Raw genomic sequence first — 57671 nt, 5'->3', positions numbered from 1 at the left:
AACAACAAGTTGGATAGGTGTTGTTAAGAAAACTCCTACTTGAAGACTGACAAAACACAAGGCGCTGAATCCACGCATATAAAAATTGGGATCTATGAACATCGGTGCAGAAAATACTGATATAGAAATTAGTCGCGCCGAGTGGTTATTTTACTCTACAAATGTCCTACATATCTCTTATATCTGCAAGTATTTGCCAAGAAAAAGAGAAGAAGTTTGCTAAATTTAATTTCTAATACCAATTATTTCTGAAGCTGCGGTAAGACAAGGGCAAAATTCCCTTGTTCTATACAACTTTTCGGTATAAGTTTATATTCCTAACATCTTTCTTTTTTTAGCTGAGTTTCAGCCTGAATGCAATTCATAGAGACACTCACGATCAATTTATGGACAAACACACATGTAACGGACTTTACAAAGGGCCTGCCATTAATGCACCTTGTACTGTTTCCCCTATAGACTGGGCTAAAGGCCAAGATGTTTCTACTTGCCCTAGAGGTTCTATTGGAATCAGAATGCTCACGGCCACCCAAGGAGTGCGTTGCTTGCGCCACTGGGCTAATTGATCCGCGAAGAACCAGTGCAAAGGTGATGCATTTCCGCCATCTGGCATTGCGTACCATTGCAATACGGCAAAAGTTTGCTGTGGTGTGGTAGCGCGAAAGAACCTAGCTTTTACTTTAGTTACAACATTAGAAGCCAACTTTGCAGGCGGTTTAACAGTAAATTCAGCAGAACGAGATTGCGCTATATCCCACTTTCCCCAACGCGATCTTCCCCAGCCGTTAACATCTGTCCACTCTACCTCTGGTTGATCCATAGGCCCATTTTGCGGTAGTAAAAGCAGGATTGCCTGGGATTCGGAACCTTCTTTTTTCATTATCTGCAAAGACCATTTATGTTCGCCAATTGGCTGTTCTGCTTGTTCAGTAGTTTGCCAACCAGGAAGGGCTAATCCAGTCTTACGGATCTGTTTTAATTTATTGAGGGTGGTAACAGGTGGTGGTTGTTTCCATTGCCACTTTCCTGTCAGGTATCCAGGAACCCCTCCTATTGCTAACAGTAGTAGCAATAATAAAAGTACTGCTACCTGACTCAATTGGTTTTCTTTGAAAAACTTGGAGAAGGAAATCATCAGTAAAAATTTGTAATACTTAGGCAAAATTTTACTTCATAAAATCACACCATGAGTTCAGTAATATTTATGAGTAGATTAAGAAGCAGGGGGCAGGGGGGAAAGAGGTAATGTTATTCCCCTCAATTCCCATTTCCTAATGTTTCTAATTTTCTGCTTCTTGCTCAGTTTCTGGAGATGGCAAAAAATAGTCATTAATCCAATTTAGTAAGGGCACTAATGACACCAGCATACAAGCTGAGTAAAGATCGCCGCCCCAACCTTGATGTAGCCATTTAAAAGCCTCTTCATTACCTGTGCCGTGAAAGAAAGTCAGTAAAGTATTACGAATGATATTGGCCGCAGTACTAACGATCGCAGCAAGAGATAAAAACGATATCGTTGTGCGCCGTGAAGACAAAGAATCTGTCCAATAAAGCAGCATCAAGCCAACGTAGAGAGTTGTGAACAACATTTTCAGCCCTGCACAATAGGGGGCAACTTCTACAATGCGTCCTCCCACGTAGAGATTTATTTCATATACGGTTACGTCCATACCAAATTGATTCAGTATGAAACCTGCCGTACCAGCGATGAAGCTTTGGAGAGGCAAGGTATAGGGAGCAATGAGATAAGGCATTGCTGTTGGGGTTGCCAAAAATACTAATAGCAGGGGGAATCCTTGCGATCGCAAACCTGCTATTCCTTTAAACCACAAACATAATCCTGCTAAGATAACGGGCAAGGAAAGGTTAACCCACTCTGTAACACCGCTAAGATAAAACACTGCCCCTACTAATAATAAAACAGCGCTCAGAGGATGTATTTTATCTGGTAAACGTTTCCATTTTTTCCGGTTCATCCAGACCAAATAAGCCGCAAATGGTAAACCAATAATCCCGTGGCTAAAATATTCGTGTTCTGTACTGATATTTTTGTGCAGCCAACCATCCAACCAGTGTAGCAATATAGGAGCATAAAGCAGCAGTAAAACGCCTATAATAGCTAGATTTAATAAGTCTGAGGCGTTTCTGTTTTTTACCTGTTGCTGGAGTACCATGATTTTTATTTAGTCATTGGGAATTGGGAATTGCAAATTACGAATTGGTTTTAGACTAATGACTAATGACTAATGACTGCTGAGAATTTGTTGAGACTGCATGAGCGATCGCAGCTACAACTTCTTTAACTTGGCTACTGCTCAATCCAGGATACATCGGTAATGATAATATTTGCTGTGACAGTTTTTCGGCTTGGGGAAAATCTCCAGGCTGATAGCCTAAGTTGGTGAATGCCGGTTGGAGATGACAAGGAATTGGGTAGTGAATACCAGTTTGAATTCCTACTGCTGTAAGCTTTTCCTGGAGTTGCTGGCGTTCTATTGAGCAAGACTCATCAACTTTAATGACATAAAGATGATAAACGTGTCCTGTATCACTTTGGTTTTCTATGGGGATAATCCCAGTTGTTGCCAAGGCTGCTAGTTCTGAATCATACTGCTGGGCAATAGTCAAGCGATCGCAATTCCACTGTGGCAAATATGGTAATTTTTGGTGCAAAATTGCTGCTTGTAAAGTATCCAAGCGGCTATTTGTACCTGATTCAGTATGAAAATACTTTTGTGATGCACCATAATTTCGCAAGCGCACCATCTTCTGGGCTACATCTGCATCTCGTGTCAGCAGCATTCCCCCATCCCCAAATGCTCCCAAATTTTTGCTGGGATAGAAACTAAAAGCTGCTGCTATTCCTACAGAACCAGCGTAGAATCCGTCTCTTTGGGCGAGGTGCGCTTGGGCAGCATCTTCAAAAATTAGTAGTTTGTAAGTATCGGCAAAGTTTATTAGTTCACGTGGCGATACCATTTGACCATAGAGATGTACAGGGATAATTGCTTTAGTCTGAGGTGTAATTGCTTTTGCTGCGGCCTCTAAATCAATTAAAGCTGTTTGGCAATCGCAATCTACCAGAATTGGCTTCGCGCCAGCGCGGATAACCCCAATTAAGGTAGCGATAAAGGTGTTTGCTGGTAAAATTACTTCATCGCCAGCCCCAATATTACACGCTTGCAATCCGAGAGCGATCGCATCTGTTCCTGATGCAACACCAACCCCATAATCTGCCCCGGATACTGCCGCAAATGCTACTTCAAAATCTGATAGTGCTTGCCCTAAAATAAAATCTCCCTGTTCCAATACAGAGTAGATTGCATCTTGTAACTGCGTTTTAATTGGTTCATGCTGTAACTTCAGGTCTACAAAAGGAACTCTAATAGCCATTTTATTCATTACTAGTTGTCCTCAAAAAATATTTCTTCAGATGGGAAAAATAAAAAAGCCTACACAATTTTCAGGATGAAATTGTAATAGGTTCAATCTATTGGATCGAGACTTATATAAACTATCTAGGATTGTCAGCCATTAGTCCTAGCTGTCATGAGTAATTATTGCTATAAAAGTCACACACATATAATATTTTTAAGTGAATATACTCTGATAAAGTCAGTGATAATTTTTCCTTACATACATAAAGAATAACAACCCCTTTGTATTGTATCCTTAGCATTAGCTTACCCTGGCTGAATCGAAATCTAACGCAGTCTGCCTGTAAAATCCCAAGCAATAAAGACTACACTAGTGCTAAATAAAGAATATTCAGCACCACTAACAAGTAACTTGTGCATACCGCATCGCCAAGTTTAATGTAAGAGATAAAAATTTTTGCCCCAAATTTGTTTGTCAGAGGCAAAATTAGGGAATGCTTAAAAATAGCAACTGATAACCCAGAAATAGGGATTATATCAATTCACAGTATCGAGAAATTATTAAGGTAGCAGTGGCAATGATAGAGCCTGAAAACAAATTATTTGCCCTAAAGGATGGTTGGGATTCTCATGAATCAAGAGAACAACAACGCCTCAAAGCTTTGTCCGATTTAGGTTTGCGGCAACCAGAAACGATTCCGGTTTTTGAAGAAGCCACACAGACTGCTGCCCACTTTTTGGAAGCACCAATTTCCATATTGGGATTTGTGGATCAAGAGCGTCACTGGTTCAAGTCATCGGTAGGCTTATCTAGGCTGGGATTAATGAATCATTTGGCACAAAGCCGCCAACTGTCACGCAGGGAATCGTTCTGCACTCAGGTAGTAGAGAGTCTTCAAATATTTGTAATTAATGATACGCATAAGCTTACAGATCCAGTACTGGCTAGCAGCAAGTTAGTGCAGGATTATGGTATCCGTGCTTACTTAGGAGCGCCAATGATTGATGCTGAGGGAAATTGTTTGGGTGCATTGGCGGTGATGGATTTAGTGCCGCGCAATTTTACAACCAGAGACATTGAGTTTTTACAAATCATCGCTCGTTGGAGCATGAGTGAATTTGAGCGTAACCGACTCTTGCAAGGAAAACTCGAATCAAGTACTCCCACAGTACCTCCTATATTTTCACTCAATGAGGAACGCAATACTGAGATTAAAATTCCCGCACCCACTAAAGATAGCGACTCTGTTTCTACCAAGCAACTTCAGTTGGAACTTTTGGGTCAACTAACTCAGGAGTTACGCACACCTTTAACATCTGTACTCGGTATGGCTGGTGTTTTAGGACGTGAGATTTATGGGCCTTTGACGACTAAGCAGAGAGAATATTTGGAAATTATCCAACACAGTGGTCGGTACTTACTTTCCCTAGTAAACGAAATTACTGAACTAGGAGCTATGGATGACAATTCTACTGTGCTAAATCTCGCTCCTGTGGATATCGAAATGCTATGCCAACAAGCTATCAATACCCTAGAAGAAGTCGCTAATCGCCGTGAGCAAGATATTCGCCTCTCTATAGAACCAGGACGCAATCGCATTTGGCCTTTAGATAAAGACAAGGTGCGGCAAATCCTTTATCACCTGGTTTTCAGTGTGATTCAACTTTCGGCTACAGGTAGCATTGTTCGCATTCATGTATCTTACAAGGAAGATACGCTCAACATTACTATTTGGGTTTCCCATCCTTGGTTAGGAGATGGCATAACTGAGATTGATCCGTACTTCCGTCTCAATTCTTTGTCGCTGCTAGAGTTGACAGGCGAAGTAGCAACTTACAATACTCATACAGAAAACCACAAGCAACTAGATACTTCATCAGTAGCAGTAGACAATTCAAAAAACTTGAGTGATTCCCATTCAAATTTTTTTGCTGCTAGTTCAGGTATAAATTTAGCTAAATCAAATGGAAGTCTTTCTCGTGAAAGCTTAGGTCTATTGCTAAGTTGTCAACTGGCAGAGTTGCACCGGGGACAAATTTTGATTCAAGGTTCACCAGAATCAGGATATCGTTATGTGCTTTCTTTGCCACTACAACTGGCGACGACCTCACAAGCAATTAGCAATGTCTAATTTTGGGGATTGGGGATTCGGAAAGAGGTATTTTCATCTAATAAGTAAGTCGGCACGATAAAACCCATGTATATTTAGTTTTGTAAAAACTATGGAATAACCAATTTCTTAGCTATTCGCTAATTTTACATTTCGTCACATAGCTTGATTTTTTAACGCTGACTTACTTTAGGACTCATATTTGATTTTTAGTTGCCTTTTACCTATTGCCTCTTTCGTACCTACACAAATAAATTTAGAAATCAAAGCGGACTACTATTGTTTGTTGAGTACTTAAGTATATGAAGGGCTATCTTAATTTGATACTGGCTGAATTAAAGGTAGTGGCTGATGGCTAGGAATAAGAACGCCATTACGCGATGTTCAATTTCTGTTATTACCTTTTTATGACCATAGGCATTATGATCAATTCCAAGTTCTGCGTCGGCAGGCTAATTGATCGCAATGTTTTTTATGAATTTAGTCTGGCAACGATTTACTTTATCATCTTTACCGCTCAAAGAATATCTTGCTACCAGTTACGTACACCGTTATCTGGTCGGACTCTTGAGTTCTTGGCGGCAAACCAGCATCTTAATGCAGTGGGGAGATGCGACAGCAGCAGCTTTACTCAGCTTAATATATGCCCTTGCGCCTTTTGCTTCGAGTACGTTGGTAGGTTTGTTGTTAGTGGCTTGTGTGGGATTTTGGCTGTTGTTGACTTTATCTGATGAAGTCACACCAGCAAATGTCTCGTCAGTCACTCCCATTCACCTACTGGTATTGCTTTACTGGGGAATTGCTCTAATCGCAACAGCATTATCACCAGTGAAAAAGGCGGCAGTTAACGACTTGGGAACGTTGACCTTATATTTGCTACTATTTGCCCTTTGTGCCAGGGTATTAAGGTCGCCTCGCCTCCGGTCTTGGATTATCGTTCTTTATCTGCACGTATCGTTAATTGTCAGTGTTTATGGATTGCGGCAATGGTTTTTTGGAGCCACAGCACTAGCAACTTGGGTTGATCCTGAATCTCCTCTGTCTAAGACTACAAGAGTCTACAGTTATTTAGGCAATCCTAACTTATTGGCTGGATACCTCTTACCAGCAGTAATTTTTAGCTTAGTGGCAATTTTTGCATGGCAAAGTTGGCTGAAAAAAGCCCTAGCATTAACAATGCTAATTGTCAATACCGCCTGCCTGATCCTAACTTTTAGTCGTGGCGGTTGGATTGGACTAGTGGTAGCAGTTTTGGCAGTGATGGCATTGCTAGTTTATTGGAAAAGTGTGGAAATGCCTCCTTTTTGGCGTACTTGGTCATTGCCCATTGTCTTAGGAGGTTTAATTGGGGTATTACTGTTAGCAGTAATATTTGTAGAGCCAGTCCGCTTGCGGGTCTTGAGTATTTTTCTTGATCGCAAAGATAGCAGTAATAATTTTCGCCGAAATGTGTGGGATGCTGTCTTTGAGATGATTCGCGATCGCCCGATTTTTGGTATTGGCCCTGGTCACGGCTCTTTTAATAAAGTTTATCCCCTTTACCAACATCCTCGTTACACTGCTTTGAGTGCTTACTCGATTTTATTTGAAGTAACTGTAGAAACTGGCTTTGTTGGTTTAGCCTGTTTTCTCTGGCTGATAATTGTCACATTTAACACGGCACTTTTGCAAGTGCGACGATTGCGACAACTCAGAAGTGGAGAAGGATTTTGGTTAATTGGAGCGATCGCTATTTTGTTGGGTATGTTAGCTCATGGGACTGTAGATACTGTCTGGTATCGTCCTGAAGTTAATACCCTCTGGTGGCTCATAGTTGCTTTAATTGCCAGCTACTGGAAACCTTTAGCTCAACATCAGACAAATTTATCTAACCCTGAACCAGCATTAAACTAACTTAAGTTAATGTGTCAGTTGTTCTTCTAATGAACAACTGACAACTTTTGAACGCATTTAAAAAAGGCTAGAAACAACATTTAAGCTGTCTCTAGCCTTTTTTAGTTAGTGGGCAGTACCAGACTCGAACTGATGACGTCCTGCTTGTAAGGCAGGCGCTCTACCAACTGAGCTAACCGCCCTTTTGACCAATCATTAACTAATATAGCAGACTATTTCGTCTTGCGCTAGTAGTTTTGGGAAAATCTTTTTTTCTCTTATACTGGCTCAGTATTCAGTTATTCAGCACTTAGGATTTAGGATGCCCTCTGGTCGGACGCACGATCGCATTACTATGTATGCTCTGCCGTTCGTGGCGGGCATTACTTTGTGGCAGACTCGCAGTAGCAATGTGACTTTGTTGGTTGCAGGCGGGTTTCTATTTGGGGGGCTAATGTTTGGCCCCGATTTGGATATTTACTCTGTGCAATTTCAACGTTGGGGTTTCTTGCGCTGGATTTGGCTACCTTATCAAAAAAGTCTGCGGCATCGTTCTTTTTTATCCCACGGGCCGATTATTGGTACGATTCTGCGGATACTTTATCTGGGGTGTTTGCTAGCTATCTTGGCAATTTTGATTTTGGCGATCGCCCAAAAGCTAGGGAATCTGAGTTTTACTTGGCAAGATTTGGGGGTAACTGTGGGGCGATCGCTCGTAAATTACAATACTGAGTGTATTGCCCTATTTTTGGGGTTGGAACTTGGTGCAATGAGTCATTCTCTCAGCGATTGGAGTGGTTCAGCATACAAGCGCTTTCAAAAACAAGGGGTTCGGGGGTTGCTTCCTAGTCGCAAAGCGAAGAAGCGTAAAGTTACAATTCGTGGTAATCGTTCTAGACCAAAAACTAGTAAAAGCCGTACAAAACAGTAGTTTCGCTGCAAAAAACAAGTATTACCTGATACCAACTAGTTGAAAATAAGTAAGTATGCTCAAAAAAAGATACATTATTTTTAACGGCTAATTATAGCCAGACTTTTGTTGAGTAATACAGGTAGTAAACTAGATGATGTTCAATGCGCGATCGCTGACTAAAGTAGCGGCTATATCTAGCTTGATTTTGGGGACAGTAGCTTCGAGTGCTATAGCTGTTCCTTTATGCCAATCTATGACACAGAAATTACAAGGGAAAACTTTAGTGTCTCAATCTGTTGATGAAGACACTAACCTGAAATTTGAATCTCGTGGTTGCTATAGAACTAAAAGCACTACCGTAATTTGTGATGTTTTAGTGACAAATTTAGGTACTACAGTCCGAAAATTCGATTTGGGGCTACTGACAATGATAAACCATTGACAAGTGCAATCGATTCTTCTGGTACGGTATATGCTATCAATGAAATAATTGCTGGAGGTTCCAGTACTAAGTACACGGTTAGTCTAAACTTTGCTCCTGGTATTCCCACAAAAGTCAGCTTTGTTTTTGAAATACCAGCACAAGTTACTGAATTAACTGCTTTAGACGTAGCTTTTGGACAATGGAATAGTTCAGTTACAACACTTCCGAAACAAGTAGCTCTTACTAATATTGGAGCGATCGCATCTAAACCTAACTCTGGATCTACAGTAAATAGAGGAAATAATTCTAACTGTACTTGTCCACCCAATTCTAATTCCCCTCGCCGAAAACCGAAATAAAGTAGTTGTACAAATAGGAGTGAGCAGTTAGAGGTTGTTTGAAAAGTCTTGGGCTGTGATTTTAGGAACTTGTTGATCCCCCCTAACCCCCCTTAAAAAGGGGGGAACCGGAGTCAAAGTCCCCCTTTTTAAGGGGAGCCACTGCTCCACTTGGGGAGACCCCAAGTGGAGCATGTGGCGTGGATTTAGGGGGATCTAAAACTTTTGATACCGATAAGAGAACTTTTCAAACATCCTCTTATGCTCCCTCAAAACTACCCCTGGTTTATAGTTGTTAAAGTGCAGACGACACGGAATTTTTATTCTTTATGGAATATCAAAATCAAAAGCATACTGATACTTTAGCGGCGTTACAGGAGTTAATTGAGATAGTAGCAAAATTGCGATCGCCTGATGGTGGTTGTCCTTGGGATTTGGCTCAAACTCCTGAAACGCTGACTCCTTATGTGATTGAAGAAGCTTATGAGGTGGTGGATGCAATTAAAAGTGGGGATAAAAATGCGATCGCAGAAGAGTTAGGCGATTTATTATTACAAGTAGTATTACAAGCCCAAATTGCTAGCGAATCCGGGCAATTTTCCCTCAAAGAAATAACTCAGGGGATTTCCCAAAAGTTGATTCGCCGTCATCCTCATGTCTTTGGTGATGTGTCGGTGACAAGTGTAGATGAGGTGCGGCAAAATTGGGAACAAATTAAAGCGGCAGAAAAAGGAGAAGCATCTCCAGAGGCGCAAAAACTTAGTGCTAAACTCGGTCGTTATGGCCGTACTCTTCCCCCAATAACGGCGGCGATGAAGATTTCTCAAAAGGCTGCGGCGATTGGGTTTGAATGGGAAAATATTCAGGGCGTTTGGGATAAGTTTCATGAAGAGTTAGGGGAGTTTCAACAGGCTTTAGCTGAGGAAACACCGGAACGACAACAAGCAGAATTAGGCGATTTACTGTTTGCAGTTATTCAACTAGCGCGTTGGCATAATCTCGATCCCAGCGTCGGTTTGCAAGGCACTAATCAGCGATTTGTGCAGCGATTAGAAAAAATGGAGGCAGTTGTCGATCGCCCCCTTTCTGATTACAGTTTGGATGAGTTAGAAAAATTGTGGCAACAGGCAAAAGCCCAACTTGCTCAAGATTCTTTAGGAGAAAACCATTTGTCATATAACGATTGATAAGTGCCGTTTTCTCTGAGATTTAGCAGCGCCTGATTAATTGGTTTGCGGTAGGGACTGTTGTTAGGCAGAATGATTCCGTAGCTTTCTTCACGTAAGATAGTGCCAACAATCTGTACCTTCCCTTTGCCTTCCTTGGCAGCATAGTAGAGGAGTACAGGTGCATCAAATACTACGGCATCAGCTTCTTTTGTTTGCAAAGCATTGTAAGCTTCCTCAATTTTGGGGACTTCTAAAACCGAAATATGATGTTCTCGCAGATATGTGGCTGCTGTGCTACCCGCAGTTGTAGCCACTACCTTGCCAGGTAAATCGTCTATACTCCTAATATCGCCCTGAAGTTGCTGCACAGTTAATGAAGTAGTCACGCTGGCTGTAAAGTAGGCGACAAAAAGGACTCCGATAAACATCCAGACTACAGCTATTAAACGTCCCAGCACTCCCTTAGGCATTTCATCGGCTTGAGTTGCTAATGTGGCAGCTGCCCACCAACAGGCTTTGAAGATGCCAGGAAAGTATGATTGAGAAATCATCCCTTCTTTCTGATTGCGTTCAGATAACCAAACAATGTGGGCTGCTACGACAATTAGCACTATCGCAATGCCTATTACCTGCAAGAGGCCAGTAGAGAAAAACAATTGCAAAATACTTGGAAAAGCACTGCTTTTACTTTCTAGCTTTCGTACCATAATTTGCAGCCCCCCAGCAAAAATGGGTAATGAGAAATCAAAATTCTGCTCGCGTTCGGCTGTAATCGATATAGCTGCAATCCCTAAGTTAGCTTTATTGTCCTTAATAGCAGAAATCAATTCTGGTACACTGGAATATTCAATAAGTTTAGACTCTATACCTATTTGGGTAGCGATGCTGCGCCAGAGGTCGATACTAAATCCCGATAAATCGCCTTTGTTTGATACCACAAAGGGCGGTATAACTCGTGTAGCTACTAATAACGGTTGTTGGAGTTTTGGAGATTCTTGGGGTTCCGGTTTTTGAGCTAGTCCTGGGGATGCGATTAACAAACATGCCAGAATTCCACCTACTAATGCTAGGCAGGTACACAAAACTATGGAACGTCTGATTTTGTTTTTGCGGTTATGTCTGTCAAAATAACCAATCGAGCTTTTCCTTCCAGCTATAAGTTGGCGAAATCTAGTAGCGATCGCATTTATCATCAAAATCATCTTAGGGGTATATACAAGGTATATTTATCATGCCCACCCCAGATCAAATATCACAAATAGGGTAAAGTCCCACAGGATAATTTCGGCTGTTGTCCTGATATTACTGCTGCAAGCATCAGACCCCCCTTAAGCTAGAAAAAAATTTGCTTAAATCTACCTATAGCGGTTCTCCCTAGTAAAGGAGTGGTATTTAATCTATCAATACTCAATAGATCCAACTCTCGTCACTACAATTTCGCAAAAGTTCAAATAATGGCAGTATAAATTGCTTATTTAAGAAAAAGACTAGAGAAACATAAATTTTGATGTCTCCCTAGTCTCCGGTACGCATAAATCATTTTTAAGGCTTTTAAATAATATCTGTAATAATACTTAAAATATTTATATACTAGTTAAGTTGTTACTCTTTGTCTCCCTGTATTTCATATTCACAGAGTAAATGTTTTGAACCCAGTTTTGCCTCACCCGATCAGAGTAATTGTTGATTACCCAGATGGTTCAACCGATTGGGGGAAGACGAGAAGCAATAATCAACTTCAGATTGATAAGATGAAGAAAAGATAAAGATTTTGCTATGACTATTTTTGATATTAGTTCTCCCCTAATTGCGATCGCCCAAAAAACCCGCAAAGCCGCAAGTAAGCTGGCGATTCTCTCGACTGAGGCAAAAAATCAAGCACTTGTTACGATCGCGCAAGCTTTAGAATCGGCTAGAGATGAAATTTTACAAGCAAATGTTGCTGATTGTAAAGCTGCGAATGCCGAAGGAATTTCCCAACCGCTTTATAAACGTTTGCAGTTGGATGAACATAAATTAAGAGATGCGATCGCTGGGGTACAAGATGTAGGTAAGCTAGCCGATCCAATTGGTAAAATCCAAATTCACCGCGAACTTGATACTGGCTTAATTCTCAAGCGAATTACTTGTCCTTTAGGCGTTTTGGGGATTATTTTTGAAGCCCGCCCAGAGGCGGCGATTCAAATTGCTTCCTTGGCGATCAAATCGGGAAATGGTGTAATTCTCAAATGCGGAAAGGAAGCGGTGCTTTCTTGTGAAGCGATAGTTAAAGCAATTAAACAAGGATTATCTGAAACTGCTGTTAACCCTGATGCAGTACAGTTGTTAACAACTAGAGAAGAAACTCTAGAACTTTTGAAATTAGATAAATATGTAGATTTAATTATTCCTAGAGGTTCTAATTCTTTTGTACGGTTTGTGCAAGAAAATACACGCATTCCGGTATTAGGTCATGCCGATGGAATTTGTCATCTTTATATAGATAAATCTGCTGATATTTCTAAAGCAGTTCCGATTACAGTAGATGCCAAAGCCCAATATCCTGCTGTTTGTAATGCGATTGAAACTTTACTAGTTCACCAATCAATTGTTACAGAGTTTTTACCAAAAGTCGCTGCTGCTTTACAAGAACGCAACGTAGAATTAAGAGGTGATAAACGTACTTTGGAAATTTTACCTAACATCGTACTTGCAACAGAAATAGATTGGGAAACAGAATACAGCGATTTTATTTTATCGATAAAGATTGTCGACTCGATAGAAGCTGCGATCGCACATATTAACGAATATGGTTCTCGTCATACTGACGCGATTATCACTGAAGATTCAGAATCTGTTCAAACTTTCTTTGGACTGGTAAATTCAGCTAATATATTCCACAATTGTTCTACCCGATTTGCTGATGGTTTCCGCTATGGTTTCGGTGCAGAAGTAGGAATTAGTACGCAACAAATGCCTCCCCGTGGCCCCGTTGGTTTAGAAGGATTATTGACATATAAATATCAAATGACTGGTGATGGTCATATTGTAGCTACTTACACCGGGGCAAATGCTAAAGCTTTTACTCATCAGGATTTGGAGTAAAGTATTCTCAAAAATAAATGAGTGAAAATGTAGAAATTACCCAATAATTTCCGCATTTTAGTTACTTTCAGGACTTACGCAAAATAATGAAAAAACGAACCGCAAAGGACACAAAGGAATAAGAGTTTGAGAGAGTTCTTGCGTAAGTCCTAACTTTATTCAAACTAATGCTTTCAGTAATGCCTGAAGTTTAAGTTGCACCTCTGCAAATTCTTTGTCAGGATCCGAGCCAGCAACGATACCAGCACCAGCATACAATCTTGCGCGATCGCCATCAATCAATGCTGAACGAATTCCCACAATAAACTCACAGTTTCCCTGAGAATCTATCCAACCTAGAGGCGCAGCATACAAACCTCTTTCAAAGCTTTCGTAGCGACGAATTTCGGCACAGGCTACATCTCGTGCTGCACCAGCAACGGCTGGTGTAGGATGCAATTGTCCGACAATTTTTAATGGGTGGATGTTTGCTGGAACTGTAGCACTTATTGGTGTCCATAAGTGCTGGATATTCGATAATTGTCGCAGCCGTGGTGCTAATATTTGTGGTGATAAATTTAGTTGACGTAGGCGTTGTGTAATAAAATCAAGTACTAGCAAATGTTCGTGCTTTTCTTTTTCACTATTAAGTAAACGATTGGCATTAGCTGCATCTTCAGCAGGGGTTTTACCTCGCGGTGCAGAACCAGCTAAAGCATCAGTAATTAACTTTTGATTATTAATACTAATTAATCTTTCTGGACTTGCACCAATAAAGTTTTGTCCTTTGCCATTACTGGTAGAAAAGATATAACAATTAGGATGTATTTGTCTAAGATTATTTAAGGATTTAACTAAATCAAATTGGTTGCTTGATTTTACATCTAATATATCTGCTAGGACAATCTTACTTAAATGACTAGACCGAATTTTTTCCAAAACAGATACTACTGAACGTTTAAACTGAGTAGCATTTGAGACAGATTTCTTGTAAAAGTTTGCTGGAAAAGAATCAATATTAGCAGAGTAATATTTTAATGATTGGATAAATTCAATTTTATTTTGCATATTATCCAACAACCTTTGAATATTTGTATTTTCATTAAGAATTATATTTGTTACTAATATACAACGCTGATTTTTAACAGCTACTTGCCAACGTGGAAGAAAAATGGTAGCAGATGGAAATGGATAATCGACTTGGGCGTTTTTATCAAAAAAGCTGAAATAAGAAAAAAAGTGAGGCCCAGAAAAAGGTTGATTAGTGTTACCAAAATTAATTATATTTTTTAGACAAGATTTGATAAAATATTCAGCTTGAGTAAAACGATCTGCACCATCAATCTGTAATTTTGCTACAGAATCAATTGCTGCGATCGCTTCTCCTTTAGCTCTGTCCTCAAAGTAAAAATTTATTTCATTTGCTTGTGTAAGTCGATCCAATACAAGTAAAGGATCAACTAAATCGATCTCTTGAGAGATACTGACAATTTGCTTGTCATTATTTTGGAGGCACTTTTCTTGGACTGATAACAGAAATTGATATAAATCTTTGCGCTCTACAAACAAGTTGCTACGACATGGTGAAACTGTCATGGATCTAACGATAGTAAATTTTTTTTAAGTTACTTCCTAAAGTGTAATTAATCGTGGTCGTATTTTTACAGGTAACATATTAAGTTGCCATTTCACCAGCGTAGGATTTGCTTTGTTCATGGTATTCCTAGACCATAATAAGACAGTTTTAGCCTGAGACTGCAAGGTGAGGGTGAGTGTTAACAATACAAGGTTAACAAGCCATAGTAAAAGTAATAGTTATTTATATATCACTCATATCAAGCGTCTCTTTAAATCATAAAATCTAAAGTGTGAGCAATATTCTGGTAATTTAATTAATCACAACTGATGACTACCAAGCAAATTTTATATCCCAACACTAAGTTATGGATGGCAGCGATTAAACCGCCAATGTACAGTGTTGCCATTATGCCCATTTGGGTAGGAACAGCAGTAGCTTATGCCGAAACTAAAAATTTCAATGGTGTAGTATTTTCTACTTTTATAGCTGCGGCAATTTTAATTCTTGCCTGGGAAAATATCAGTAATGATGTCTTTGATTCTGAGACAGGTATCGATCAAAATAAACACCATTCTCTGGTGAATTTAACTAGCAATAAGCCATTAATATTTTGGATAGGAAATTTTTGTTTAGGTTTGGGGTTGCTGGGCATATTAGCGATCGCCTTTTGGCAACAAGACCTAACTGTTATCGCCATCATTTTACTATGCTGTGGTTTGGGCTATATGTACCAAGGGCCTCCCTTTCGCTTAGGATATCAGGGTTTAGGCGAGATTCTTTGCTTTTTTGCCTTTGGCCCCTTAGCAGTGGAAGCCGCATACTACAGCCAGACTCAAACTTGGTCAATGACAAGTTTAGCAGTTTCAGTCATTGTCGGGATTGCCACAACCTTAATTTTGTTTTGCTCACACTTTCACCAAGTTAAGGATGACATAGCCGCAGGGAAGCGATCGCCTATCGTCCGTCTCGGAACCCAAAAAGGGGCGCAACTGCTAGTTTGGTTCACTGCTAGCATTTATCCCCTCACTTTGCTATTTGTGCTATTGGGAATTTCGCCAGCTTGGACATTGCTGAGTTGGGTAAGTTTACCCTTTGCCGTCAAATTATGCCGCCACGTTCAAGAAAATCACAACCAGCCGGATAAAGTTAGTAACTGTAAATTCATCGCTGTAGCTGTGCATTTTTGGGCTTGCTTGCTGTTCGGCTTGGGATTTATGGTTTAGGGAATTGGGAGAATCACTAATAAATCTTGACTAATGACTTATAGGTTTCAATTTCGTCCCTATCGGCGAAGATTTGTGCGATCGCTTACCACCAATCATGGTATTTGGGATGTTCGTGAAGGTATTATCCTCCGCCTTACCGATGAATCAGGTAAAGTCGGCTGGGGAGAAATCGCCCCCATTAGTTGGTTTGGTTCTGAAACCCTAGAACAAGCTTTAGATTTTTGTGGCCAACTCCCAGAAAAAATCACAGACGAGATAATTTTATCGATCCCAGATGAGTTACCTGCTTGTCAATTTGGCTTTGAATCAGCATGGGAGTGGGGGAGTGAATTCTTTTCCATGCCCAATCCCCAATCTTTCAGTGGCTTATTACCATCTGGGGAAGCGGCTTTAAATCAATGGGGAACGTTGTGGCAGCGTGGATATCGCACATTTAAATGGAAAATTGGTGTGTATGCGATCGCTAATGAACTAAAAATTTTTGAGTCACTCATACACGCCTTACCAGCCTTTACCAAACTGCGATTAGATGCCAACGGTGGACTTACCTATGAGGAAGCTAAATTATGGCTGTGGACTTGCGACAATCTCAAAGCAAATGCAGAACTAGCTGTAGAAATTGAATTTATCGAACAACCGCTACCCGTAGAGCAATTTCAGGGGATATTGGAGTTGAGTAAGAGTTATGAAACTGCGATCGCTTTAGATGAATCTGTCGCCACGCTTAAACAACTCGCCGCCTGTTATCAACAAGGTTGGCGAGGGATTTTTGTCATCAAGCCTGGGATAGTTGGATCGCCATCTCGTTTAAGGAAGTTTTGCCACCAGTATAAAATTGATACTGTCTTTTCATCAGTATTTGAAACTGCGATCGCTAGACTTGCAGCACTCCAACTAGCAGCCGAATTATCCCGAAACAACAGAGCAATTGGTTTTGGCATCGACCATTTTTTTGAACAAGAAGATACGTGGCTTCAAAGTTTATGGAACGACCTTTAGACTATCTTAATAACCTAACTCAGGACAATTGGCTTATCGGTTACAACAGCCATCAATTTAATCAAATAGCTCAAGAATTATATTTAGAATTAACACAATTATCAGCGTGTGGAACGTCACCAAAAATCATCTTAGCCGAACGCGAACCAATACGGTTTCTAGCAAGTTTTATTGCCGCTTGTGCAGCTAATTGTCCAGTTTTTCTGTGTAACTACGATTGGGGAACACAAGAATGGCAACAAGTCTTTGATTTAGTACAGCCAGATATTATTTTGAGAATGGGGAATAGGGAATGGGGAATAGGGAATGGAAATAATTACCAATGCCCAATGCCCAATCACATCATGATTCCTACAGGTGGTTCATCGGGACAGATGAAATTTGCCATCCATACTTGGGAAACTCTCACAGCATCTGTACAAGGATTTAGCGAATACTTTCAACTAAAGCAAGTCAATTCTTTTTGCGTTTTACCACTATATCACGTTAGCGGCTTAATGCAATTTATGCGCTCATTCACTACCGCAGGTAAACTAGCTATTCAACCATTTAAAGCTTTAGAATCAGGTCAAATATTAAATATTAAACAATCAGAATATTTCATATCTTTAGTACCAACACAGTTACAACGCCTTCTACAAAATCCCGAATTAACTGAATGGCTATCCCAATTTAATACAGTACTTTTGGGAGGTGCGCCAGCATGGAACGAACTACTAGAAAAAGCCAGATTTCATCGCATCCGATTAGCACCTACCTATGGCATGACAGAAACCGCCTCTCAAATTGCCACCCTCAAACCAGATGATTTTCTCGACGGGAAAATTAGCAGTGGTCAAATTCTTCCCCATGCAAAAGTAACTATTCGCAATCAGCAAGGAGAGATTTTAAATTCCAATCAAATCGGAAATATCACCATTCACGCTCAATCTTTAGCCCTTGGTTACTATCCGATAACCAGAGAAAATCAAACTGATTTACAAGTAGATGATTTAGGCTTTTTAGACGACCAAGGTCATTTAAATATTGTCGGACGTAACAGCGACAAAATTATTACAGGTGGAGAAAATATTTATCCAGCAGAGATTGAATCAGCTATACAAGCTACTCAAATGGTTACTGATATTTGTGTCATCGGTATCCCAGATAAACACTGGGGACAAGCCTTAACAGCGATTTACATCCCCAAAAAATCAAATACTTCCGTCTTAAAAATCCAAACCCTACTCAAAGACAAACTCAGCAAATTTAAAATCCCAAAATATTGGATTCCCCAGCAAAACCTACCCCGCAACTCTCAAGGTAAAATTAATCGCCAACAGCTACAGCAAATCGCCACAGAATTCCTCCAAAATTCCATCACATAACCTCTCTCGACCTTCTTCTCTGTGCGCTGCGCCAGTTGCTTCTCCTGTCGGAGACGCTGCGCGAACAAGTCGGGGAACCCGCCCAACGCACTGGCTTCTCTGCGTCTCTGCGGTTCGTCTCCAACCACTGAACTATCTCATCAGGTAATTCCTGCTTACTTCTACTACTCACATTAATACAAACATGATGAGTAATAGCCTTAGCAACTATCACTTCAGCCACAGTAATTTCATAAGTAATTTCAAACTTATCAACACCTATCTTTTGGGGAATTAAACTAATCAGCAACTTGTCCCCAACAAACATAGGGCGCGAAAAATCAACACTAGCATGAACAATGGGAAACCCCACAGACGGATTAGTAAAAAAGTTTTTGAGATTAAGACTTGATGCTTCTAAAGATTCTTCATAAGCTTCATGGCAAATACCCAAAACATTAGCAAAATAAACTACCCCAGCAGCATCAGTATCTTGAAAACGAACCGTGCGGTTATAAGTAAAAGACATTTTTGATAATTGAATTACAAATTATGTTGACTCTAACGGCGGAACCTCAAAGTCATTAAACGAGGAAACATTGTAAGACGAACCAGCTAAAGCCTTTACCAGCTTACCTTCAAGAGTCAGCAAAGTAGCACCTACCTGCTGTGAAAGTGCGACATAAGAGCCATCATAGGCGGAGATTCCATAATTTAATGCGATCGCAACTGCATCCGCCATCAAGTCAGCCATAGAGACAACACGCAAGGGGAAGCTTTTGAGAGTTGCTAAATCTGCTGGCACATCAGCAACAGCATAAAGTCTGGCGCGGACATACTTCCAAATGATGTTCCCACACTCAATGTAAAACAGGTCAGGTACAAAGATTTCTGTCTGGGGATAGGTAAGGTGAGCAAATAGTTGATTAACCTTGGCTGTTAGCGGATCGGGAATAAATTGCTTAACCGACACACTGGCATCCACGACGCATCTAAGAGGAATTGTCATCTGTCCCGATCTTCTCTAATCATGGCAGTGCTGTCAGGCCATTCGATATCAGTTGGTAGCTGTTCACGGCGAAGACGGATTTCCTCTAGAAGTTTTGGGACATTTTTTCGCTTTTCATCTTCTGTTTGCTGTGCTTCAGTCTTCAAAGCTTGTTCTAACAGAGTTATAACTTGGGCGTTAATGGAACGGTGTTCAGATGCCGCTAACTCTTGCAGCTTTGCATACAAATCATCGGGTAAATTTCTTACATAAAGGGTAGCCATCGCTTTACCTCAAAGTAGAATTTTTCTTTAACTTCTCGAATTTGCTCGGTTTCAAACTCTGATACAATTCGACCTGACAAAGGAAAATTGGCAATTTGTTCAGAACGCCTAGTAATCCGATCAACGATCCTAGCCGCATACTGTGGAGAAGTTTGAGCAATATAACTATAAATTGCTGAGAGATTTTCTACTGCTGTTGCTGTCCAATAAACGTTCACTCTGGTAATCCAAATTTTTTCCGCACTTCTTGTACAGAAATAACATTACTAGCTTTGCTATCCGCTAGTCCAGCTTCAACAGTTTGCCGAACATAAATTTGGTACATCAAATCATCCCATGTAGAATTTTCTGGCAATTTTTCAATTAATTTGCGAGCTTCTTCTTTAATATTGAGATTTTTCATCAGTAGTTAACCAAATACTGTTTGTGCATCCATTTGGATATATTGTAGATGCAAAACAGATGTGGCACTTGATAAGAACATTCATTCAACGGAGAGGGGGAGATTCGAACTCCCGGAGGTTTTAGCCTCATCCGATTTCAAGTCGGACGCAATCGACCACTCTGCCACCTCTCCAGTAAATCTGTCAAACTCGTGTATACCCTACTTTCAGACGCTATTCAGCCGCTTTTGTTGGTTAGCACTAAACTTGACAGATCATACTATACCCTATTATCTACGCAGATTGCACTACTGGATTTGAGCGCTCATACAAAATTTCCTCCTTAGCCACCTGGAAGTCAGTCCCCACCCAAACTAGGGAAACTTGCGAAACCACACCCGCCTCTAGGGAGACAATAGAAAAGTTACGCAACTTCTCGCCACCATTTTCCACAATCCTGGGGACACTAGCCGCATTTAAGTAAATTGTCCCCTCTGGACTTCTAAAGATGGGTTTGCGCTGCACCTTCTTGGTATGGCGTAAATCTCGGTGCATGTGACCAAATGTCACCAGAGGAATGGTTTTACCAGCAGTCAAGGCATGAGAAATCGCCTCGCCAAAATCTGGATCGCCAAAGTCGCCGCCAATTGGGTGCCAGTCTTTGCCGCAGGGGTCTTCGGGGCGATCGCCTAAACCACTTGGCCCATTGTGACCCAAAAATATAATTGTCTCGTAAGCGGCGTTTTTAACTGCTTTGAAGATGCGATCGGCAGATTCTTCCAAACTTGTCACACCGTAACGTTCTTTACAGATTTCCGCGAATTTCCACTCTGGGCCACCCCAGGTAAAGGGACGACCCCCCACTACAGTTAAATTCCAAGCGGGAAAATCCAACTTACCGTAACCGACATGGGACGAGCCTAATAAATCGAGTTGTTCCTGTACCCAGTCTTCCTTAGAGCGGTCATAAGGAGCCTTTTTGCGTCCCCATTCGGTGGCGGTGTACCAGGCATCGTGGTTGCCCATTACAGCTGCTTTGGGAATATCGAGAGATGCGATCGCTCTGACCACTTCCACCGACTCGTTGCCAAAATCTCCGACAAACAGCACTAAGTCAACACCCAGATGCTTGAGTGCAACGCCATCTTCCACTTCCCATTGGTCGTGAATATCTCCAACTACAGCAATTTTGAGGGTTATCGATTGAGTTTCTTGACTGGTCATGCCACTTTCCTTGCCGTCTATCTCCAGGATATGAAACTCAGCCTCATTTGGACACAATCCCAAAATATCAACCGTCCACTATTTTTGGTAAAAACTACTATAATTGATTCCACAGGACATAAATTTGCAACATAAAGCACCCCTAAACTGTGTTTACTACTGCACTAGCTCAACGCGAAAAAACCCAACCGGGTGAACTACCACTAGATTTGTTTGCCGCTATTGAGAGTCTCAAAAAAGAACTCAATGCAGTTATCCTGGCGCATTATTATCAAGAGCCAGATATTCAGGATATTGCCGACTTTATTGGGGATTCATTACAACTAGCGAAAGCCGCCGAAAAAACCAATGCGGATGTAATTGTTTTTGCTGGTGTTCACTTTATGGCAGAAACAGCAAAGATACTTAATCCTGATAAATTAGTACTTTTACCAGATTTGGATGCTGGTTGTTCTTTAGCCGACAGTTGTCCACCAGAGGCGTTTGCAGCTTTTAAAGCAGCGCATCCAGATCATTTGGTGGTGTCTTACATCAACTGCTCTGCTGATATCAAGGCGATGAGCGATATTATTTGTACTAGCTCCAACACTGTGAAAATTGTGCAGCAGATACCGAAAGAACAGCCGATTATTTTTGCCCCAGATCGGAATTTGGGGCGGTACGTTATGGAACAGACTGGACGAGATTTGGTGCTATGGCAAGGTAGCTGTGTTGTCCATGAAACCTTTTCGGAAAAGAAAATTGTCCAGTTAAAAATTGCCCATCCAGAAGCAGAGGCGATCGCACACCCAGAATGTGAAAGTAGTGTATTACGCCACGCCAGCTTTATTGGCTCCACAGCCGCTTTACTCAAATATTGTCAAAACAGCCCCACCAAAGAATTTATCGTTGCTACGGAGCCGGGAATCATTCACCAAATGCAAAAACTAGCTCCTGACAAACACTTTATTCCTGCACCGCCGATAAATAACTGTGCTTGTAACGAATGTCCGTTTATGCGGTTAAACACCCTAGAAAAGCTCTACTGGGCAATGAAAAATCGTACTCCCGAAATTACGATGTCAGAGGATATTCGCCTTGCAGCACTGCGACCAATGCAACGAATGCTGGAAATGAGCGTGTAACCAGTATTTTTTATCCATAAGGTAGAGACGCAATTTTGCTGCGATCTCTACCCACAAGTTATTTTTTCTAATCACTTGCTATTTCTAAAAGGTGGTGCTAAGATTTTGAATCGTGAGACAAATCGGGTCGGTGTCCGAGTGGTTAATGGAGACGGACTGTAAATCCGTTGGCTAGCGCCTACGCTGGTTCAAATCCAGCCCGGCCCACCACTTACGAAGTTATAAGTTATAATGTCTGGGTAAGCATCAAAACTCCCAGCATTCTAACTTCTAGCTGATATATTGATAATTTTGCCCGTGTGGCTCAGTGGTAGAGCACACCCTTGGTAAGGGTGAGGTCACGAGTTCAATCCTCGTCACGGGCTTTGATTAGTCAAAATTAAAGTTTTTATTTAATATTGAGCTTGTAAAGCTACCAACGCTTTTTGCAAACTACAAAATTTTTCTGCTTTATTTTCATGCATTGAGTCTAAAAATAATGCTATTAATAAGTCTCTAAGATTTTGTGTGTATTGCGAAAATGAGTTCAAGTATTCCCCCAGAAATATCTACAGTTTCAGGCCAGAATCAATCTGCTCCAAATTTAGAGGATTGGGGTAATAAAATCATCCTTGGCGACTGTTTGGATATTCTACAATCTGTTCCTTCTAATATTGTTGATCTTATTGTCACCTCGCCTCCTTATGCTGATAGTAGAAAAAACACTTATGGAGGGGTTCATCCTGATAAATATGTGGAATGGTTTTTACCCATATCTCAAGAATTGAAGCGAGTTTTAAAGGATGATGGAACATTTATATTAAACATCAAGGAAAGAGTTGTTAATAGCGAACGCCACACGTATGTTTTAGAACTCATATTAGAGATGAAAAAACAAGGTTGGTTGTGGACAGAAGAATTTATGTGGCATAAAAGAAACTGTTTTCCTGGTAAATGGTCAAATCGTTTTCGTGATGCTTGGGAGAGATGTCTACAGTTCAATAAACAAAAAAAATTTAATATGTACCAAGAGGAAGTAATGGTTCCAACGGGTGATTGGGCGAAGTCACGACTGAAAAACTTGAGCGAAACAGACAAAAGGCGGGATAACTCAAAAGTTGGTAGTCCTTTTGGTAAGAAAGTAGCGAACTGGGTAGGTCGTGATTTGGTATATCCCACAAATGTTTTACATTTAGCAACAGAGTGTAACAATAAGAGTCACAGTGCTGCTTTCCCTAAAGAACTGCCTTCATGGTTTATAAAATTATTTACTAAAGAAGAGGATTTGGTACTTGATCCGTTTGTAGGTTCTGGTACTACGTGTGTAGTTGCGACAGAACTGAATAGAGAATATATTGGTATAGAAATAAAAGCAGATTACTATGAGTTAGCCATAGCAGAGATAAATGCTGTCAAAAAGAGTGCTACCCAAATGAGATTACTATGAATAATTCTCTCTATCAAAATTATTATAATTATCTTTCGGAGGAAGTTGTTACTCCCTTCTATAACAATAGACTTAATAGCCTAAATAAATTACGTTTAAAAGATGTTTTGAAGCGGAAGAATCCTTATTTATTTAAAGCTAAAAATATTGAATTAGCTGGAGATTTAGTAAAAAGTATTGTCGATGCTTTCCTATCTTCACAGGAAGAAACAATATTTGGCAATTTACTAGAAGGATTTGCTATTTATATATCTCAAACTTTACATAATGGGTTCAAATCTAATTTTAAAAGTGTAGACTTAGAATTTGAAAGAGATGGAGTTTATTATATAGTAGGAATTAAATCTGGAACTAGCTGGGCTAATTCTGACCAGATAACCGCAATGAGAAATAATTTTAAAATTGCAAAACAAAATTTAAGACAGCAAGGTATTATCAGTGAAATTATTGCAGTAAATGGCTGCATGTATGGAAGAGAAACTGTACAGTTAAAAACTAATATAGATATTGATAAAGTTTATTATAAATATGCTGGTCAAGATTTTTGGTATTTTATATCTAATGACGATAATCTTTATCAAGAAATAATTGTACCAATTGATGAAAAAGCAAAAGAGAGAGATGAAAAATTTAAATCTGCGTATGCTGCGAAAGTTAATGAAATGACTCAAGAATTTATACTCAATTTTATGACAAATAATCAAATTGATTGGGTTAAGCTGATTGATTATGTATCTAAACGAGGAAAATTTGAACTAGATAACTCTATACAAACTAGTTTATTTTAATTTAATGGTAAAATATAGGACTACTATTTGATTTTTGAACAGACACGTAGTAACGCACCAAATCCTTAAGAATGGTGCGTTAGCGACAGCGTAACGCACCCTACAAATACTTAATTTTGTTCAAAAATCAAACCGGATTCCTATATTATCCTTCTTCTGTCACTCTCGGAAAACAAGAATCGAATCCAGAATCTTGAGCTTTAATTTAACCAAGATGCGAGGCTTTATTTTCCAATATAAATAAAAAATTTTAGGCTAACAGTGAAAAGAAAAGCTCCAAAAAACTTTCAGCGATTTGGTTCTCACACTCTGAAATAAGAGTGGATACAAAGCTGCTTAAAAATCTATCCATCATTTCATCGCGGAAGTAGCTTACCTAAACACAAGCTTTTTTGATTTTATCAACAGCATCAAACATTGACCAAAAAGTTACTTTTCTAAACGAACTACATACCATTGCAAATATTGGCCAGTACCAATATCTAATTCGCAACCTGTGTCTAGTAAATACTGTGCTTGAGCTTCAAAAGTGTCAAGTTTTTGCACATCAGGTGGTAAGTCTTGACTTGTGAGCTTTTGGAGAGTTGTTTTAAGTTTATCTAATAACTCAGGCTGTGTTAAAAACTGTTCTTGTTGATTTGTTTCTAGAACAACAAAATTATCTTGGTGATACATTAATGGATCTGGCATTTTTAAGAATTTGGTAAATGTAAATATATTTTGATTGTTTTGTAAGAACTTATGGTTATTGGCGTAGCCCAAAAAATGGCAATTTCATATAGTGTCTGTAAACTAATTATAGTATTTAGTTGTTAAAGATATTAATCTGCATTTAGTATGTTTATCTAATCTTAGCTAATAAATTGGTGTCTTTAAGAATTAAAACCCAATTATTTTAATAATTAAACTCTTTATACTTAATTGAACTAAATAATAGTTTTTACTTAATTTATTAAACCAGAATGAATTTTAAGATAAGCTTTGCACCAAGATAAATCTCAATCTTATGTAATTATACTAAATTTTCATAGTACTTACCTAATAAACTAAAAAAATTTTCTTCAAGTGAGATTAGCATTTAGTATTAGCTATCTTCTGAGCGCACTTTGGCAATGGCTTTGCCCTGCCTCACGAGGTTTCTAAACTAACTACAGAACTACATAATTGAGGTGTGTATTTGCAATTCTCAAAAAAACTGTAATTTGACTTTAACAATGGGGAAATATAAAAGTAACATTTTCTCCCATAATCACAGCCGAACAAAAAGGTAACAATTGCCTTCGTGTTCCAATTATAGATTGTCTATGCAACTTAGTTATCTACCGCTTGCTTGGCTCAAGAAGATTGAGCAGTCTATTGTCAAACAACAGTTGATTTTGAAGCCAGACACTCCTTTGCCGCAAATCCTGTCATTGATGAAAAGAGCGATCGCTCCCATGCGATTCAGTTGCACAGCCTTTTTCAGAATAATCCCGCAATTGGAAGGCAACTCATGTCAGGCATAAGCCCATTTTCTGTTTCTAAGCAACCACCACTGATCTTAGTGGCTGATGATGACAAGACCATCCGAGTATTATTGCGTAAAGCTATGGAACAAGAAGGTTATCGAGTGGTTGAGGTCAATGACGGTAAGCAATGTTTAGATGCTTACGAGACTATCAGACCTGATATAGTTTTGCTAGATGCTGTAATGCCTGTCATGGATGGCTTTACCTGCTGCAAGCAATTGCTCCAAATTGCCAGGAATAATTTAATCTCAGCCCTTGCAACCTTTGATACTGACTCGACCCTTAATAATACTGTCATCTCCAAGATATGGGAGCGTACTCCCATATTGATGATCACATGCTTGGATGATGAGGACTCGGTAAACCGTGCTTTTGATGCAGGGGCAACTGATTATGTTACTAAGCCAATTCACTGGCCTGTATTGCGTCAGAGGTTGCGGCGACTGCTACAACAAGCGCAAGTATACAAGCAATTAGAGGCGGCAAACCAAGCTTTGCAGCACCTAGCCAATGTAGATGGCTTAACTGAGTTGGCTAATCGTCGCCGTTTTGACGATTATCTCAATACTCAGTGGATTAATCTCGCACAGGAGGGATCTCCTTTGTCAATGATTTTGTGTGATATCGACTATTTTAAATTTTATAACGATAAGTATGGCCATCCTGCTGGGGATATCTGTTTACAAAAGGTGGGTGCTGTCTTAAACATGAAGGCGCAAAAACATCAAGATTTAGTAGCACGTTATGGTGGCGAGGAATTTGCTGTGATTATGCCATACACCCATTCCTCTGGTGCGGTTCACGTGGCCGAAGTGATACAGGCGGGAATCAAAGATTTGCAAATTGTTCATGATGGATCTACGGTGAGCCAGTATCTCACTCTCAGTATGGGCGTGGCGACTGTTGTCCCTACTTGGGAATCCTCACCTTCAGATTTAATTGTGCAAGCAGACAAAGCACTCTACCAAGCAAAGGCGGGAGGACGCGATCGCTTTGTTTCAAGTGATTAATAGTCTCATTTGTGAATGACCAATCCTTAAGAAGGATAAACTGGCAGTGTGAAGTGGAACCATGCTCCGTTATTGGGGGCAGAGTCCACCCAAATTTGACCATAATGTGCCAAGATAATACGTTGGCATAAACAAAGACCAATGCCGTAACCTTCTTTACCTTCATCCCGTTGCAGGCGGAAGTGGTTTTCAAAAATGCGATCGCGATTCTCTACAGGAATACCAGGCCCAGTATCGCCAATACTAAACTGAACTTTTTGAGTAGTGCGATGCAATCCGGCTACGCTAATCTTGCCACCTTCTGGAGTGTATTTGATGGCATTATCCAACAGATTCACCACCACTTGCCGGATGCGTTCTGGGTCAGCATATACATAAGGTAAGTCACTAGGAATATCTGTTTCTACCTCTTGGTATTTGGCGGTGTAGCGATCGCACAATTCTTCGACTACATCTAAAAATACTTTACCTAGTTGTAACTTTTGTGGTAAAATGGGGAGTTCTTTATCTTTTCCACGACCTACCTGTAAAAGGTCGGCAATCATCCGGTCAATGATCTTAGTTTGATTGCGGGCTTGTTTTAATAAATGCGCCGTCATCGTTGGTTTGAGGCGGTGGAATTGCCCTGTCTCTAAATTATAATTAGATTGGAGGGTTTCCATTGCGATCGCGGCAGCAGTTAGGGGATTGCGGAGATCGTGCGCCAGCATCGCAATCACCCTGTCTTTAAAGTGTAGCTGCTCTTGGAGATTATCGTTTTCCTGTTTCAAGCGAAAAATTTCGTCTGAGAGTCGAATTAGTTCAGCTGAAACAGCGACGGAATGGATCGTGGATTTGGGTAATGTAGCTCGGCCATTGTCATCCATACGTTCTTGCAAGTCTTCCTGTAATTTTAAGTAAGCCTCTACAGCGACTTGCCAGCGAGGCCACCAGTTTTTCAATTGCGCTATGATATTACTCCCAGCTAGAACCTGTCGTGGTTCAGGATGGATTTTGATTAAAGCTGGCGTTGCTACTAACTTAAAGTGTTCTGCTAAGTAAGGTTGTTGTCCGACATCGATAGTTTGAAGTTCAAAACTATACTCAGCCTGCAATTCTTTTAAGTAAGCACGTATTCGCTGTACCTGTTGGCGGGACTTAGGTCGTCCATCGACAAAAAGTAACAGTTGGAGTGGAGCCTCAGAATAAATAGGCTGATCCTGGGAAACTTGCATGTAATCGTGTTTCAGCACTGGTAACAACCCGGTGACGCTTTACAGAAAGTAAAATGGACTGACGGTTGTCAATGGTCGTTTTTTTGTCTTCAATTTAATATCTATTTTAGATTTTCATACTGCTATTAGTTCTGCGTTTTTGACACCAGATATATCTTTTTCAGCCTTTTGACCCTTTTTAAGTTACTTCATCTCCAAGAAACACCCAAGCCCCTTGAATATAAGTCTTAATTTGCCCTAAATCAAAATTGTCACTAGAGTTACCAGGTGAAAGGTTAAATACTATGTCAAATCAGCTATCAGAGCAGCATGTCAAATTGAGTACTCGCTTTGAACAAGCGATGCCTACGGCAGGCATTGCCTACGCTCAACTAAACGTAGATGCTAATTGTATCTAATCTATCAGGAAGCTGTTAACTGTTCAGACCAAATTTGTAGAGAGGATTTTCTCAACGCCAGTACATCCAAATTAAGTGTCTTGTTTGCCTCAATCCAATCTAATCATTATTAGATTAGGAAAACAGCCATAGCTAACAACTATGTACTGCCTATAACTTGCGAAGCGTACTCTGTCCCCAGCCTTCTTAAAAGAAGACATGCCTATCTCAGGAAAATAGGGAATAGATTGTTCTAAGACAACCTTTTGGATAACATCGGGGCGATGCCTACGGGGGTAAACTACGCACTTTTAGAGTCAGCACTTACTGCTTTTGAGGCTGCCAAGAAAATCTTGACCATAGGACAAGTACCACATTCCGCAGAAAATCCATTTATAAGCATTAGGGAAACTGCTGCGACACTTGACTGCTTTGCTTATGACCCCAGTTCCCAAGAATAACGAATTTACGCTAAGTTCCTGAAATTCCTTAACACTGGCATTTTCCAGCTATTGCCTTATTCAGCTTACCACCGTCAGATGAATAATTTCCAGAATCGATTATAAGCCAGCATTAGCGAACTTTATTTAATTCCCCTCTTTGGGTGAGGCTAAAGGGGGCTTTATTCTTAGTCTATCACTTCAGGTACTTGGCGCTCGCATTAAACTAGTGTATTAGGAAGGGGACTAAAGCTTTTCGTAGGTAAGCTATTCTTTGGCAAGTTCTCAATCAGTTATCCACTCTGCCATTGAATATATTAGAGAACTATCTAAAAAATGGTTTCTCAATTTCGTAGTCTGGCACACTAATTTTGAATTTTGCTCGTTTTGTAGTCAGGACTTACGCAAAACTACTTTAACCTGTCCTAATGTTTGTGAGCTTAGAACATCAAAATGATAAAACTCATACACAGCAAGTATTTCAGGTTTCTTATGTTTTTTTCCAAAAAATGTTAATTTGCCAGAATTTTAGGGAACTCTATAAATAAGCATGGGAATTATAAAAACCTAATGGCTGTAAAACGAAGACAATACGGTAGCTTTTGCTACCGTTTACTCATTTTTAGAGATATTATCATCTTCACCAACAGGAAGAGGGGAAGAGGGAACAGGGGAAGATAAGGGAGTGAGGGAGTCAGAAACAAGAATTAATAACCAATTCCCAATTCCCAATTAATGAACAGTCTGCGCTAGGGTAGGAATTGAAACTCATTTGTGATTTCCTGTGCTTCCCTGTAAACGTCCAGCTGTATTTCTAATTTGGGCTGTTCTACTGACTTCCTTAACAGCCTGTGCTAACAGTCCAGTCGCCAAAAACCTTGAGGAATCTTTGGCGGCAGATCCTAAGCTGCAAGGCAATACAGTTGTCTTTGGAGAGTCTCAGAGTAACCAACCACAAGCACAGCCAAACAATTCAACGGTTCAGTTACCAGCTGATTTTCCTAAAGATATTCCAATATATGCCAATGCCAAACTACAGCAAGTTACACCTGCTAGCGGTTCAGAAAACAAAGTCTCAACTCGCTGGTTGACTTCCGATCCCAGCAATTTTATTGCTAGCTTTTATCGCAATCAGTTTCAAACAAATAACTGGCAGATTGTGCAACAGCCAACAGATGATGCGGGAGGTGCTTTTGAAGCACGTCGTAATGATTTGCTGTTGAAGGTTTCGATTCAGCCTAAATCAGTTACTAGCGCCACACCCAATCAACCCCAAACTGCCACTGAATTACTGATTGACTACGTACCAAATAGTATTGCTACGGCACAACCTAGCGCAACTACAAATCCTAACGAAACTACTAACGCCGTTCCTCAACCAGGAAATTCACAATTCATTGGCCCAGTAGCACCTGCAAACTTGGCAGCACAGCCACCAAGTACGCCTAATAACCCAACAACTCCTACAGCTACACCCAAATCTCAGGAATTCAACGATCTGAATAAAGTACCGCAAGAATGGCGGCAACATATCCAAGACTTAGCGGAATTAGGTGTTTTATCCATAGAGCCAAAGCCAACTAAGAGTAATTCTACTACCACAAATAACCAGTTTGAACCCGGTAAAATCGTTACACATCGAGAATACGCCCGTTGGCTAATTGCTGCTAACAATGCTATGTATGCCAGCAATCCAGCTAAACAAATTCGCTTGGCATCAGAAAGCACTCAACCAATTTTTAGTGATGTATCCGCAAAAGACCCTGATTTTCCAGCAATTCAGGGATTAGCCGAAACTGGATTAATTCCCAGCCCTTTATCTGGAGATTCTACGGTAGTTTTATTTCGTCCTGATGCACCCCTAACGCGGGAACAATTACTGTTGTGGAAATTACCTTTAGATACTCGTCAAGCTTTACCCTCTGCTAACTTAGATACGGTTAAACAAACCTGGGGTTTCCAAGACGTAGCGCGAATTGACCCCAAGGCTTTAAGAGCAGTGTTGGCTGATTACCAAAATGGCGAACAATCGAATATTCGGCGAGTGTTTGGTTATACAACTCTGTTTCAACCCAAAAAACCAGTAACTCGTGCTGAGGCTGCTACAGTTTTGTGGTATTTCGGCAGTCAGAGTGAGGGTGTGTCAGCGACTGAGGCTTTGAAGTTAAAGCGAAGTGAAAATAATTCGTAATTCGTAATCACGCTCTCTACGAAAGGCTGCGCGTAGCTTGCTTCTTTGCAGGAGTAAGTGGACTCGCTACCGCTACCTAACGTTATTAAGTTTTGTAATAAGGATAAACACAAGAGCATAAAACTTGATGCAACTTGATTGAGCGATCGCTAAATGTTTTGTAAGTTGCTCTTGACTTAAAGCTCTAGAATTAGTTAAAGCAATGTTTACGATTAGTTCACCCATAGCAGAAAAGTGGAGAATGTCCACCTTTTAGCATGGAAAATTTGCGATTTCTTTGTAATAAACTTATTTTTTATCAAGAAAATGTGAATCTAAGTGTTTTCAGCGTTCTTACCTGTGTTTGATGAATTTTTGAGGCATAGTTAGGTAAAACAACGTAAGTTAACTCAATATACATACTTAGTTTGAATTAACTCAAAAGACAAGTTGTGAGCGATCGCCTTTTCATTACTTTGAAACAAACTAAAAAATACCACAGGTAAAACAAACATGAAAAAACAAGCTGTAGCCGTAGGATTTGTTCTCTTATCTTTCATGTTACCGCTCAAGGCGAGTGCGGCGAGTTTTAGCAAATTTTACGTATTTGGCGACAGCCTTTCTGATACTGGCAATGTCTTTGCTGCTACGGGTGGTTTAGTCGCTCCGACAACAGCCATTCCCCAAAAACCACCCTACTTTCAAGGACGTTTTTCTAATCAGCAGGTTTGGGTAGACTACCTTGGAGATCAGTTAGGATTAACACCCTCTCCATACATTACTTTAAATCCTACTATTCCTAACCAAGGGATTAACTTTGCTGTGGGCGGTGCAAGTTCTGGTCAAGGTAATGCTGTTGTTCCTGATGCACCGTTACCAGGAGTACTTGAGCAAGTCGGCTTGTTGACACAACCCACCAGACAAGCTAATCAGAAGCTTGATCCAGATGCCCTCTATGCTGTATGGGGAGGTGCAAATGATTATGTGTTTGGTCAAGCTACTAATACAACTCAAACAGTTCAGAATTTATCAGATGCAGTAGGGTTACTTGCCTCATCTGGCGCAAAAAATATTTTAGTCTTTAACTTGCCTGATTTGGGCAAGATTCCACTTGCATCCGCTACACCAGGTCTATCTAGCAACTTGACTGCTTTGACAAATAAGCATAACAAAGAATTAGCAGAGGAACTAGGCAAATATAGTAAGAACTCTGACCTGAATCTAATCTCTGTGGATGTATTTTCACTATTTAATCAAGTAGAAGCAAATCCAGAGAAATTTGGGTTTCAAAATGTGACTACCCCTTGCGTGGTAGGGAATTTACAGACAACTATCAGCGTATGTTCTCAACCAAACGATTATTTATTCTTTGATTCTGTCCATCCAACAACAGGCGTTCATAAGTTAGTTGCAGATACGGCACTGGCGGCGATTGATGCTAAGTCTGTTCCTGAACCTGCGATAAATTTGGGGATTTTAGCCCTTGGTGCTTTTGGTGCGGTAGGAATGCTGAAGCGTCAACAAAAAAGGTCAGCAGACCGGGTTTTTGATGCACAATTGTCTCATACAACAGTTGAAAATTGAACTAACTGTATTGATGTGGGATTACGATCGCTTATTTGAAATTATTGAAGAATTAGTCATGCACCATTCTCCGAGTGGTGCAGAAGCTGAGATTAACCAGCTGTTGATGCAAAGATTTGCGGCGCTGGGTGTAGAAGTGTGGTGCGATCGCGCCGATAATATTATTGCCAAGATTCCAGGGAAAAATCCAGACGGTGCGATCGCGATCACTGCACACAAAGACGAAATTGGTGCAATTGTCAAGAGTATCGGTGATGAAGGTCGTGTGGAAGTTCGTAAACTCGGCGGTTCTTTCCCGTGGGTTTACGGCGAAGGGGTGGTAGATTTGCTGGGAGATCACGAAACCATTATCGGTATTCTCAGCTTTGGTTCCCGCCATGTTTCCCACGAATCTCCTCAAAAAGTCCAGCAGGAAGATATTACTGTTAAGTGGGAAAATGCCTGGATTGAAACGAAGCTCACATCTGCTGAATTAGAAGCAGCTGGCATTCGCCCTGGAACTAAAATGGTAATCGGCAAGCATCGCAAGCGTCCAATTCGGTTAAAGGATCATATTGCTGGTTACACCTTGGATAATAAAGCCTCTGTTGCCATTTTGCTAGCTTTGGCTGAAAATCTGAAACAGCCAGCTGTTGATGTTTATTTGGTTGCTTCGGCTAAAGAAGAAGTAGGAGCAATTGGGGCGCTATTTTTCACCCAAAATCAACGTTTGGATGCCTTGATTGCTTTAGAAATTTGTCCATTATCCGAGGAATATCCTGTTAAAGATGGGGAAAGTCCTGTACTTTTATCTCAAGATGCTTATGGGATATATGATGAGGGGCTAAATGGACAACTGCGCCAATCTGCCAAACAACTCGACATACCAGTGCAGCTAACGATACTGAGCCAGTTTGGTAGTGATGCTTCCATTGCGATGAAATTTGGCCATGTAGCGCGTGCTGCGTGTTTGGCGTTTCCTACCCAAAATACACATGGTTATGAAATTGCTCATTTAGGAGCGATCGCTAACTGTATTGATTTATTAAAAGCTTTTTGCGAAACTGAGTTTGAGTGATGTGTCCAGGCTTTGACTTGAAGGAGCGATCGCATACTAACCCAAAATAGCGTGAATTTTTCTGCTTGTCGAAAATGCGCGATCGCACAGCAGAATTATTCCTACTGTTGATGTCGTGTCAGTGCGATCGCCACAATTTGCGTTTACTTTCCAAATGTCCTAAGTGCGGGGCTATGTTTAAAATCCCTGTTTTATGGAAGCAGGGGCGTTGTGATCGTTGCCGCTTTCCGTTTGAGGAGATGGTAACTGCTCAAAAGTTGTTTATCTAGGGTATTTGAAGAAATTTAAATTAGCTTTCATTTACAGAAAAGGCGTAGTTACCATCTGGAAATCGGAGAACTGGAACCCAGAAAGGCACTCCATCCTAACCACCTTGAGGATCAACCTCACCTTTTAATCTAGTCATTAATAATGCGGGATAGTTACGGTCAACTCCATAAGGTATTGTTCCTGCATCACCAGATAAAACACTGCCAAGCTGAGTATAGTTTTTACTAGCGTTTTTCTTCAGATTAGAATCTAAATTGACAATTACTAATGTAGCCGTATTTTGGTATCTCGGCTGATATTTCAATTTTTAAGATTGTCCCTTAATTGTTGATGCACGCGTTAGCGTAGCTCGCCGCAGGCATCGCACCAGAAAAGAATCACAGTTTGTCCCTGACAAAGCACCTCTAATGCCGCTTGCTTGTCAAACTCTAACAGTTGCAAAGGTTGTTTAGGCGATCGCCCAGTGGCAGTTTCAGGTAAAACAAGGGTGCGATACCTGGGTTGAGCTACGCCAACGCATTTGTTATTTCGAGGTTCGCATTTGTTATTTCGAGGTTCGCATTTGTTATTTCGGGGTATGCATTTGTTATTTCGGGGTATGCATTTGTTATTTCGGGGTTCGCATTTGTTATTTCGAGGTACGCATTTGTTATTTCGGGGTATGCATTTGTTATTTCGGGGTATGCATTTGTTATTTCGGGGTACGCATTTGTTATTTCGGGGTTCGCATTTGTTATTTCGGGGTTCGCATTTATAGATTTTGTGATTACTGTTGCTGATTGTACTTATTCTAAAATAAGAAATCGATATGAAAAATAAGTAAAAACACAGACAAACTCGTAATTATTTCGTTGAACTTTTAATGAAATAAATCCACAAAACTACCCATCTCAGGCAAAAAGATATTCCACTATGTTGAAAAAGGAATTATTAAAAAAGGATGTGTTATGTCTTTAAAAACTCGTGGTTCTGCTGCTGTTGACAAAGCCCAACTTCGTCTCGCCTTGCTTATATTGATGAAAATCTGGATTTAGGACATGGGTTAACCATTGAAGCCTACAACCACCTAATCAATACTACCCGTGCGATGGTAGAAGCTAATAATACGCTGGTTTCCAATCTGGAAGAATCGCGTAAAACAGTAACCCAGATGGATAAAACTCTCTCCGAAATATCTGAACGAATGCTAAGTGGAATTGCAACTGTCTACGGCAGAAACAGTATAGAGTATTCCAAAGCTGGCGGATCTAATCGCAAACGAAATAAACAATCTACTTCAAAAGTTACTCCACTTGTAGCGGTTCTTACTACTCAACCTACTCAAGCTGCAATTGCCAATGCGTCAACCAACGGTAATCGCAAAACTCCTTTGCTACAATAATCTACCTGACTTAAAAATGGGAGCAGGGGTGTTAAATTAGTTATTAAAGCCTCTCTCCCAATCAATTTGGTACATCTGAGTTAGTCAAGTATGTAGACAAACTTGACTATTGAAGAATACCTTTATCAAAGCCGATGATGGGATTTGAACCCACGGCCTGCTGATTACGAATCAGCTGCTCTACCACTGAGCCACATCGGCGTACACAATCTAAGAGTATAACATGATTTAATCATGGTAAATAAAAATCCTAAAAATCGCCTTAACCCTGAACAATATGCCAGCCTCAAAGCAGAAATAGCCGCTCCTTATCGCGGGTTACGACAATTTTTCTACATCGCTTTCGCTGCTTCTGGCTCACTCGGTGCATTCGTCTTTTTCTTCCAAGTCCTTGCTGGACGCAATGTTGAGAGTGCAATGCCAAGTTTAGCTCTCCAAGTAGGAATCGTTGCCCTAATGGTCTTCCTCTGGCGCTGGGAACAGCGTGGGCAACAACGCCCCCAATCGGGTAAAAATCCTAATTCCTGAAGGCAGTCTACCAGTTTAAATCCAAACTGGGCATCGAGTTACTGATTGCAAAAATCTCTAATAAACTAGAAATTCGTTGAAACGGGGTCAGCTATATTTAAAGACCCCAAGTTTTATGTTTAAAAACCCCCAAAATTAATAAAACTCACAATATTGGAAGCGCCAGACTAACAAATTATCAGTCTGGCGCTTCCAATTTGCTAAGTAGGCATTTACTGAGCTGTTACCAAATAGGATGAAGGAATTGCTTGGGCACGTCCAGCATTGACGAGTGCCTGGTAGACAAAGGCAGCAACTTCGGCTCTAGTCGCTTGACGATTAGGATTGAGTTGCTTTGCTGTAGGATAGTTGATCACTAGTTGCCGTGCAGTTGCAGCAGCTACAGGAGCGATCGCATAATTAGGAATCTGGGCAGCATCGGTGTAAAAGGAAAGGACATTCTGATTCTTGGCAGTTAAGCCCAAACCATTAGCTAAAGCTACTAACACCTGCACTCTAGGAATTTGCTGCTGTGGCTTAAAAGTGCCATCAGGATAACCAGCAACAAATTGACTCTGGTAAGCAGATTGAATTGCAGCGTAAGCCCAAAAATTGGTTGCTACATCTTTAAATTTAATACCTGCGCGTTTGTTTGGTGGTGTTAAGGCTTTAGTGACAATAGTAGCGAATTGAGCGCGGGTTACAGGTTCATTGGGTTTAAAACTGCCATCAGGAAAGCCAGCAATAATATTTTGAGAAGCTAAAGCTTCGATGTAGGTTTTTGCCCAGTAATTTGCTGGCACATCTTTAAAAGCAACAGGCCCTCCAGGAGGTGCATCAACAGTTGCAGCAACGAAATTTACTGATCCAAAAATCTTTTTCTGATCGATATCGTTGCCAATAGCGACTATTTGACCGCTTTTAGTGGCGTTGTTCACATCATAACGAGTGTTATTGCGGATAAGATTGCCACCAGAACTTTCGTTGGTGCCAAGGTCGGGTAGAGCATTAACAGTTGCTACTACGCCATCGCGTTTATTATTCTGAATGACATTCTTACGCAATACAGGCTTTGCTGACTCTGAGATAAAAAGACCATCTTGGTTTTCGATGATTTGGTTTTCCACAACTAGGGGTGTGGAAGTGCCACCGATCGCTAGACCAAAACCAGTATCCTGAAATAAGTTACCCCGAATTTCTCCTTGAGCAGCTTTAGTTATTGAAATCCCATTGCCTTTGTTTTGCACAAAGGTGTTACTTTCAATTTTAGGATTGCCTGTACCCGTAACAAAAACACCCTCTCTAACACTGTTAGTAAAAGTATTGTTTTTGATAGTGGGATTAGTTGACTCCACCCACACAGCCGTACCCCGACTATTTGGATTGGTAACGGTGACACCAGTAATCGTGGTATCTTGTTCGGCAAGGATGCTAATGTCCTGTCTGGCAAAGGTGCGACTAGTATAGAAACCTCCACCTGTAATTAATATCTCCTGACCTTTACTACCTTCATCACCTCGCAGTGTTACCCCTGGTTTAAGCAATAACGGAAAAGTTTCGCCACTGTCCTGGTTATAGTTTCCAGGTGCTAATTGAATAACTGTACCTGCTTGGGCTTGACTGAGAGCGAAACTGATGCTTTTGTAGGGTGCAGCTGACGTTGTACCACGACCAGCACTATCTGCACCAGTTGCGGGATTAACGTAAATCGCTGCGGCGCTTGTCGGAACTTGCGCTGTGAGAGTTGGAGCGATACCTTCTCGGTGAGTCGCACCAGCATTAACCGCACCCGGTAGTAATATTGACCCACTAGAAACAACAAGCAAAGCCGTTAGTCCGGCTCCCACGCGCAAAGTATATCTGAGATGACTACTAGAAAGAAGGCGAAAATTTTTCGCAAGAGTAATGTGAAAACCCCGATATTTCATTTTTTGAGTCTGTGATGTGCTGAATTAGGATATGTAGAACAAGGTTAAAGCTAGCAGCTTTGTAGCTGCTGTAAAACCCATGCAAAACTATACTGGATGATTAGCACTGATTCAGCTAATTTCCTTAGATACATCACAGAACTTATACATTAGTTATATTAGATTTAGAAAATTCTACTAGTACATCACCGAGGAAGTTTGCCTGCATTTTACAAGGGTTAGATAAGTTGCTTGAGCAACTTGTCTAACCCTTGTCTGCTTAATTGAGATGATAACTGGATTTTGCCAGTAGATGAAAATAAACCCTGTATTTTTAGATGGAGTCTTGAATAGGTAGGCTGGTAATTGTATTTTTTTAGATAAAATTAGTCAATTTATTTCTACGCTGTTTGGGCGACAGGCTTTATGAAGCGTTTTAGTACTTTCTCTCTGCGATTCCAGACGTGGAGGTGTTGCTGATTAAAATGATTAATGGGACTTAGACAAAAACTAGCCAGAAAAAACTATTAAATGTATATAGAGAGAAACTTTGACATCGTGTTGGCTAATTTCTTCATATATCTGGGTTTCAATAATTTTTGAGCCTTTGGTGTATTTTCCTTGTCCTGTATAGCTTTGAGGCTCGTTTTCGCCTCAAAAATGTTTAAGTCCCGTTAAGAATAATTCTACAAATGAATCGGAAGTTGATAGCGATCGCTTAGAGTTGGCGTTTAGACGAGTTTCGCACCGGGAACAAACAACCCTAGAAGATTTATTTGCTGTTTAATAAGCTAAAGTTTCTAAAGTTTCCCTTAAATACCGTTGTACTTGCTGTTCCAAGCGAATTCCGTGTAATTGAGCATCACGCTCTACTTGCCAGCGTTGAAAACCGGAACTGGTGGAGATCGCACATTTGAGACTATACCAAATTTCAGTGTCAGCAGAAAATTGGCGATCGCTAGAAGCTGGAATTTGAGCCATAGTTCCTCATTCCTTTGTTTTAACTTCAAGGCTAACTGGGCATTGGGAATGGGGCATTGGGGATTGGGCAATAATTAATACTTTTTCTCCCCCTGCTTCCCCTGCCTCTGCTACTGCTTATTTATAGCCTTTTCAAGTAAAAAATATTACTTTCAGGGCTGTGATGAATCTGTATTAATCCTAAACAAGGATTGCAATAATCGGGGGACGATTTGATTAACCCGTACTCCTAAAATCGTGAAATCCTGCTTAATCTTTTCTAAAGATAATGGCTCTATGCCAGCGAATTCTGTGTCATTAGTCACTAAAACTCGCATTACACTCACAGGTATTTGTAAAAATAGATTGCTGCCCAAAAACGCTAAACCCGCAAACAATAGTGCAACGCTACGCCATTGTGGGAGAAATTTAGCTGAATTTGCTACTAATGGGGCAATTTGGTAAAGCTGCCACAGCACCCAAACTGATAATACTGCTGCCACTAATGCCAGGATACGATTTAACTTTGTATTAATTAAACAGAGAATTTTTCGCTGCCGTTCGGTTAGATTTTCTGGCTTTAGGGCTATTCCTAAAAGAGCAAATATATAAAAAGGGCGACGTAACTGCATCCATAGCAAAGGGAGAATACCAATGGCGGCAACTAAAAATAGCTCCATCCAAACTGGCAAAAACGGCTCGCCTACAGACAAAAACAATAAGCAGAGGACTAAAAAAACAGGCAACGTCGCCAATCCAGCGACGTGAATCCACAAAATAGGTTCAGAGCGAAATGAATGCATAATAAAAAGTTATGAGTTAAGAGTTAGGAGTTAGGAATTAGCAGCCTTTAACTCCTAACTCCTAATTGATTACTCCTAACTTCTAACCATTTTACCCTTAACACTATCTCGTTAAGGTGAGAGTGCGACGCTTCGTAACCATCTGATAGGATTCGATGATGTCACCTTCAACCCAATCATTGAATTTATCCATGCCGACACCGCATTCGTAACCGGCGTTAACTTCACGAGTATCTTCTTTCATCCGTTTTAGGGAATCAAGAACGCCTTCAAAGATCACCTTACCGCCACGTCGCACCCTGACTTTGCAGTTGCGAACTAGCTTGCCAGATTGAACGTAACAACCGGCAACAGCACCGCGACCGACTGGGAAGACGGCACGGACTTCGGTTTGACCCAAGGGTTCTTCCACCAACTCTGGTTCCAAAAGACCTTCCAAGGCATCTTGGATATCTTCTAGGAGTTTGTAGATGACGTTGTATTCTCGGACATCTACACCCGCTTCATCGGCGGCTTGTCTAGCGCCACTGGCAAAGGTGGTGTTGAAGCCAATGATTACAGCGTTACTGGCAGCTGCTAAATCGATATCTGTCTCGGTGATTTCCCCAGCAGTAGCCAAGAGCATCCGAATTTGGACTTCGTTTTGCGGGATTTGCTTGAGCGCTCCCACAATGGCTTCTACGGAACCTTGTACGTCTCCTTTCAAGATCAAGTTGAGTTCTTTCAACTCGCCTTCTTGGGCTTGAGCCGACAGGGTTGTCAGGGTAACACGACCTTGTAATAGGCGTGATAGGCGTTGTCTATCGGCGCGATCGCTAGCGAGGGATCTGGCTTCTTTTTCGTTCTGGAAGACCTCGAACTCATCGCCTGCTGCTGGCACATCACTTAAACCCAACACCTCGACAGCAAAGGAAGGAGAAGCAATGTCTACTCTCTTACTTCTGTCATCCACCATCGCCCGGACTTTCCCGAAGGCCGAACCAGCTACTAAGATATCTCCCACATGCAGGGTACCATTCTGAATTAGGAGGGTAGCAACTGCTCCCTTAGCTTTATCCAGATGGGCTTCAATGACAGTTCCTTTGGCAGCACGATCTGGGTTAGCAGATAGTTCTCCGACTTCTGCTACTAGCAGAATCATCTCTAAGAGCGTATCTAGATTTTCACCTCTGATGGCGCTCACCGGAACCATAATTGTCTCACCACCCCAGTCTTCTGCGGTCAGACCATACTGGGTCAGTTCTTGTTTCACCCGCTCAGGTTGTGCCCCTTCTTTGTCAATCTTGTTAATGGCTACAACAATTGGCACTCCCGCAGCTTGGGCGTGGCTAATGGCTTCAATGGTTTGGGGACGCACACCATCATCAGCGGCCACTACCAACACGGCAATGTCTGTTACCCTAGCTCCTCTAGCCCGCATCGCTGTAAAGGCTTCGTGACCAGGGGTATCCAAGAAGACTATCTGCTGTGGTTTGCCCTCATGTTCTATATCCACATGGTATGCACCGATATGTTGAGTAATACCACCAGCTTCGCCAGCAGCCACTTTTGTTTTGCGAATTGAGTCGAGCAGGGTTGTTTTACCGTGGTCTACGTGACCCATGATTGTCACGACTGGCGGACGGCGGTGGAGATATTCTAAATCTTCTGCGCCGACCATTTCGGTAATTTTCCGAGCTTCTGCTTCTCGCTCGACGGTTTCAACTTCTATTTCTAGTTCTTTTCCTACCAGGGTAATTGTGGGAATATCTAGATTTTGAGTGATACTCACCGCCATACCCTTAAGGAACAGGATTTTCACAATCTCTGTATCGGCGACCGCTAAAACGTCAGACAGTTCTTGCACAGTCAAGGGGCCTGTGATCGTCACCTTTTCGGGGCGATCGCGCTTTGTGTCGGCTTCTTGTTGGCGACGGTTATTGTGATGGTCACGGCCAGAACCAGATTTAGAACCAGGTTTCCTACTTCCTCTAGCAGTTGGGGCGCTAGCAAGGCTTACACCCGGCATCTGTACAGGTCGAGTTGCTTTTGGTTTGGGAGGACGAGCGATAGAAAGGCTAACTTGGACGGTTGCTGGTGAATCGATATCGTCATCATCCAACAAATCTTCTTCAAATTCATCGTCCAGTATCGGCTTGATCCGCTTTCCTTTAACGCCAGCTTTAGCCTTCTCTTTAACTTCGTCGATTATTTCCTCTTCTACCCACTTCTTGCCGCCTTTGGTCGGACGAGGTGGGCTTGGGCGTTTCAAGTCGAGGAGATCGGGTGGTGCAACTGGCTCATCACCCATTCCTTGAGATTTGCCGGCTATTCCTGACATTTGTCTGGGTGGAGTAGCGATCGGCATTGCGGCTGCTACACCTTCACCAGGACGTGCTGGCCTTGGTCTTGGCCCGTCTCCTATTGATGGTGCAGATGGTCTATTGACCCTCTGCTCTGGTCTGGTGGGTGCAGGGGTGGAGCGAGCCTGTCTTTGTGGTGCGCCTGGTGCAGACTGGTCAGTTGGGAGTTTGGCAACTCTCGGCTTAACTTGTTCGCGATCGCCTTCAACAGGTTTTACCCGTTGGTCGCGTTTGATGAGAATTGGTTTATCTGCTTGAGACACCTGCTCATCTTGCACCTCGGCAACTTCAGCCGCCGGTCTTGGCGGTGGGGCAGCTAATTGCGGTTTGATCGGTTTTTCCGCTTTCGGTCTGGGTGCAACTACTTTTTCTGGTTTTTGCGATGCTACTTTTTCCTGTGCCTGATTTTGATTAGGCGTTTGTTCCAAGTCGGTGACAGGAGGTTGCTCTTGAGTCTCAGATTGAGTCCGGGGCACAGGTCGAGTTGGTGCTGCCGGCTTCATGGGTGAGACTGGTGTAGCAAAAGGCCGTGGAGGTGAGGGAGGATTAGCTTCAGACAAGGCAGCTTGGGTATTGTTGGCAACTGACGCATCAGGGGCGTTGGAGGTAGTATTTCTCAATATTGTGGGTTTGCGTATTTCCAAAATTTGCTGTTTGTGGGGTGCAGCAGGTCGGTTACGTCCGCCGTTTGGTGGTGAATTTGGTTTATGGCTGGTTGTACCTAGTTCCTTTTTGGCCGACACATTCGTAGTTGCAAGCTTTTCTGCTGCCGCCCGGATGTTTTCTGCCTCGGATTCTGAAATCGTGCTGCTATGACTTTTGACTGAGATGTCGAGCTGCTCGCAAATTGCTAATAGCTCTTTGTTATCCAAATTCAATTCCTTTGATAATTCATAAATTCTAACTTTACCGTTGGTCATCCACTCTTCCCCTTTAATTTACAGTTTTAGCGGATGGTTGCCTGGTTTGCGACATCTCCATCCTTGGATTACTGTTTTTAGACTGCCGTTTAGTTTTTGCCGGTGCCTCCAATCAGGAAAGAGAGATGTTTCGGTTTAATAATGGCATCCCCACCAGGAATGATGGTTGAGGGATACCCATAAAAATTTTTTAAATAAAAGATTTTTATCGGAACCCTTGATGCCGAACTGCGCCTGAGCGCTACCAGGTTGCCATTTTGTAGTTTCTTGTTTTGTTGATTCTGAATCTTCCACAACACAATCGATTACATCTTGATTCTGGGAATGTTGCCTCGCCCCTCTTACTTTATTGGAGAGCCGAATGACTTTTACACCCATTTACTATTTTGGCACTAACCTTAACGATCGATAGAGGGTGTGATAAAAGCACGACTTCGGCTTTCGCACAATTCCTCTGGTGATAACGTCACAAAGTTGTTCCAATTAAATTTGGTTTTGGGTATTGCTGATGGCTAGACGTTGCGACAAGCTTTGGTACAGTGTTTCTGGCACTGATGCATGTAGCGATCGCCCTAGTCGATTTTTTTTTTGAGCCGCTTGTAAGCAACTCATTTGTGGACAAAGATAGGCGGAACGCCCCATGCCCTGATCTAATTGTACCTTTCCCGATGGAAAGACGCGGACAATCCGCCAAAACTCATTTTTGGAGCCTACTTTCCGGCAACTAATACAGCGCCGATAATTTGGTTTCATCAGTTTTCTGCGATCGCAGTCCAGCATTCTGGGTGTAAAAATAAGTTTTTTATTACTATTTTTTACTTATACCAAGCCGTCTTCTAAGAAATACTCCTTGAGACGCAGACTACAATCAACATTATCAAAACTTTACAAGATTGAGTAATTACTCGTCATCATTACTGTCAAAAGTATCCTCCTCTTCTAAGTCGTCCTGATTTTCATCTTCTAATTCTTCCTCAAACTCAAGATCATCATCCTCTTGCTCTGACTGATATTTTGCTCTGACAGCTGTAAATTTCTCATCCTCTCCTGCATAGTCGTATTTAGCTTTATCTTTGATGTCTATTTTCCAACCAGTCAGGCGGGCTGCTAAACGGACGTTTTGCCCTTCTTTTCCAATAGCTAAACTTAGTTGATCTTCAGCTACGAGTACGTGAGTTTGCCGGGATTCTGGATCCATCAGACGCACTTCATCCACTCGTGCTGGACTTAAGGCATTGGCGATGTATGTTGCTGGGTCTGGCGACCAGCGAATTACATCTATTTTTTCACCGCGTAATTCGTTAACTACCACTTGGATTCGCGATCCCCTGGCTCCAATACAAGCACCAACTGGGTCTACATCGCGATCAAGGGTATCTACTGCTATTTTAGTCCGGGGGCCGACATAACGAGAGGGGGGGTTTGCCTCCCTCGCTACGGCAACAATCCGTACCACTTCGTCTTCGATTTCTGGGACTTCGTTAGCAAATAGATAAACTACCAAACCAGCATCGGCACGAGATACAAGTAGCTGTGGCCCTCGTTGCTGACCTTGAGAAACTTTTTTGAGATAGACCTTGAAGGTGGCATTTGCCCGATAATTATCGTTGGGCAACTGTTCCCGCTTTGGTAATTCGGCTTCTACTTCTGGCTGACCAAAACCACTGCTAACTGCTAGAACTACTGATTGGCGCTCAAACCGCAGGACTCTTGCTTGCAGAACAGTTCCTTCTAAATCCTGGAACTCTTCTTGCACCATCTGGCGCTGTTGATCCCGTAATTTTTGCGCCAATACCTGCTTGGTTTGCATTGCTGCCATCCGACCAAATTCTCCTTGGTCGGGAGTCACATCCAGTACAACAGAGTCCCCTAACTGCGCTTCAGGAGCTACTTGTTGAACTTCGTTTAGGGATATCTGATGGTCTGTGTTATTGACTTCTTCAACAATGGTTTTGGTGGAAAGAACGCGAAATCCTTCTCCGTCAATATCTAGTTCTACTTCAAAATTTTCAAAATAATCTTCGTCAAACTGTTTGCGTTCTAAATTTTGGGCGCGACGATAACGTTCGTAGCCTTTGAGTAGTGCTTCTCTTATAGCTGATTGAACTGCAAGACGGGGTAAATTCCGCTCACGACTTATACTCTCAATTAATTCTTTTAATCCAGGTAAAGTAACCATTGACATAAGCAATCTCCTTTAAAAATTAGGGACTGGGGACTGGGGACTGGGGACTGGGGACTGGGGACTGGGGACTGAAAACTACGCATTAGAGCCAGGGATTAGAGAATAGCTTTTTACTAATCCCTAACCTCTAGCCCTTAGCTCCTAGCTCCTAACCTCTAGCCTCTAGCCAAGCTGTCTCTAGTCTCTAACTCCTAAGCCCTAGCCCTTTGTTTATCGGCGCTCCTCTAGCTGCACCTTCGTAATTAGGGAGCGGGGAATTTCGACTACACGACCTTTTTGGTTTAAGTAAAGTGTTGTCTCATCCCGGCGAATCAACTGACCAATCCACTCTTGTTGTCCTTCGTAGGGGGGCGTTGTGGAGATAATGACAGGAAATCCTTTAAAGGAAATAAACTCCCTGTCTGTTACCAGTTGCCGCGAAATACCAGGACTAGACACTTCCAAGACGTAGGCATCTGGAACGAATTCCGCAGCATCTAAGGAGGCTTCTAAAGCACGGCTCATCCTCTCGCAATCATTCAATCCGGTCTCTTGCTGAGGATTGCGAATGTCTACCCGCAACACTGGTGGACTTTGGTGAGTGTGAAAAACCACATCAACCACTTCCAATCCCAGTTCTTCTGCTACTGGTGTCGCCAAATCAATAATTTGTGGAACTAAAGGATGAGCCATGTGAGAATTCAATAAAAAAAGTGGGCACTGACCCACTTCCTGCGATAGGTATATCTTCCAAGAAGTCTTGTGACGAATCAATGATGGTTCGCCCTCATTCGAGTTTAGCGCATTTAATGGATAGTCGAGTATTGGGGATTGGGCATTATTCTTTCTCCCCCTACTTTCCCTGCTTCCCCTACTCCCCCTGCCCTCTGCCCCCTCTACCCTTCCCGTATTTCTGGGAGAGCGGTGCTTTTTTTAACGACTGCTGGAACTGATGCTTGTGTGCGTAGTTGCCTGGTTTGCTCGATAATTTGATCTATGTCTTCTTGAGACAAACGCTGGACGTAGTTGATTTTGATTTCCTCTAAGAAGTCAAAAAGTAAACTCTGAATTTCGGAAAGTACGTGTTTTTCCTTGATTTCAGAACCCAAGGCTTCGCTAAAGCTTTGCACGAGTTGACTGGTGAGTTTTGCGCCAACGGGGTCTTCAACAGCGCTAACTAAAGTTTTGTAAAGATTAGTTGTGATTTGGGTCGCAAGTTGTTCGCTTAACTGGGTTTGGGCCTGTCCAAGTCCAGGGAGATTCTGGAGGTTGCGGTAAACGGGGACTTGATGGAAGACGGTTTCGATATTGTGGCGCAAAATGGCAACGATCGCAGGTTGAATATCAGGTAACACTTGGTAAACAATTGTTTTTACCAAAAGACTGGCGATCGCTTCTACTTCATTCACATTATTAATATCTATGTAGGGACGTAAATTTTCTTGTTGTGAGAGCCAGTGGGTTAACTCACCTCGCTGAATTGAACCCTGAACCTGGTTAATTACCCTTACCACTACAACTTCTGTGAGTTCTTCGGCAAAATTGGCGACAATCCCCTGATGAATTTGCTTCCGCACTGGATGGAGATGCAATAAATGCGCTTGATCGAGGCGGACTAATACAGGCAAGATTCGCAACCACCGCCAAAATGGTACTACTAGAAGTAGGTCGTACCAACGCCACAATAGTGCTTCAAACCAGCTTAAACCAGGATGTCGGCGTTTGATCAAGAAGCTACGCCCCAGTAATTCTAGGCCGAATAAAATCACAAAGGGTAAGTCAAGAATCCAGAAATTATCAACAAATTCGCCATTTTCACCGATTTGGCGGTAGTAGTTAGAGGCAATCAAAGGGCGGATGCTCTCGTTAAAAAATTTAATTTCTTGATCCCAGCCCTTTTGTGATAAATAAGGCTGACTCCAAAAAGTGGCAAAGGACTGTTTTGCAGATTCGTTACCGATGTGCGATCGCATCCGCTTTTTGATTTTTTCCAGAGTTCCACTTTTATTCACTCCCGCAAAGGGGTTACTGTCAATCATCTCGCTGCTAAGACGACTTATTTGGATTAGCCTGCTATTTACCTGAGAAGACTCTAATCCTGTTTGCCTGACTTGTTCTTCTAATACGTCTACTGTTTCTAGATAACTTTTTGTGTCTCGATGGGGTTCAATACCTTTTATTGGATCGTAAATCTGAATAACTTGGGGAAGTTTTCGTAAGTAGAAATCTCGCCAAGGTACGTAACCTAAATCAAACACAACTAAACCTAAATTTACTGTGGCAGTAATTGCCATAATTCTTTCAAACCAAAGATTACGCCGCTTAGAAGATTTTATGTCTTTCATTTTTTGGAGATTTTGAATATAAGCTCTTTCATCTATTAATTTTCGTCTCTTTTCAAGCAAGTACAGCAATTTGCACTTAAATAGACTCAGTAAAGATGCATGTATGTGTATCTATGTGAACTTAACGTTAAAAGGATACTTGTAAATAAAGGTAAGACTTACGCAAAAAATAGCCCAAACATTGATTTTCCGGTAGACGCAAAGCGGCTACTCTACGAGTTCTCCAACGCAGTACCCTCTGCCTATACCGCGTGTACTTTTGCGTAAGTCCTAAGAGGGCTTTAACCCTTGTTAATTTTCTCTTAACCAAGCCTTTTCTCCTGGGTTTATATAGCCGCGAAGGTAATTCACGGAGGCTTAAGTTGACATTAATGCATGTATGTGCGTTTATACCGTAATTTAGTGTTCAAAGAATATATTCGGTTCAAATCATAACCGCCGCATCTCAGTTTGTAGAAAATACTTATTTTGATAGATGACGTAAATGCTTTTTTGTGCAGAGTGCAATTTTGGCAAAAATAAATTACAAATTATTCAAAAATCATTAAAAAACTGTGAAAAAAGTTATTAAACAAACTTAAAATGCAGCTGTTAACATTTATAATCCTGCTGATTTAATCCAAAGGAGTTTTCAGATATGTGGTGTGGGTTTGGAAAATCAAGCGCGACTTTTGCTGTTACTTGCCTGATAAGTGCTAGTGTAGTAATTGCAGACACAGGTTTCGCAGCCTCTCAACGTAGCTACACGCCCCAGCAATTCCGTGCTGTGTTGCGAGGGTTAGGCTATAACGTCAAGGTAACAAATGGTGCTTTGACGGATGAGGAAACTAAAAAGGCAATTCGTGAATTTCAAACAGGTTATAAGCTAAAACCAGCTGATGGGATAGCAGGGCCAAAAACCCAAGCTTATGCTGCTAACATCGTTCAAATTCTGAAAACAAATTTGAATGCAGTAGTTAAGCCTAATCCTCCCCTACCGCGCGATCATTTTTATGGCCCACAAATGGAAGCCGCAGTAAAGGTGTATCAGAAGAAATATCAGTTGCAAGAAACTGGGATTGCTAATTTAGCACTCCGCCAAAAGCTGAATGAAGAAGCAAAGACAGTCTTCAGTCAGCCAACGGCTACACCATCTCCTACACCGACGACTAAACCAACAACTAAGCCGACGACTAAACCAACAACTAAACCGACGGCTAAACCGATGGCTACGCCAATGGCGACACCAACGGCTAAACCGATGGCGACACCAACTGCTACACCAATGGCAACACCAATGGCGACACCAACTGCTACGCCAACATCTACACCAACTGCTACGCCAACATCTACACCTTAATCGTCACAAAAAACTCCTACGCCAAAACCCATCAAACTATCTGATTTGGTTCTTCTAAGGGTCTGCCCTTGGGCATAGGTAGAATTCGACGGGGGTCATTGTAAGGTATAGGAATGTACTGTACGCTGGGTCGCCCACCTTGTGGCTGTGGGTACAAATCCATGAGATCGTAAATAGAATGGGGCAGCCCGACAGTTATGGGCAGCCCCATTTCTGTTGCTTCTTCAATAGTTATGGGATAATCGTGGGTGACGCGCCCGGTTGTCAAGGTTTAGATAATCGATTCGATATTTTCTGCCGTCATTATTGTGACAAGTTTTGAGCGATCGCAGTTCTATCTGTAGGTTTAAAACTATTGAACCATACTCAGCAAAAAGATTATGAATTATCAGTAAAACAAAAAGTTTTTCCCAAAGAGTGATGCCTACGGTTTTTGTTAGCCTACGCTAATCACACTTGCATAGATTAAAGTGCTATAGACTACCTATTTTATAATTAATGCTTATACTGCTCTGAATTAAGTAAAGGCAAAAAATTTTCTGTACTTTTCCGAATTGTCATCAAGCCAATATGTAGCTAAGGGCTAGCATTTGGTATATATGTAGTTATTCGCTCATTTTTAATTAAATATATATTCTAATTTTAGAATACCTATACCTGAGAAGGGTTCCAAGTTTTGTAGGAAAAACTTCATCTCCCTCTTTATTCGTTGTTTATAGTTCAAATGAACTAGCTAATAGCAATGTATACAACGGCCTACCCTACACAGTTTTGAGAAAGTTTGAAAACACCGTCAGTAATTTAAAAACTTAGATCGAAATAAGTGAACGGACAGCTTAAATAATGCACCTTCTGGAGTTGTAATAACATGGCAGGTAAATCGGTTGAACTTTTTATTTCCTACTCACATAGAGATGAAGAACTTCGGCAGCAATTAGATAAGCACTTAGCTTCCCTAAAGCGGCAAAAAGTGATAGAGGCTTGGCATGATCGCAAAATTGAAGCAGGGATGGAGTGGGCAAAGCAAATCGATGATAACCTGAACAAAGCTGACATAATCTTGCTGTTGATTAGCCCTGATTTTATTTTCTCAAATTATTGCTCTGAAATTGAAATGGAACAGGCAATTAAGCGGCATGAGGCTGGAGAAGCGATAGTCGTCCCCATTATCTTAGAACCCTGTGACTGGACATGGCTTCCTTTCAGCAAATACCAAGCTTTTCCCAAGAATGCAAAGCCGATAACTACTTGGACAAATGCAAACGAAGCCTTATTGGATGTGGTTCAGGGAATTCGTACAGTAGTTGAACGTTTATTTGAGCAGCGCCAGCAAGAACTAAAGGACAAGGAAACAGCACAGGATCGATATCTTAAGAAGGTTGAGGAGATTTTATCTTTTGATGGAGAGATATCTATCCCTGCACAAGATACGTTAGATGAAATTCGAGAAGAATTGAGATTAACTCCTGAAGAAGCTGACGAATTAAAAACCCGCGCTTTTGCACCTTATAAAAAGTATAAGGAAAATCTACAAAGATACGAGAAAACTTTCCTTAAGATAATTCAACATGAGTATCCCCTTAGTGATAAAAGCAAAGAAGCTTTGAAGCTTCGTCAAAGGGATTTAGGCATTAAATCTGAGGATGCCGAGCAAATTGAAAAACGGATTCTCACTCAGATAAAAGCTAACGATCAAAATCAAGTCAAAGAAGAAGATTCTCAAAGACAGCGACAACAAGAAGCGGAAAGAAACAAACAGCTAGAGCTAAAAAAACAACGAGAGAAAGTTAATAGTTTTCAAAAGTCTTTAGAAGTTAAAAACGACGATATAGCCCCCATCGCAGCTCAATTGACACCACTGATAAAAGAGTTGCAGCAACAGCGAGAGGTTTTTTCAAATAGCATTGAAATCGCTCAAAAATCTCAATCAACAACCGAAACATTCACTGCCATTGACCCAACATTTTTAGAGCGTTGTCAACGAGAACTCGCCCGTTATATTGGACCAGTGGCACGTTTTATTATGGAGGATACTCTCGCTGAACATCCACGAATACTACCACAACAACTGATTGAGTTACTATCTACCGAAATTCCCAATCCTCAAAATGCAAAACAGTTCAAGGAAAATCTATGATGGCTCATCGTGACTGCGATCTCTTTGTTTGACAAGCTTTTTGAGGGTAATTTCTAAACTTGTTTTCATGCGCATAAAAGCATCGGCTAAACGCCCTATCTCATCATTTGAGTGTTTATTGAATTGAACATCCATGTCGCCTAAACTTACTGCCTCTGCAACTTCAGTTATTCGATTAAGAGGTTGAACAACATATTGTTTCAGCCAGAGGGTTGCTAAGAATATAGTCATAGCAAAAATCCCGGTAAAAATTCCTAAAATGATGAGAAAATTTTGATTGGTAATTTTATATATTTGATCAGCAGGGACGTAAATAATCTTAGTACCGATAATTTTGTTCAATTCCCAGCCAAACCCTTGATTAGCTCCATATTTATTTTGTTCATAGTAAATCTGTAATGATTTAGGAGAATTATTTAGACTGATATGACAGTTCAAGCAATTACTTTGAGTGATTTTGAGAGGACGAGCAGTATAAAAAATCTTTTCTCCATTTATCACGAGAAAACCTTGATCTATATTTTGATTTTGCCCCGCTAATTTATCTTGTTGGCTTAATTTCTTTATAATCTTTATCTCCTCATCTGTAGCTTTATCCTTGGGATTAGTCGGGTTAATCATCGCATCTTTATAATGATATTTTCCGTATATATCTTTGTAGCTATTAATAAGAATATCAAATACTCCACGTACAGCGTAGGAAGGAATAGACTCTAATAAAATTTTCTCTTCTGATTGCTTCTCTAACAGAGGATTCACTTTATCCTGGTTATACTTCCGAACAGAGTCCATAGTTGAGATGAGTACATTAGATTGTGTACTTAGTTCATTCCTAGCATTCCCAAGGAGAATATTATAATAAATAACGCTACTGACAATAATCCCTCCCAAAAAAATTGTGAGCATTAGGGTAGTCAGTTTCTTGCTTAGGTTAAAATTTTTCGGTATTAGCGCAAATATTTTCATTATTTTGAGCCTATCCTTAATTTAATATGTACTGAATTTGTTTGATATAGGATTACTATTTGATTTTTGAACGAAATTAGGTATTGTAGAGTGTGTTAGAACGGAGTTCGTAACGCACTATTCTCAAGGGTTTGATGCGTTACGCTATCGCTAACACATCCTACGGATATTTTCAGAAATCAAACCGGATTCCTATATTGTTTAATCGAATTCTAGCCGTGGCTCAATGACAGGTAACACTCTGATAGTAAATTGACCTTCTTATATATTCTGCTTACGCATTACTTTTAAGAATATTTTGACTACTTTCTTCCACGTCATTCTCAACGTTATAAATTACAAATTATTTACTACCCCCGTCGCCAAATTTTTATAGTATCGTCATCACCTCCGCTAACTAGGGTTTGGCCATCTGGGCTGAAGGCGACGCATCGAACATAGCTAGAGTGTCCGATAAGTGTGCTAATTTCTCTACCACTGTGTAAATGCCACAGTTTGATAGTGTTATCCCAACTGCCACTAGCGAGAAATTGCCTATCCTGGCTAAAAGCAACTGACCAAACCGAATCAGAATGACCAGTGAGAGTGCGAATTTCTCTGCCTGTGTTTACATGCCACAATTTAATTGTGTTGTCACCACTACCACTGGCGATAATTTCCCCATCCTGACTGAAGGCGATACAGTTGACGAAGAAAGAATGACCCACTAATGTAGCGATGTTTCTGCCTGTGTATACTTGCCACAGTTTGATAGTGTAGTCATTACTACCACTAGCTACCAGTTGTCTATCCTGGCTGTTAGTTACAGGTATTTTCGGAGAGTAAGCTACTGACGAAACTGAGTCAGAATGGCCGGTGAGACTTTGGATTTCTATACCAGTGTTTACCTGCCACAGTTTAATTTTCCAGTCAGCACTGCCACTAGCGAGAAACTTGCCATCTGGACTAAAGGCAACAGAATTCACCCAGTTGGTATGACCCGTCAGGGTGCGAATTTCTTTCCCTGTGTTTACATCCCATAATTTGATCGTATTATCCCAGCTACCGCTAGCCAAGATCCCCCAGTTCAAATCTGTGTTTCCCGCAGATTTGCCTGACTCTCCTTGATAAGAAAGCTTTGCTGAAATGGGGCTAAAGGCGAGGGAATGAACCATACTAGAATGACCAGAAGACCAACGACCCATTTGACGCACTAGCTTGCCAGTACCCAGTTGCCAAAGTTTAATAGTATGGTCATTACTGCCACTGGCAATAAATTGTCCATCTGGGCTAATGGCGATCGCATGAACCATACTAGAATGACCTTTGATGGTCTGTACGCACTGCCAATTCTGTTGATCTAATACAACAGGTGGAGGTAATTTGACTCTAGGTGTTATTACCAGGGTAGATGTTGCTGGTGCTATATCTCTACTAGTATCAGTGCCCAATAAATCTAACCACTCCTGCACAGACTGGGGACGATAAGTAGACTCCAAATCCATGCCGCACATAATAGCTTGATTTACCCTATTGCTGATATTGGGATTAAAATATTGCGGTGGTTCTAAATTAATATTGTGTCGTCTATCATCTGCGTTCGTCGGTATCACTGCGGTAAGCAAATTATATAAAGTAGCGGCTAAGGCGTAGATGTCAATGTATTCTCCTCGCGGCGCTTCCGATTCATACTGCTCAGGTGGGGCAAAACCAGGAGTACGATACACTGTATGTCTTTGGATTACATTGGGGATAAATTCTCTAGCGATGCCAAAGTCTATCAACACTGCTTCTAATTTTCCAATGCGGATCATAATGTTGCGTGGTTTGAGATCCCGATGCAGCAATCCTTTAGAATGGATTAGTGTCAAAGCATCGCCAATTTGTTGAATGTACAGCAGTGCTTCTGCTTCTGATAGCACTCCAACCCGTCTTAGGTACTGTGCTAAGTCTTCACCTTCGATGTACTCCATCACCATGCAAGGAAAATTTGCATCATCGAAGATGGTTTCTATTTCTACTATATGGGGATGGTGACACACAGCCAGCCTAACTGCTTCATCACGAAAGTCTTGCCGTAACTTGTTTCGGTGGAGTATCCAAGCGGGGTGGTTCAGGATTTCTTCTTTGAGAGTTTTAATCACTCGCAGTTGATTCCCTTGATTTCTGGCAAGATAAGTAATGCCAATTCCGCCTTCACCTAGTTGGCTTTCGATAATGTAGCGTCCCCCGAATAAAGACTTTCCTGCATTCCACACCATTAGTAATATTTGACAATTGCTGGTATTTATTTTGGCACAGTATTTAAACAGCCAATACGAATTTTTGGGAATTCAATTTGAATCGCTGTTGTAGCTTTTTGGGACTGAGTTACTTAGAGAACATTTTCATTAACCTCAATAATTACTAATAGTATAAAGTTGTGTATACCCTAATAGTTTTAGCTAAACGATGCCTTTATACCTAAAGATCAGAATTGACTGATAATAGTAGAGTAAACGATGACTTTCGCTATATTTGTTCATAATAATTTGACTTGTAGGTAATCTGTAATTATGCTAAAAAATCTCAATTTGAAACAAAAGTTTACAATTTTGTTACTAATAATTTTGACATTCGGTTTGAGCTTGAGTGGATTTGCTCTTTCTTCTCTGCTTAGGGAGAATGCTAAACAAGATATTAGCTCAACTGGACTCATGCTCATGCAAACCATGAGTTCTGTTCGTAAATACACCAGTACTCAAGTTAATCCAGAGCTAGCTGATAAATTGGCAACAGAGTTTTTGCCGCAAAGTGTGCCTGCATACTCAGCGCGGGAAGTATTTGAGATTTTACGAAAAACAGCAGATTATCGTGACTTTTTTTATAAAGAAGCAACTCTTAATCCTACAAATCTTCGGGATAAAGCTGACGGTTTTGAGACGGAAATTGTCGAAAAATTTAGAAACAAATCAGACCTTAAAGAACTGAGTGGATTTCGCTCAATTCCTGGAGGGGATATCTTTTATATTGCTCGTCCATTACCAATTTCTGAAGAAAGCTGTCTTAAGTGTCATAGCGTACCCGAAGCTGCACCTCAAAGTATGATTACTCTTTATGGTACAGCTAATGGATTTGGATGGAAACTGAATGAAATTATCGGCGCTCAGATTATATCAGTACCAGCGAATAATGTCATCAGCAAAGCCAATCAGTCTTCTTTGGTAATTATCCTAATTGTATCAACTATTTTTATAGCAACGATCTTGTTAGTTAACTTGTTCTTGAATCGACAGGTTGTTATACCTCTCAAACGTATGACTCGCGTAGCTGAAGAAGTTAGTACAGGACACATGGAAGTTGAATTTGAGCAGATGTCTAATGATGAAATCGGTAATTTAGCTAAAGCCTTTAAACGGATGCAGTTAAGTTTAGAAATGGCAATGAAGAGAATCAAACGTACTCAGGGAAGTATAGGGGATTAAAATAATTCGTAATGACGCTAGCTGAATTGCCACGGCTACGCTCTAGGCGGAGCTATGCCGCAGGCTTTACGTAATTCGTGATTAAGTTTTATAACGGAAATTTAGATGCAGCCATTTATAGTGGTGGCGTTGAATTGCTATTAAGTTAAAACACTATAATTGAATTAAAGAATTTAATATTATTTCTAAATTAATATGATTCCAAATATTTATGATGATAAGCTTTTTTTGAATTCAAAAGCTGCTTGAGAGTCAGGAATTTGTCTTACTATAAGTTCAACGAATTGGTCAGGTGGAATGTAAGGATTTTCAGATAATATTTCATCTATAATCAGATTTGCCATCGGCCCGATGTGGTAGGCTAACTGTTGCTGACAATGTTTGATAAATCCTGTTTGGAGCGAAGGTTGTTGTTGTTCAATTGGCTTAGTTTGTGGACTAATAGGTAAACCAGGCGAACTAAAAATTGTTTCTATAGATTGGTTGTATGACTGTGATATTGCCGACATAGCCTGAAACTCAGGATTAAATATTGTGGCAGGCAAATCATCAGGTATTATTGCATGAGATATCGCCACTTCTTCTAGTTCTCCAATCCGCTCTAAATCTTGAATAACTTCCTTAGCTGTTTGGTATCGCTTGTTAGGTCTGTCTGCCAACATGCAATCAAGTATTTGAGCGAACTCATCAGTAACATAAGTATAATAACGCCAGTTCCATTCAAGTGAGTATTGATCCATTAGTAAAGATGGATCTCTACCGGTGAGCAGTACAATAGCTGTTACACCTAAAGCATAAAGGTCACTGGAGGGCGAACATAAACCCAAGCTAATCTGTTCGCGGGGAGCATATCCCACTTTACCTACAAGGGACATTTTGCCAACAAATGTTACCTGATGGTTAGAACTTTTCGCCTCGTTCATGTCAGCAATTTGCTTACCAACACCGAAATCAATCAGCACTGGCATCTCCTCGCCATCAGGTAACATGATGTTGTCAGGAGAAATATCTCGATGGATAATGTTGTGGTGGTGGACATATTCCAAAACAGGTAACAGATTCTTTAGCCACTGTATAACTTCGTCTTCAGAAAAATTTCTTCCTTGACGTTGAAGTTCTCCCAACAGCCTAGAATATGTTTTACCGTCAACATACTCTTGTACCAGAAATAACCGACCATCCCCTTCAAAGCAAGCCAAAAACTTCGGAATTTGAGGATGTTGCAATTGATGAAGAATTTTTGCTTCTCTTTTAAATAAGTTGCGATATTGTTCTAGTCCATTTTCCCCTGTACCAATGGGTGCAAATTCTTTGAGAACACAAGCTTCATTAAACCGCCGAGTGTCAAATGCCAAGTAAGTCCGCCCCAATCCTCCCTGTCCCAGAAGTTTTTGGATAATATAGCGGTTATCAATTAGAGTTCCAGATGCTATTTCTGGTCTTGTGGTATGGGACTGTGACATCTCATCGCACTCCTAGCGATTTTGTTGTTGATAGATTATCTAGTTTGCTGAAAGTCAGAAACTCTAGCAGATAAAGACTGATAACATCCTTAAAATTGAGGTTAGCACCACTATCAACACAAGGAAATACACTTTTCTACAATCTTTTGAGGGCGTTGTGTGACCAAATAAACAACTTCTATCTGAATAGTCCGATCGTACTATCCATACTTAGGTATTTTAGCAGTCGGAACAGAAACAGTGTCTGCGGTAATATCTGCAAGTGTTCAGAGCATCACCTTTGGGATTGGCATCTGAACGACATTTTGCCCCTAGTAACCCAATTGGCACTGATTTGGGGAACAGTAAGCATATAGGGTGACTTCATGGTTTTTCAGAGAACTGAGGTTGCCATAGACTTGCCGAAGGTAAATATTATATATATTTCAAGTGCCAAATATGCGATCGCTCTCAAAAATTAATCTTTATGGGAGCCAACGTTGTTATTTGATAGCTACTTCGGCATCAACTATCAAAGTTTTCAATACAGGTGATTCCTCAAAAGCAGAAAATTATCCTGTGTATACGAAAATACTCCTAGAGTTACAATAATTCATCTAGTTCATTAGGGTTCACACCTAACTGATGCAAACGTTCTGCTAAGTAGGTGGGCGTGAGATAACCACAATGTGTAACAATAAGTAAATACAGTAAGCCAGAAAATTAAGTATAAAAAATGCCAGCACGTCTC

51 protein-coding genes, 5 tRNA genes and 1 pseudogene (1 of these 57 running past the window's edge) are annotated in these 57671 nt (G+C 41.0%); 26 read left to right on the top strand and 31 right to left on the bottom strand.

Going from position 1 to position 57671, the window contains the following annotated elements; all coding sequences use genetic code 11:
* From V7K38_RS12585 to V7K38_RS12570, 4 genes are all read right to left on the bottom strand, one after another.
* A protein-coding gene (locus V7K38_RS12585; RefSeq protein WP_334858188.1) for a polysaccharide biosynthesis/export family protein crosses the window boundary here: on the bottom strand, positions 1-102 show its start. It extends 1257 nt beyond the left edge of the window; the window shows 102 of its 1359 coding nt (coding positions 1-102); its start codon is at positions 100-102; the stop codon falls past the left edge of the window.
* 310 nt (positions 103-412) lie between these two features.
* Entirely contained in the window at positions 413-1135 is a 723-nt protein-coding gene (locus V7K38_RS12580) for a cyanoexosortase B system-associated protein (protein WP_334858187.1), read from the bottom strand.
* 145 nt (positions 1136-1280) lie between these two features.
* Positions 1281-2174 carry a cyanoexosortase B gene (gene crtB / locus V7K38_RS12575; RefSeq protein WP_334858186.1) on the bottom strand — a complete coding sequence of 298 codons (894 nt, stop codon included), beginning with the start codon at positions 2172-2174 and terminating at the stop codon, positions 1281-1283.
* A 55-nt stretch (positions 2175-2229) separates the two neighbouring features.
* Positions 2230-3402 (bottom strand): DegT/DnrJ/EryC1/StrS family aminotransferase, encoded by a 1173-nt coding sequence (locus tag V7K38_RS12570; RefSeq protein ID WP_334858184.1) that lies wholly within the window; start codon positions 3400-3402, stop codon positions 2230-2232.
* A gap of 553 nt (positions 3403-3955) precedes the next feature.
* On the opposite strand from V7K38_RS12570, the gene V7K38_RS12565 reads away from it, so the two are divergent.
* Both V7K38_RS12565 and V7K38_RS12560 read left to right on the top strand, forming a co-directional pair.
* Complete coding sequence (locus V7K38_RS12565; protein ID WP_334858182.1) at positions 3956-5509, top strand: GAF domain-containing sensor histidine kinase; 1554 nt, start codon at positions 3956-3958, stop codon at positions 5507-5509.
* Between the two features lie 453 nt (positions 5510-5962).
* Positions 5963-7381 (top strand): IctB family putative bicarbonate transporter, encoded by a 1419-nt coding sequence (locus V7K38_RS12560; RefSeq protein ID WP_334858181.1) that lies wholly within the window; start codon positions 5963-5965, stop codon positions 7379-7381.
* 109 nt (positions 7382-7490) lie between these two features.
* On the opposite strand, the gene V7K38_RS12555 is transcribed toward V7K38_RS12560, so the two are convergent.
* Positions 7491-7563 (bottom strand) — tRNA-Val (locus tag V7K38_RS12555).
* 119 nt (positions 7564-7682) lie between these two features.
* Here V7K38_RS12555 and V7K38_RS12550 point away from each other — a divergent pair.
* The 4 genes from V7K38_RS12550 to mazG all read left to right on the top strand — a co-directional run bounded on the left by V7K38_RS12550 (position 7683) and on the right by mazG (position 10222).
* Positions 7683-8291, top strand: a complete 609-nt coding sequence (locus V7K38_RS12550) for a metal-binding protein (RefSeq protein ID WP_334858179.1) — start codon at positions 7683-7685, stop codon at positions 8289-8291.
* A gap of 133 nt (positions 8292-8424) precedes the next feature.
* A complete protein-coding gene (locus V7K38_RS12545) occupies positions 8425-8715 on the top strand; it encodes a hypothetical protein (protein ID WP_334858177.1) in 291 nt (96 codons plus the stop codon).
* Positions 8712-9056: a hypothetical protein gene (locus tag V7K38_RS12540; RefSeq protein WP_334858175.1), complete on the top strand. Its 345-nt coding sequence runs from the start codon at positions 8712-8714 to the stop codon at positions 9054-9056. The genes V7K38_RS12545 and V7K38_RS12540 overlap by 4 nt, the downstream gene beginning before the upstream one ends.
* A gap of 308 nt (positions 9057-9364) precedes the next feature.
* A complete protein-coding gene (gene mazG, locus V7K38_RS12535) occupies positions 9365-10222 on the top strand; it encodes a nucleoside triphosphate pyrophosphohydrolase (RefSeq protein ID WP_334858174.1) in 858 nt (285 codons plus the stop codon).
* Here the strand turns inward: mazG and V7K38_RS12530 are convergent.
* On the bottom strand, positions 10180-11397 hold the full coding sequence (locus V7K38_RS12530; RefSeq protein ID WP_334858350.1) for a transporter substrate-binding domain-containing protein: 1218 nt from the start codon (positions 11395-11397) through the stop codon (positions 10180-10182). The genes mazG and V7K38_RS12530 overlap by 43 nt on opposite strands.
* Before the next feature lie 583 nt (positions 11398-11980).
* Here V7K38_RS12530 and V7K38_RS12525 point away from each other — a divergent pair.
* Positions 11981-13288 (top strand): glutamate-5-semialdehyde dehydrogenase, encoded by a 1308-nt coding sequence (locus tag V7K38_RS12525; RefSeq protein WP_334858172.1) that lies wholly within the window; start codon positions 11981-11983, stop codon positions 13286-13288.
* A gap of 159 nt (positions 13289-13447) precedes the next feature.
* Here V7K38_RS12525 and V7K38_RS12520 read toward each other — a convergent pair whose 3' ends face one another.
* A complete protein-coding gene (locus tag V7K38_RS12520) occupies positions 13448-14863 on the bottom strand; it encodes an isochorismate synthase (RefSeq protein ID WP_334858170.1) in 1416 nt (471 codons plus the stop codon).
* A gap of 309 nt (positions 14864-15172) precedes the next feature.
* Between V7K38_RS12520 and menA the strand changes: the two genes are divergently transcribed.
* Genes menA through V7K38_RS12505 form a run of 3 tightly spaced genes read left to right on the top strand, consistent with a single transcriptional unit; the run spans position 15173 to position 18438 of the window.
* Entirely contained in the window at positions 15173-16069 is an 897-nt protein-coding gene (gene menA, locus V7K38_RS12515; protein ID WP_334858169.1) for a 2-carboxy-1,4-naphthoquinone phytyltransferase, read from the top strand.
* 33 nt (positions 16070-16102) lie between these two features.
* Positions 16103-17071 carry an o-succinylbenzoate synthase gene (locus tag V7K38_RS12510; RefSeq protein WP_334858167.1) on the top strand — a complete coding sequence of 323 codons (969 nt, stop codon included), beginning with the start codon at positions 16103-16105 and terminating at the stop codon, positions 17069-17071.
* Positions 17056-18438: a 2-succinylbenzoate--CoA ligase gene (locus V7K38_RS12505; RefSeq protein WP_334858166.1), complete on the top strand. Its 1383-nt coding sequence runs from the start codon at positions 17056-17058 to the stop codon at positions 18436-18438. Before V7K38_RS12510 ends, V7K38_RS12505 begins: the two co-directional genes overlap by 16 nt.
* On the opposite strand, the gene V7K38_RS12500 is transcribed toward V7K38_RS12505, so the two are convergent.
* The 7 genes from V7K38_RS12500 to V7K38_RS12470 form a co-directional block, all read right to left on the bottom strand.
* On the bottom strand, positions 18431-18946 hold the full coding sequence (locus V7K38_RS12500) for an acyl-CoA thioesterase (protein WP_334858164.1): 516 nt from the start codon (positions 18944-18946) through the stop codon (positions 18431-18433). The two genes, V7K38_RS12505 and V7K38_RS12500, sit on opposite strands and share 8 nt — an antisense overlap.
* A 21-nt stretch (positions 18947-18967) precedes the next feature.
* A complete protein-coding gene (locus V7K38_RS12495) occupies positions 18968-19426 on the bottom strand; it encodes a type II toxin-antitoxin system VapC family toxin (RefSeq protein WP_334858163.1) in 459 nt (152 codons plus the stop codon).
* Positions 19423-19689 (bottom strand): FitA-like ribbon-helix-helix domain-containing protein, encoded by a 267-nt coding sequence (locus V7K38_RS12490; RefSeq protein ID WP_334858162.1) that lies wholly within the window; start codon positions 19687-19689, stop codon positions 19423-19425. Before V7K38_RS12490 ends, V7K38_RS12495 begins: the two co-directional genes overlap by 4 nt.
* Entirely contained in the window at positions 19671-19907 is a 237-nt protein-coding gene (locus tag V7K38_RS12485; protein WP_334858161.1) for a type II toxin-antitoxin system RelE/ParE family toxin, read from the bottom strand. The genes V7K38_RS12490 and V7K38_RS12485 overlap by 19 nt, the downstream gene beginning before the upstream one ends.
* Positions 19904-20092: a hypothetical protein gene (locus V7K38_RS12480; RefSeq protein ID WP_334858159.1), complete on the bottom strand. Its 189-nt coding sequence runs from the start codon at positions 20090-20092 to the stop codon at positions 19904-19906. Before V7K38_RS12480 ends, V7K38_RS12485 begins: the two co-directional genes overlap by 4 nt.
* 89 nt (positions 20093-20181) lie before the next feature.
* Positions 20182-20266, bottom strand: a tRNA-Ser gene (locus V7K38_RS12475).
* A gap of 100 nt (positions 20267-20366) precedes the next feature.
* Entirely contained in the window at positions 20367-21296 is a 930-nt protein-coding gene (locus V7K38_RS12470) for a TIGR04168 family protein (protein WP_334858157.1), read from the bottom strand.
* 149 nt (positions 21297-21445) lie between these two features.
* Between V7K38_RS12470 and nadA the strand changes: the two genes are divergently transcribed.
* The 5 genes from nadA to V7K38_RS12445 all read left to right on the top strand — a co-directional run bounded on the left by nadA (position 21446) and on the right by V7K38_RS12445 (position 24634).
* Complete coding sequence (gene nadA, locus V7K38_RS12465) at positions 21446-22420, top strand: quinolinate synthase NadA (RefSeq protein WP_334858156.1); 975 nt, start codon at positions 21446-21448, stop codon at positions 22418-22420.
* A gap of 124 nt (positions 22421-22544) precedes the next feature.
* A tRNA-Tyr gene (locus tag V7K38_RS12460) sits at positions 22545-22630 on the top strand.
* 83 nt (positions 22631-22713) lie between these two features.
* Positions 22714-22785 (top strand) — tRNA-Thr (locus V7K38_RS12455).
* Between the two features lie 155 nt (positions 22786-22940).
* Positions 22941-23846: a DNA-methyltransferase gene (locus tag V7K38_RS12450; RefSeq protein WP_334858154.1), complete on the top strand. Its 906-nt coding sequence runs from the start codon at positions 22941-22943 to the stop codon at positions 23844-23846.
* A complete protein-coding gene (locus V7K38_RS12445; RefSeq protein ID WP_334858152.1) occupies positions 23843-24634 on the top strand; it encodes a PmeII family type II restriction endonuclease in 792 nt (263 codons plus the stop codon). Before V7K38_RS12450 ends, V7K38_RS12445 begins: the two co-directional genes overlap by 4 nt.
* Positions 24635-25063: 429 nt before the next feature.
* Here V7K38_RS12445 and V7K38_RS12440 read toward each other — a convergent pair whose 3' ends face one another.
* Positions 25064-25324 (bottom strand): chlororespiratory reduction protein 7, encoded by a 261-nt coding sequence (locus V7K38_RS12440; protein WP_334858151.1) that lies wholly within the window; start codon positions 25322-25324, stop codon positions 25064-25066.
* 614 nt (positions 25325-25938) lie between these two features.
* Here V7K38_RS12440 and V7K38_RS12435 point away from each other — a divergent pair.
* Together V7K38_RS12435 and V7K38_RS12430 are read left to right on the top strand one after the other, a co-directional pair.
* Entirely contained in the window at positions 25939-26139 is a 201-nt protein-coding gene (locus V7K38_RS12435) for a hypothetical protein (protein WP_334858149.1), read from the top strand.
* Positions 26127-27152 (top strand): PleD family two-component system response regulator, encoded by a 1026-nt coding sequence (locus V7K38_RS12430; protein ID WP_334858148.1) that lies wholly within the window; start codon positions 26127-26129, stop codon positions 27150-27152. Before V7K38_RS12435 ends, V7K38_RS12430 begins: the two co-directional genes overlap by 13 nt.
* 26 nt (positions 27153-27178) lie before the next feature.
* Here V7K38_RS12430 and V7K38_RS12425 read toward each other — a convergent pair whose 3' ends face one another.
* Complete coding sequence (locus tag V7K38_RS12425) at positions 27179-28384, bottom strand: histidine kinase (RefSeq protein ID WP_334858146.1); 1206 nt, start codon at positions 28382-28384, stop codon at positions 27179-27181.
* A 625-nt stretch (positions 28385-29009) separates the two neighbouring features.
* Between V7K38_RS12425 and V7K38_RS12420 the strand changes: the two genes are divergently transcribed.
* The 4 genes from V7K38_RS12420 to V7K38_RS12405 all read left to right on the top strand — a co-directional run bounded on the left by V7K38_RS12420 (position 29010) and on the right by V7K38_RS12405 (position 33994).
* Positions 29010-29204: a hypothetical protein gene (locus V7K38_RS12420; RefSeq protein ID WP_334858144.1), complete on the top strand. Its 195-nt coding sequence runs from the start codon at positions 29010-29012 to the stop codon at positions 29202-29204.
* A 763-nt stretch (positions 29205-29967) separates the two neighbouring features.
* Entirely contained in the window at positions 29968-31374 is a 1407-nt protein-coding gene (locus V7K38_RS12415) for an S-layer homology domain-containing protein (protein WP_334858142.1), read from the top strand.
* Between the two features lie 492 nt (positions 31375-31866).
* Positions 31867-32937 carry an SGNH/GDSL hydrolase family protein gene (locus V7K38_RS12410; RefSeq protein WP_334858140.1) on the top strand — a complete coding sequence of 357 codons (1071 nt, stop codon included), beginning with the start codon at positions 31867-31869 and terminating at the stop codon, positions 32935-32937.
* A 13-nt stretch (positions 32938-32950) separates the two neighbouring features.
* Positions 32951-33994 (top strand): M42 family metallopeptidase, encoded by a 1044-nt coding sequence (locus V7K38_RS12405; protein ID WP_334858348.1) that lies wholly within the window; start codon positions 32951-32953, stop codon positions 33992-33994.
* A gap of 364 nt (positions 33995-34358) precedes the next feature.
* Here V7K38_RS12405 and V7K38_RS12400 read toward each other — a convergent pair whose 3' ends face one another.
* A complete protein-coding gene (locus V7K38_RS12400) occupies positions 34359-34568 on the bottom strand; it encodes a hypothetical protein (RefSeq protein ID WP_334858138.1) in 210 nt (69 codons plus the stop codon).
* A 783-nt stretch (positions 34569-35351) separates the two neighbouring features.
* Here V7K38_RS12400 and V7K38_RS12395 point away from each other — a divergent pair.
* Entirely contained in the window at positions 35352-35645 is a 294-nt protein-coding gene (locus V7K38_RS12395; protein ID WP_334858136.1) for a hypothetical protein, read from the top strand.
* A 129-nt stretch (positions 35646-35774) separates the two neighbouring features.
* Here V7K38_RS12395 and V7K38_RS12390 read toward each other — a convergent pair.
* Positions 35775-35846, bottom strand: a tRNA-Thr gene (locus V7K38_RS12390).
* Between the two features lie 33 nt (positions 35847-35879).
* Here V7K38_RS12390 and V7K38_RS12385 point away from each other — a divergent pair.
* The gene (locus V7K38_RS12385) at positions 35880-36173 is read left to right on the top strand and encodes a DUF3493 domain-containing protein (protein ID WP_334858134.1); all 294 of its coding nucleotides are present in this window, start codon (positions 35880-35882) and stop codon (positions 36171-36173) included.
* Between the two features lie 212 nt (positions 36174-36385).
* On the opposite strand, the gene V7K38_RS12380 is transcribed toward V7K38_RS12385, so the two are convergent.
* From V7K38_RS12380 to V7K38_RS12340, 9 genes are all read right to left on the bottom strand, one after another.
* Positions 36386-38080, bottom strand: a complete 1695-nt coding sequence (locus tag V7K38_RS12380; RefSeq protein ID WP_334858131.1) for a DUF1565 domain-containing protein — start codon at positions 38078-38080, stop codon at positions 36386-36388.
* Between the two features lie 762 nt (positions 38081-38842).
* The gene (locus V7K38_RS12375) at positions 38843-39040 is read right to left on the bottom strand and encodes a hypothetical protein (RefSeq protein WP_334858129.1); all 198 of its coding nucleotides are present in this window, start codon (positions 39038-39040) and stop codon (positions 38843-38845) included.
* 152 nt (positions 39041-39192) lie between these two features.
* Positions 39193-39822, bottom strand: coding sequence for a low-complexity tail membrane protein (locus tag V7K38_RS12370; protein ID WP_334858127.1), 630 nt, complete (start codon positions 39820-39822; stop codon positions 39193-39195).
* A 103-nt stretch (positions 39823-39925) separates the two neighbouring features.
* Positions 39926-43084 carry a translation initiation factor IF-2 gene (gene infB, locus V7K38_RS12365; protein WP_334858125.1) on the bottom strand — a complete coding sequence of 1053 codons (3159 nt, stop codon included), beginning with the start codon at positions 43082-43084 and terminating at the stop codon, positions 39926-39928.
* Positions 43085-43219: 135 nt separating this feature from the next.
* Positions 43220-43462 (bottom strand): hypothetical protein, encoded by a 243-nt coding sequence (locus V7K38_RS12360; RefSeq protein ID WP_334858123.1) that lies wholly within the window; start codon positions 43460-43462, stop codon positions 43220-43222.
* Between the two features lie 105 nt (positions 43463-43567).
* Entirely contained in the window at positions 43568-43837 is a 270-nt protein-coding gene (locus tag V7K38_RS12355) for a YlxR family protein (RefSeq protein ID WP_334858120.1), read from the bottom strand.
* A gap of 148 nt (positions 43838-43985) precedes the next feature.
* Entirely contained in the window at positions 43986-45269 is a 1284-nt protein-coding gene (gene nusA, locus V7K38_RS12350) for a transcription termination factor NusA (protein WP_334858118.1), read from the bottom strand.
* Positions 45270-45479: 210 nt separating this feature from the next.
* Positions 45480-45941: a ribosome maturation factor RimP gene (gene rimP / locus V7K38_RS12345; protein ID WP_334858116.1), complete on the bottom strand. Its 462-nt coding sequence runs from the start codon at positions 45939-45941 to the stop codon at positions 45480-45482.
* Positions 45942-46144: 203 nt separating this feature from the next.
* A complete protein-coding gene (locus tag V7K38_RS12340; protein ID WP_334858114.1) occupies positions 46145-47593 on the bottom strand; it encodes a hypothetical protein in 1449 nt (482 codons plus the stop codon).
* A 637-nt stretch (positions 47594-48230) separates the two neighbouring features.
* On the opposite strand from V7K38_RS12340, the gene V7K38_RS12335 reads away from it, so the two are divergent.
* The gene (locus V7K38_RS12335) at positions 48231-48932 is read left to right on the top strand and encodes a peptidoglycan-binding domain-containing protein (protein ID WP_334858112.1); all 702 of its coding nucleotides are present in this window, start codon (positions 48231-48233) and stop codon (positions 48930-48932) included.
* Between the two features lie 31 nt (positions 48933-48963).
* Here the strand turns inward: V7K38_RS12335 and V7K38_RS12330 are convergent.
* Positions 48964-49227, bottom strand: a pseudogene (locus tag V7K38_RS12330) (SDH family Clp fold serine proteinase); the annotation flags it as partial.
* 573 nt (positions 49228-49800) lie between these two features.
* On the opposite strand from V7K38_RS12330, the gene V7K38_RS12325 reads away from it, so the two are divergent.
* Complete coding sequence (locus V7K38_RS12325) at positions 49801-51069, top strand: toll/interleukin-1 receptor domain-containing protein (protein WP_334858110.1); 1269 nt, start codon at positions 49801-49803, stop codon at positions 51067-51069.
* Here the strand turns inward: V7K38_RS12325 and V7K38_RS12320 are convergent.
* Together V7K38_RS12320 and V7K38_RS12315 are read right to left on the bottom strand one after the other, a co-directional pair.
* Complete coding sequence (locus tag V7K38_RS12320) at positions 51064-52035, bottom strand: c-type heme family protein (RefSeq protein ID WP_334858108.1); 972 nt, start codon at positions 52033-52035, stop codon at positions 51064-51066. The genes V7K38_RS12325 and V7K38_RS12320 overlap by 6 nt on opposite strands.
* A 350-nt stretch (positions 52036-52385) precedes the next feature.
* Positions 52386-54275: a serine/threonine-protein kinase gene (locus V7K38_RS12315; RefSeq protein ID WP_334858106.1), complete on the bottom strand. Its 1890-nt coding sequence runs from the start codon at positions 54273-54275 to the stop codon at positions 52386-52388.
* Positions 54276-54569: 294 nt separating this feature from the next.
* Between V7K38_RS12315 and V7K38_RS12310 the strand changes: the two genes are divergently transcribed.
* Positions 54570-55478 carry a c-type heme family protein gene (locus tag V7K38_RS12310; RefSeq protein ID WP_334858104.1) on the top strand — a complete coding sequence of 303 codons (909 nt, stop codon included), beginning with the start codon at positions 54570-54572 and terminating at the stop codon, positions 55476-55478.
* 209 nt (positions 55479-55687) lie between these two features.
* On the opposite strand, the gene V7K38_RS12305 is transcribed toward V7K38_RS12310, so the two are convergent.
* Complete coding sequence (locus V7K38_RS12305; RefSeq protein WP_334858102.1) at positions 55688-56941, bottom strand: serine/threonine-protein kinase; 1254 nt, start codon at positions 56939-56941, stop codon at positions 55688-55690.
* Between the last annotated feature and the right edge of the window lie 730 nt (positions 56942-57671).

This window comes from Nostoc sp. (assembly GCF_036917465.1).
In the GTDB taxonomy this organism is placed as follows: domain Bacteria; phylum Cyanobacteriota; class Cyanobacteriia; order Cyanobacteriales; family Nostocaceae; genus Nostoc.
Note: the sequence above shows the minus strand (reverse complement) of the source record. Positions and strands in the feature narration are given on the sequence as shown.

Excerpts from the sequence above, each read along its gene's own strand:
- V7K38_RS12565 (WP_334858182.1), top strand. The coding sequence starts at position 3,956 with ATGATAGAGCCTGAAAACAAATTATTTGCCCTAAAGGATGGTTGGGAT.
- rimP (WP_334858116.1), bottom strand. The coding sequence starts at position 45,941 with ATGGCTCATCCTTTAGTTCCACAAATTATTGATTTGGCGACACCAGTA.
- V7K38_RS12530 (WP_334858350.1), bottom strand. The coding sequence starts at position 11,397 with ATGATAAATGCGATCGCTACTAGATTTCGCCAACTTATAGCTGGAAGG.
- V7K38_RS12355 (WP_334858120.1), bottom strand. The coding sequence starts at position 43,837 with ATGAAACCAAATTATCGGCGCTGTATTAGTTGCCGGAAAGTAGGCTCC.
- V7K38_RS12320 (WP_334858108.1), bottom strand. The coding sequence starts at position 52,035 with ATGAAAATATTTGCGCTAATACCGAAAAATTTTAACCTAAGCAAGAAA.
- V7K38_RS12480 (WP_334858159.1), bottom strand. The coding sequence starts at position 20,092 with ATGAAAAATCTCAATATTAAAGAAGAAGCTCGCAAATTAATTGAAAAA.
- V7K38_RS12375 (WP_334858129.1), bottom strand. The coding sequence starts at position 39,040 with ATGGCTCAAATTCCAGCTTCTAGCGATCGCCAATTTTCTGCTGACACT.
- V7K38_RS12500 (WP_334858164.1), bottom strand. The coding sequence starts at position 18,946 with ATGTCTTTTACTTATAACCGCACGGTTCGTTTTCAAGATACTGATGCT.
- V7K38_RS12340 (WP_334858114.1), bottom strand. The coding sequence starts at position 47,593 with ATGAAAGACATAAAATCTTCTAAGCGGCGTAATCTTTGGTTTGAAAGA.
- V7K38_RS12315 (WP_334858106.1), bottom strand. The coding sequence starts at position 54,275 with ATGGTGTGGAATGCAGGAAAGTCTTTATTCGGGGGACGCTACATTATC.
- V7K38_RS12545 (WP_334858177.1), top strand. The coding sequence starts at position 8,425 with ATGATGTTCAATGCGCGATCGCTGACTAAAGTAGCGGCTATATCTAGC.
- V7K38_RS12305 (WP_334858102.1), bottom strand. The coding sequence starts at position 56,941 with ATGTCACAGTCCCATACCACAAGACCAGAAATAGCATCTGGAACTCTA.
- V7K38_RS12570 (WP_334858184.1), bottom strand. The coding sequence starts at position 3,402 with ATGAATAAAATGGCTATTAGAGTTCCTTTTGTAGACCTGAAGTTACAG.
- V7K38_RS12440 (WP_334858151.1), bottom strand. The coding sequence starts at position 25,324 with ATGCCAGATCCATTAATGTATCACCAAGATAATTTTGTTGTTCTAGAA.
- menA (WP_334858169.1), top strand. The coding sequence starts at position 15,173 with ATGACTACCAAGCAAATTTTATATCCCAACACTAAGTTATGGATGGCA.
- V7K38_RS12395 (WP_334858136.1), top strand. The coding sequence starts at position 35,352 with ATGGTAGAAGCTAATAATACGCTGGTTTCCAATCTGGAAGAATCGCGT.
- V7K38_RS12405 (WP_334858348.1), top strand. The coding sequence starts at position 32,951 with ATGTGGGATTACGATCGCTTATTTGAAATTATTGAAGAATTAGTCATG.
- V7K38_RS12410 (WP_334858140.1), top strand. The coding sequence starts at position 31,867 with ATGAAAAAACAAGCTGTAGCCGTAGGATTTGTTCTCTTATCTTTCATG.
- V7K38_RS12310 (WP_334858104.1), top strand. The coding sequence starts at position 54,570 with ATGCTAAAAAATCTCAATTTGAAACAAAAGTTTACAATTTTGTTACTA.
- V7K38_RS12430 (WP_334858148.1), top strand. The coding sequence starts at position 26,127 with ATGTCAGGCATAAGCCCATTTTCTGTTTCTAAGCAACCACCACTGATC.
- V7K38_RS12505 (WP_334858166.1), top strand. The coding sequence starts at position 17,056 with ATGGAACGACCTTTAGACTATCTTAATAACCTAACTCAGGACAATTGG.
- V7K38_RS12380 (WP_334858131.1), bottom strand. The coding sequence starts at position 38,080 with ATGAAATATCGGGGTTTTCACATTACTCTTGCGAAAAATTTTCGCCTT.
- V7K38_RS12370 (WP_334858127.1), bottom strand. The coding sequence starts at position 39,822 with ATGCATTCATTTCGCTCTGAACCTATTTTGTGGATTCACGTCGCTGGA.
- V7K38_RS12435 (WP_334858149.1), top strand. The coding sequence starts at position 25,939 with ATGCAACTTAGTTATCTACCGCTTGCTTGGCTCAAGAAGATTGAGCAG.
- V7K38_RS12550 (WP_334858179.1), top strand. The coding sequence starts at position 7,683 with ATGCCCTCTGGTCGGACGCACGATCGCATTACTATGTATGCTCTGCCG.
- V7K38_RS12490 (WP_334858162.1), bottom strand. The coding sequence starts at position 19,689 with ATGGCTACCCTTTATGTAAGAAATTTACCCGATGATTTGTATGCAAAG.
- nusA (WP_334858118.1), bottom strand. The coding sequence starts at position 45,269 with ATGTCAATGGTTACTTTACCTGGATTAAAAGAATTAATTGAGAGTATA.
- V7K38_RS12335 (WP_334858112.1), top strand. The coding sequence starts at position 48,231 with ATGTGGTGTGGGTTTGGAAAATCAAGCGCGACTTTTGCTGTTACTTGC.
- V7K38_RS12325 (WP_334858110.1), top strand. The coding sequence starts at position 49,801 with ATGGCAGGTAAATCGGTTGAACTTTTTATTTCCTACTCACATAGAGAT.
- crtB (WP_334858186.1), bottom strand. The coding sequence starts at position 2,174 with ATGGTACTCCAGCAACAGGTAAAAAACAGAAACGCCTCAGACTTATTA.
- V7K38_RS12360 (WP_334858123.1), bottom strand. The coding sequence starts at position 43,462 with ATGGGTGTAAAAGTCATTCGGCTCTCCAATAAAGTAAGAGGGGCGAGG.
- V7K38_RS12495 (WP_334858163.1), bottom strand. The coding sequence starts at position 19,426 with ATGACAATTCCTCTTAGATGCGTCGTGGATGCCAGTGTGTCGGTTAAG.
- V7K38_RS12525 (WP_334858172.1), top strand. The coding sequence starts at position 11,981 with ATGACTATTTTTGATATTAGTTCTCCCCTAATTGCGATCGCCCAAAAA.
- V7K38_RS12510 (WP_334858167.1), top strand. The coding sequence starts at position 16,103 with ATGACTTATAGGTTTCAATTTCGTCCCTATCGGCGAAGATTTGTGCGA.
- V7K38_RS12470 (WP_334858157.1), bottom strand. The coding sequence starts at position 21,296 with ATGACCAGTCAAGAAACTCAATCGATAACCCTCAAAATTGCTGTAGTT.
- infB (WP_334858125.1), bottom strand. The coding sequence starts at position 43,084 with ATGACCAACGGTAAAGTTAGAATTTATGAATTATCAAAGGAATTGAAT.
- V7K38_RS12580 (WP_334858187.1), bottom strand. The coding sequence starts at position 1,135 with ATGATTTCCTTCTCCAAGTTTTTCAAAGAAAACCAATTGAGTCAGGTA.
- V7K38_RS12445 (WP_334858152.1), top strand. The coding sequence starts at position 23,843 with ATGAATAATTCTCTCTATCAAAATTATTATAATTATCTTTCGGAGGAA.
- V7K38_RS12520 (WP_334858170.1), bottom strand. The coding sequence starts at position 14,863 with ATGACAGTTTCACCATGTCGTAGCAACTTGTTTGTAGAGCGCAAAGAT.
- mazG (WP_334858174.1), top strand. The coding sequence starts at position 9,365 with ATGGAATATCAAAATCAAAAGCATACTGATACTTTAGCGGCGTTACAG.
- V7K38_RS12450 (WP_334858154.1), top strand. The coding sequence starts at position 22,941 with ATGAGTTCAAGTATTCCCCCAGAAATATCTACAGTTTCAGGCCAGAAT.
- V7K38_RS12560 (WP_334858181.1), top strand. The coding sequence starts at position 5,963 with ATGAATTTAGTCTGGCAACGATTTACTTTATCATCTTTACCGCTCAAA.
- V7K38_RS12385 (WP_334858134.1), top strand. The coding sequence starts at position 35,880 with ATGGTAAATAAAAATCCTAAAAATCGCCTTAACCCTGAACAATATGCC.